Origin of the sequence: Dyadobacter sp. 22481 (assembly GCF_052044875.1) — a bacterium.
In the GTDB taxonomy this organism is placed as follows: domain Bacteria; phylum Bacteroidota; class Bacteroidia; order Cytophagales; family Spirosomataceae; genus Dyadobacter; species Dyadobacter endophyticus.
In genome coordinates this window covers 230,333-288,003 of the sequence record NZ_JBQENV010000002.1, presented here as the reverse complement: position 1 = coordinate 288,003, position 57,671 = coordinate 230,333, and the positions used below count along the sequence as shown (strand labels likewise).

Annotated in this window: 47 protein-coding genes, 2 tRNA genes and 2 pseudogenes (2 of these 51 running past the window's edge); 25 read left to right on the top strand and 26 right to left on the bottom strand. The window is 46.2% G+C overall.

All coding sequences use genetic code 11. From position 1 onward, the window contains the following. Nucleotides 1-1,483 carry the 5' portion of an AAA family ATPase gene (locus ACTJJJ_RS11295; RefSeq protein ID WP_440701847.1) on the bottom strand. Its footprint begins 236 nt before the window's first position, so only the first 1,483 of its 1,719 coding nucleotides appear in the window; the start codon lies at nucleotides 1,481-1,483; its stop codon lies off the left edge, out of view. Between the two features lie 287 nt (nucleotides 1,484-1,770). Then, nucleotides 1,771-1,968 (bottom strand): hypothetical protein, encoded by a 198-nt coding sequence (locus ACTJJJ_RS11290; protein ID WP_440701846.1) that lies wholly within the window; start codon nucleotides 1,966-1,968, stop codon nucleotides 1,771-1,773. Nucleotides 1,969-2,493: 525 nt separating this feature from the next. On the opposite strand from ACTJJJ_RS11290, the gene ACTJJJ_RS11285 reads away from it, so the two are divergent. The 12 genes from ACTJJJ_RS11285 (at nucleotide 2,494) to ACTJJJ_RS11230 (ending at nucleotide 11,504) form a co-directional block, all read left to right on the top strand. Beyond that, a complete protein-coding gene (locus ACTJJJ_RS11285; protein ID WP_440701845.1) occupies nucleotides 2,494-2,718 on the top strand; it encodes a hypothetical protein in 225 nt (74 codons plus the stop codon). A gap of 379 nt (nucleotides 2,719-3,097) precedes the next feature. Beyond that, nucleotides 3,098-3,334: an antirestriction protein ArdA gene (locus ACTJJJ_RS11280; protein WP_440701844.1), complete on the top strand. Its 237-nt coding sequence runs from the start codon at nucleotides 3,098-3,100 to the stop codon at nucleotides 3,332-3,334. Between the two features lie 1,574 nt (nucleotides 3,335-4,908). Continuing rightward, nucleotides 4,909-5,835, top strand: coding sequence for a hypothetical protein (locus ACTJJJ_RS11275; protein ID WP_440701843.1), 927 nt, complete (start codon nucleotides 4,909-4,911; stop codon nucleotides 5,833-5,835). Between the two features lie 482 nt (nucleotides 5,836-6,317). Further along, entirely contained in the window at nucleotides 6,318-6,947 is a 630-nt protein-coding gene (locus ACTJJJ_RS11270) for a hypothetical protein (RefSeq protein ID WP_440701842.1), read from the top strand. A gap of 106 nt (nucleotides 6,948-7,053) precedes the next feature. Then, a complete protein-coding gene (locus tag ACTJJJ_RS11265) occupies nucleotides 7,054-7,320 on the top strand; it encodes a helix-turn-helix domain-containing protein (RefSeq protein WP_440701841.1) in 267 nt (88 codons plus the stop codon). Further along, complete coding sequence (locus tag ACTJJJ_RS11260) at nucleotides 7,320-7,643, top strand: hypothetical protein (protein WP_440701840.1); 324 nt, start codon at nucleotides 7,320-7,322, stop codon at nucleotides 7,641-7,643. Before ACTJJJ_RS11265 ends, ACTJJJ_RS11260 begins: the two co-directional genes overlap by 1 nt. Beyond that, nucleotides 7,630-8,001, top strand: coding sequence for a hypothetical protein (locus ACTJJJ_RS11255; protein ID WP_440701839.1), 372 nt, complete (start codon nucleotides 7,630-7,632; stop codon nucleotides 7,999-8,001). Before ACTJJJ_RS11260 ends, ACTJJJ_RS11255 begins: the two co-directional genes overlap by 14 nt. Continuing rightward, complete coding sequence (locus ACTJJJ_RS11250; RefSeq protein ID WP_440701838.1) at nucleotides 7,998-8,696, top strand: hypothetical protein; 699 nt, start codon at nucleotides 7,998-8,000, stop codon at nucleotides 8,694-8,696. Before ACTJJJ_RS11255 ends, ACTJJJ_RS11250 begins: the two co-directional genes overlap by 4 nt. Further along, nucleotides 8,689-9,219, top strand: a complete 531-nt coding sequence (locus ACTJJJ_RS11245) for a hypothetical protein (protein ID WP_440701837.1) — start codon at nucleotides 8,689-8,691, stop codon at nucleotides 9,217-9,219. The genes ACTJJJ_RS11250 and ACTJJJ_RS11245 overlap by 8 nt, the downstream gene beginning before the upstream one ends. Nucleotides 9,220-9,473: 254 nt before the next feature. Next, entirely contained in the window at nucleotides 9,474-10,133 is a 660-nt protein-coding gene (locus ACTJJJ_RS11240) for a plasmid mobilization protein (RefSeq protein WP_440701836.1), read from the top strand. Then, nucleotides 10,130-10,975, top strand: a complete 846-nt coding sequence (locus ACTJJJ_RS11235) for a relaxase/mobilization nuclease domain-containing protein (RefSeq protein ID WP_440701835.1) — start codon at nucleotides 10,130-10,132, stop codon at nucleotides 10,973-10,975. Before ACTJJJ_RS11240 ends, ACTJJJ_RS11235 begins: the two co-directional genes overlap by 4 nt. Before the next feature lie 55 nt (nucleotides 10,976-11,030). Further along, complete coding sequence (locus tag ACTJJJ_RS11230) at nucleotides 11,031-11,504, top strand: hypothetical protein (protein ID WP_440701834.1); 474 nt, start codon at nucleotides 11,031-11,033, stop codon at nucleotides 11,502-11,504. Between the two features lie 163 nt (nucleotides 11,505-11,667). Here ACTJJJ_RS11230 and ACTJJJ_RS11225 read toward each other — a convergent pair whose 3' ends face one another. Next, complete coding sequence (locus tag ACTJJJ_RS11225; protein ID WP_440701833.1) at nucleotides 11,668-12,759, bottom strand: hypothetical protein; 1,092 nt, start codon at nucleotides 12,757-12,759, stop codon at nucleotides 11,668-11,670. A gap of 3 nt (nucleotides 12,760-12,762) precedes the next feature. Then, nucleotides 12,763-13,554, bottom strand: a complete 792-nt coding sequence (locus ACTJJJ_RS11220; RefSeq protein ID WP_440701832.1) for an RNA polymerase sigma factor — start codon at nucleotides 13,552-13,554, stop codon at nucleotides 12,763-12,765. 135 nt (nucleotides 13,555-13,689) lie between these two features. Here ACTJJJ_RS11220 and ACTJJJ_RS11215 point away from each other — a divergent pair, with 135 nt between their 5' ends. The 4 genes from ACTJJJ_RS11215 to ACTJJJ_RS11200 all read left to right on the top strand — a co-directional run bounded on the left by ACTJJJ_RS11215 (nucleotide 13,690) and on the right by ACTJJJ_RS11200 (nucleotide 24,065). Continuing rightward, the gene (locus ACTJJJ_RS11215) at nucleotides 13,690-13,920 is read left to right on the top strand and encodes a helix-turn-helix domain-containing protein (protein WP_409012478.1); all 231 of its coding nucleotides are present in this window, start codon (nucleotides 13,690-13,692) and stop codon (nucleotides 13,918-13,920) included. A gap of 614 nt (nucleotides 13,921-14,534) precedes the next feature. Continuing rightward, complete coding sequence (gene rmuC / locus ACTJJJ_RS11210; RefSeq protein ID WP_440701831.1) at nucleotides 14,535-16,013, top strand: DNA recombination protein RmuC; 1,479 nt, start codon at nucleotides 14,535-14,537, stop codon at nucleotides 16,011-16,013. Nucleotides 16,014-16,066: 53 nt separating this feature from the next. Further along, entirely contained in the window at nucleotides 16,067-21,904 is a 5,838-nt protein-coding gene (locus tag ACTJJJ_RS11205; protein ID WP_440701830.1) for a DUF3320 domain-containing protein, read from the top strand. Between the two features lie 388 nt (nucleotides 21,905-22,292). Beyond that, nucleotides 22,293-24,065, top strand: coding sequence for a hypothetical protein (locus ACTJJJ_RS11200; protein ID WP_440701829.1), 1,773 nt, complete (start codon nucleotides 22,293-22,295; stop codon nucleotides 24,063-24,065). Nucleotides 24,066-24,365: 300 nt separating this feature from the next. Here ACTJJJ_RS11200 and ACTJJJ_RS11195 read toward each other — a convergent pair whose 3' ends face one another. The 8 genes from ACTJJJ_RS11195 to ACTJJJ_RS11160 form a co-directional block, all read right to left on the bottom strand. Then, a complete protein-coding gene (locus ACTJJJ_RS11195; RefSeq protein WP_440701828.1) occupies nucleotides 24,366-25,586 on the bottom strand; it encodes a site-specific integrase in 1,221 nt (406 codons plus the stop codon). A 248-nt stretch (nucleotides 25,587-25,834) separates the two neighbouring features. After that, nucleotides 25,835-25,910: transfer RNA gene (locus tag ACTJJJ_RS11190), tRNA-His, on the bottom strand. A 126-nt stretch (nucleotides 25,911-26,036) separates the two neighbouring features. After that, on the bottom strand, nucleotides 26,037-26,645 hold the full coding sequence (locus tag ACTJJJ_RS11185) for a superoxide dismutase (RefSeq protein WP_188938845.1): 609 nt from the start codon (nucleotides 26,643-26,645) through the stop codon (nucleotides 26,037-26,039). Between the two features lie 64 nt (nucleotides 26,646-26,709). Continuing rightward, the gene (locus ACTJJJ_RS11180; RefSeq protein WP_440701827.1) at nucleotides 26,710-27,162 is read right to left on the bottom strand and encodes a nucleoside deaminase; all 453 of its coding nucleotides are present in this window, start codon (nucleotides 27,160-27,162) and stop codon (nucleotides 26,710-26,712) included. A 71-nt stretch (nucleotides 27,163-27,233) separates the two neighbouring features. Next, nucleotides 27,234-31,601, bottom strand: a complete 4,368-nt coding sequence (locus ACTJJJ_RS11175; protein ID WP_440701826.1) for a T9SS type A sorting domain-containing protein — start codon at nucleotides 31,599-31,601, stop codon at nucleotides 27,234-27,236. Between the two features lie 77 nt (nucleotides 31,602-31,678). After that, a complete protein-coding gene (locus ACTJJJ_RS11170; RefSeq protein WP_440701825.1) occupies nucleotides 31,679-34,735 on the bottom strand; it encodes a glycoside hydrolase family 3 N-terminal domain-containing protein in 3,057 nt (1,018 codons plus the stop codon). 182 nt (nucleotides 34,736-34,917) lie between these two features. After that, nucleotides 34,918-35,628, bottom strand: coding sequence for an ATP-binding cassette domain-containing protein (locus ACTJJJ_RS11165; RefSeq protein WP_440701824.1), 711 nt, complete (start codon nucleotides 35,626-35,628; stop codon nucleotides 34,918-34,920). A gap of 51 nt (nucleotides 35,629-35,679) precedes the next feature. Next, nucleotides 35,680-36,795 (bottom strand): acyltransferase family protein, encoded by a 1,116-nt coding sequence (locus ACTJJJ_RS11160; RefSeq protein ID WP_188938850.1) that lies wholly within the window; start codon nucleotides 36,793-36,795, stop codon nucleotides 35,680-35,682. Nucleotides 36,796-37,027: 232 nt separating this feature from the next. Between ACTJJJ_RS11160 and ACTJJJ_RS11155 the strand changes: the two genes are divergently transcribed. Further along, nucleotides 37,028-37,495 (top strand): hypothetical protein, encoded by a 468-nt coding sequence (locus ACTJJJ_RS11155; protein ID WP_440701823.1) that lies wholly within the window; start codon nucleotides 37,028-37,030, stop codon nucleotides 37,493-37,495. 88 nt (nucleotides 37,496-37,583) lie between these two features. Here ACTJJJ_RS11155 and ACTJJJ_RS11150 read toward each other — a convergent pair whose 3' ends face one another. The 5 genes from ACTJJJ_RS11150 to asnS form a co-directional block, all read right to left on the bottom strand. After that, the gene (locus tag ACTJJJ_RS11150; RefSeq protein WP_188938852.1) at nucleotides 37,584-39,251 is read right to left on the bottom strand and encodes a complex I subunit 4 family protein; all 1,668 of its coding nucleotides are present in this window, start codon (nucleotides 39,249-39,251) and stop codon (nucleotides 37,584-37,586) included. Between the two features lie 29 nt (nucleotides 39,252-39,280). Beyond that, nucleotides 39,281-41,245 (bottom strand): NADH-quinone oxidoreductase subunit L, encoded by a 1,965-nt coding sequence (nuoL, locus tag ACTJJJ_RS11145; protein ID WP_440701822.1) that lies wholly within the window; start codon nucleotides 41,243-41,245, stop codon nucleotides 39,281-39,283. 62 nt (nucleotides 41,246-41,307) lie between these two features. Further along, a complete protein-coding gene (locus tag ACTJJJ_RS11140) occupies nucleotides 41,308-42,519 on the bottom strand; it encodes a serine hydrolase domain-containing protein (protein WP_440701821.1) in 1,212 nt (403 codons plus the stop codon). Between the two features lie 96 nt (nucleotides 42,520-42,615). After that, the gene (locus ACTJJJ_RS11135; protein WP_440701820.1) at nucleotides 42,616-43,749 is read right to left on the bottom strand and encodes a T9SS type A sorting domain-containing protein; all 1,134 of its coding nucleotides are present in this window, start codon (nucleotides 43,747-43,749) and stop codon (nucleotides 42,616-42,618) included. A gap of 83 nt (nucleotides 43,750-43,832) precedes the next feature. Then, on the bottom strand, nucleotides 43,833-45,269 hold the full coding sequence (asnS, locus tag ACTJJJ_RS11130; protein ID WP_426292668.1) for an asparagine--tRNA ligase: 1,437 nt from the start codon (nucleotides 45,267-45,269) through the stop codon (nucleotides 43,833-43,835). A 192-nt stretch (nucleotides 45,270-45,461) separates the two neighbouring features. Between asnS and ACTJJJ_RS11125 the strand changes: the two genes are divergently transcribed. The 6 genes from ACTJJJ_RS11125 (at nucleotide 45,462) to ACTJJJ_RS11100 (ending at nucleotide 49,820) form a co-directional block, all read left to right on the top strand. Next, entirely contained in the window at nucleotides 45,462-46,100 is a 639-nt protein-coding gene (locus ACTJJJ_RS11125; RefSeq protein ID WP_188938857.1) for a hypothetical protein, read from the top strand. An 18-nt stretch (nucleotides 46,101-46,118) separates the two neighbouring features. Beyond that, nucleotides 46,119-46,898: an enoyl-CoA hydratase/isomerase family protein gene (locus tag ACTJJJ_RS11120; protein ID WP_440701819.1), complete on the top strand. Its 780-nt coding sequence runs from the start codon at nucleotides 46,119-46,121 to the stop codon at nucleotides 46,896-46,898. An 89-nt stretch (nucleotides 46,899-46,987) separates the two neighbouring features. Next, nucleotides 46,988-47,061, top strand: a tRNA-Arg gene (locus ACTJJJ_RS11115). An 855-nt stretch (nucleotides 47,062-47,916) separates the two neighbouring features. Continuing rightward, on the top strand, nucleotides 47,917-48,390 hold the full coding sequence (locus tag ACTJJJ_RS11110; protein ID WP_440701818.1) for a hypothetical protein: 474 nt from the start codon (nucleotides 47,917-47,919) through the stop codon (nucleotides 48,388-48,390). 31 nt (nucleotides 48,391-48,421) lie between these two features. Next, nucleotides 48,422-48,823: a hypothetical protein gene (locus ACTJJJ_RS11105; RefSeq protein ID WP_440701817.1), complete on the top strand. Its 402-nt coding sequence runs from the start codon at nucleotides 48,422-48,424 to the stop codon at nucleotides 48,821-48,823. 568 nt (nucleotides 48,824-49,391) lie between these two features. Then, complete coding sequence (locus tag ACTJJJ_RS11100; RefSeq protein ID WP_440702645.1) at nucleotides 49,392-49,820, top strand: site-specific integrase; 429 nt, start codon at nucleotides 49,392-49,394, stop codon at nucleotides 49,818-49,820. 789 nt (nucleotides 49,821-50,609) lie between these two features. Here the strand turns inward: ACTJJJ_RS11100 and ACTJJJ_RS11095 are convergent. The 4 genes and pseudogenes from ACTJJJ_RS11095 to ACTJJJ_RS11080 form a co-directional block, all read right to left on the bottom strand. After that, nucleotides 50,610-51,056, bottom strand: a complete 447-nt coding sequence (locus tag ACTJJJ_RS11095; RefSeq protein ID WP_440701816.1) for a hypothetical protein — start codon at nucleotides 51,054-51,056, stop codon at nucleotides 50,610-50,612. A 40-nt stretch (nucleotides 51,057-51,096) separates the two neighbouring features. After that, nucleotides 51,097-51,358 (bottom strand): annotated as a pseudogene (locus tag ACTJJJ_RS11090) (IS3 family transposase); the annotation flags it as partial. Between the two features lie 13 nt (nucleotides 51,359-51,371). Further along, nucleotides 51,372-51,719: pseudogene (locus tag ACTJJJ_RS11085) on the bottom strand (DUF5958 family protein); the annotation flags it as partial. An 11-nt stretch (nucleotides 51,720-51,730) separates the two neighbouring features. Next, on the bottom strand, nucleotides 51,731-52,393 hold the full coding sequence (locus ACTJJJ_RS11080; RefSeq protein ID WP_440701815.1) for a hypothetical protein: 663 nt from the start codon (nucleotides 52,391-52,393) through the stop codon (nucleotides 51,731-51,733). A gap of 1 nt (nucleotide 52,394) precedes the next feature. On the opposite strand from ACTJJJ_RS11080, the gene ACTJJJ_RS11075 reads away from it, so the two are divergent. Next, nucleotides 52,395-52,541, top strand: coding sequence for a hypothetical protein (locus ACTJJJ_RS11075; RefSeq protein WP_440701814.1), 147 nt, complete (start codon nucleotides 52,395-52,397; stop codon nucleotides 52,539-52,541). 131 nt (nucleotides 52,542-52,672) lie between these two features. Beyond that, a complete protein-coding gene (locus tag ACTJJJ_RS11070; protein WP_440701813.1) occupies nucleotides 52,673-52,900 on the top strand; it encodes a DNA-binding protein in 228 nt (75 codons plus the stop codon). A gap of 51 nt (nucleotides 52,901-52,951) precedes the next feature. Here ACTJJJ_RS11070 and ACTJJJ_RS11065 read toward each other — a convergent pair whose 3' ends face one another. From ACTJJJ_RS11065 to ACTJJJ_RS11045, 5 genes are all read right to left on the bottom strand, one after another. After that, nucleotides 52,952-53,416, bottom strand: coding sequence for a hypothetical protein (locus ACTJJJ_RS11065; RefSeq protein ID WP_426292663.1), 465 nt, complete (start codon nucleotides 53,414-53,416; stop codon nucleotides 52,952-52,954). Next, complete coding sequence (locus tag ACTJJJ_RS11060) at nucleotides 53,403-53,786, bottom strand: hypothetical protein (protein ID WP_426292662.1); 384 nt, start codon at nucleotides 53,784-53,786, stop codon at nucleotides 53,403-53,405. Before ACTJJJ_RS11060 ends, ACTJJJ_RS11065 begins: the two co-directional genes overlap by 14 nt. A gap of 61 nt (nucleotides 53,787-53,847) precedes the next feature. Further along, a complete protein-coding gene (locus tag ACTJJJ_RS11055) occupies nucleotides 53,848-54,123 on the bottom strand; it encodes a hypothetical protein (RefSeq protein WP_426292661.1) in 276 nt (91 codons plus the stop codon). Further along, on the bottom strand, nucleotides 54,120-57,452 hold the full coding sequence (locus ACTJJJ_RS11050; RefSeq protein ID WP_440701812.1) for an RHS repeat domain-containing protein: 3,333 nt from the start codon (nucleotides 57,450-57,452) through the stop codon (nucleotides 54,120-54,122). Before ACTJJJ_RS11050 ends, ACTJJJ_RS11055 begins: the two co-directional genes overlap by 4 nt. 69 nt (nucleotides 57,453-57,521) lie before the next feature. Beyond that, a protein-coding gene (locus tag ACTJJJ_RS11045) for a hypothetical protein (RefSeq protein WP_440701811.1) crosses the window boundary here: on the bottom strand, nucleotides 57,522-57,671 show its end. Its footprint extends 6,489 nt past the window's final position; 150 of the gene's 6,639 nt are visible here — the last part of the coding sequence; the start codon falls outside the window, past its right edge; the stop codon is at nucleotides 57,522-57,524.

The window sequence follows — 57,671 nt, the reverse complement described above, 5'->3', positions numbered from 1 at the left end:
CGTCTATGCTTGTTTGCGACACGTGCATTAACAGCGTAACAATATCCTTTGGAATACCTAGAAGTGGAATCGGACTGTGAGTTGAGATAATGAACTGAATTTTTGGAAACTGAGTGGAGAGAACTTCCGGAAGCAACTTTTGATAAATTGGGTGGAGATGTAGCTCAATTTCATCTATTATTACGATTCCTTCTAGGTCAGTGAGACTAGTAACTCTTTGCCGGATAGAAAGTCGATATACTAAATCTCCGATCATGGCTAGGATATTTTTAAAACCAGTTGCAATATCCTTTAAACGAAGACCAGTTTCTGAAGCCACGTTTTTGCTATCCTTTTCAAAATAAAACACTTGCAGTAGATTGCCTACTGGAATTATCTCTATGGCCGATAACGATGGGATCAGTTTTTTAAAAAGAGAAACTATTTGATCAAAGAAATTCCGATTGCGCTTGTAATTATCTTTTAATAGTTGCTCGATATTTAGCAACACCGCGTCATCATTAAATATACTGTAGGTAGCAGGTAGTTGTTGAGTGACGTCATCATTACTTGTAGAGGCTGAAACTTGCAGACGAGAAGAGCCGTATGTCGCTACATAGGAATTTAATGTGTGGCCGGAAAATTCAATAGAAGGTAGACGTGAATTAATTTCAAAAACTTGTCCATTATCGAGATAGGCAACTCCGACGTAGGCTGATTCTGGAATCAATTGGCGACCGTTTTCATCTACACTTCCACATAATCCTGCGGCAATGGCCTGCAGCACCGATGTTTTTCCATAGCCGTTAACTCCTGTCAATACAATCCAGCGTGCATTTCCCGGTAGGTTGTTAATAGAGAGTTGTTTAATTCCTCGAAAATTTTGAACTATTAGGTCTTTTAATCGGATGTTTGATTTTGTCTTGGTAACCGAAGCACTAAAATGGCAGGGCTCACTTCTTAAATATTCGTTGAATCGCGCTTCATTAAAGAAGTAGAATGGAGATGTTGATCTCAGCTCGTGGACTATTGTGTCAATTTGAGGTTTGATTTTCTCTAGGAAATACTCGATGTGCTGCTGAAATAAATTTTTCCCATGGAACTGGTAGGTATATAGTACCTCTCCATATTTGATAAGGCCATCTTTGAGTTCAAGCGTCTTGTCCTTTTGTAGGACATTTTCATAGAAGCTGGTCAATGCTTGGCCTGTCTTCTCAATGTTTGGGTCGCTTCCACGATCTCCGTCAAAAATGCCTGTAAGAAAAGTATTCCCATCTTCATCGATCGTTAAATAAGTAATCTCAGACCCTTTCCACTCTCCATAGAAAAGAACTGTTAAAATCTCTTTGTTTTCTACTGAAGCGTAAATGCCGCCGGCTTGTAAAAAATTTATACTACGGTCAAGCACAAAGAGGAGAGGCATTCTGCTCATTTTAGTAGCCTCATATCGTTCGTACAGATAGGAGAAAACCTTGTTTCTTATTGCTTCAATTTTTTTCATCATTGTTCTTTTAGAGTACCGAATATATCGATTTTGTCAGCAATAGAGAAACATCGAGGCGTTAGGCCAGGGACGCTACAAATTGTCTCTAACAGATTTGTTAGACTTCTGCAGTATTCCGTACCGTTCGAGTAGCTGTTTATCTTAACTGATCTGGATGGGCTTTTTAGGTCAGAGTGTGGTAGGCTGATTCCTGAAATGACTTTGTTAGTTGTAAGACTCCCAATGTCTATCATGCAGGTTTGACGTCCTACCAGGTATTCAGACGTTTTGAAGTAGAGTTTCCGGTGTCACTGCTCAGCTTGATCGGCGAAAGTCCTTAATATGCCAATTTCCCGGCTTTCGCTGCCAGGCAAAGCAGTCATCATTGCCGCGCCGTGCACACCACCATGCAAAAATGAATAGCCAAGAAAACGCCGAAGCGCATCTTTGAGCTCTTCTTCTTTTCCGGGGAGGACTCTGCGAGTAATGACGACGTGGATGGCCATGGGTGTCTAATACGGTTAAAATGCATTCAATGTAAGTTTATAAAAGGCCTGTTTCTTTCAGGTGCCTGACACATTCCAAAATTTGGATCGACGTCAGAAACTCAATTCTTTGAGCTTTAAGATTGACTTAACTCGATACACATCAGTTTTAGTGCTGACTTAGTATGAAGCGGCTGGCGAACGTTTAGTTCTAACCGATGAGTTTCTGCGTTCATTGGTTAATTGATTGATATTCATAGTGTTGCCTGTTCTTTACTATGTATTATCCTAATGACTGCTCATATTTTTCAAAGAAAAAATGCGCAAATTGTCGCGATTATGAGCATTTTGTCCTGCGAAAAATCAAGAAAAATTTCTCAAAATTCGCTATTTTGTTGTATTTTTTTGAGAATTGGCTTAAAAAAGTGGCGCTTTTTTTGTCCTTTCATGCTTCTCCTTGCTGCTCTACCTTCGTTCAATGATTGGTATCGCAACCATCTCATTTCGAAACTCTAGACTAACTACATAAAATTAAAACTAGCAAGAATGAAAACGACCATGATCAAAAATCTAAAGTATAGTGTAACGCTCAAAAATGGAGTAGCGCTGCAGGCAGATGAAATCAGTGATGATGTAGTGACCAAGCTTACAAACGCAGGAAGGTGGACTTATATCGCTGCGATTGTTGCTTTTTCGATACTGTCTTCGGTAGCACTCTATTTAAGTCCCGACTTTGCTAGGTCTCTGTTAAAAGTTGTGACTGGGCTATGACATTTTTTTCTGTTTGGAGATAAGCAATTATTATCAAGTAGGGACAGTCTTATGGCATATCGTTCTGTTATTGATGTCTGCATTTACTACAAGTGTTTTGCGAGAGTACTTGTAGTTTATTATCAAAACTGATGCGATATCTTGCTTGGCTCAAAATGCTGCGATCAGTGCAAGCGAAAGTTACAAAGCAAAAAATGACGATTCCAAGCCTGCACTTCGTCATCCGGCTTTTTAGCTGATCCCGCGTCAGCCAACCGCACCTTAAACCGCCGGATGGGCTTGCAACCAAGGGGACGAGCCCCGTCATTTTTCTTCGAGTGAGAGGCAGCGATTGCCCTGAGCACAAAGCCGGGGCCAAGCTACTTAAATGCCTTTCATCATGAGAAATCTCGAAAATGCTCCAAGAATCTATGTCGGAACTTATGGACAGTACAACAATGGATCGCTTTTTGGTAAATGGTTTGACCTGACGGATTATTCCGACCTGAAAGACTTCCTGGAAGACTGCTTTGAGTTTCACTGGAATGAATTTGACAGCGACGGCTGCCGTCCAGAGCTGATGTTCCAGGACTGGGTTAGGGATACTTACACTTCGACGCGCCCGACACCTTCGTGAAAAATCTTCTCACAGCCTGCCTTTCGAAGAGCATCAAATTGTAGACCCTGATTCTGTTCATTCTTCGAAACCCGCACGTAGCCAAAAATCATCTTAAATTACGTTTAAACCACTATGGTCACAATACACAGTAAATTGATTTCATGTACCACTAATCTGTACCGTTATTGAGCTCATTTCGGTACAAATGTGATCGGTTTGGGAAGTGACTGGGGAGTTCAGAAAAACGACCGATTTAATTCAAAGGAAAATTGTATAGAGAAAATCTATAACAGGAAACATTGTCAACATGCAAGCGACGTATGTATGTGGACAACGAGAATAAACACAGTCCTTACTCGAGCGTGTCGAGCAGGGCCTACCAGGCGAAAGCACCATACTCCTCCGGAACCAGATCTGCCCACTGTGGAATGGGAAGATTGAAACCGGAATTAAAACACTAGCTCACCTTATTACCGCAAATAGCACTTCAACATAACAGCCTGTGCAAATCATAACCATCTATTTATGTGACTGTTACAAATATCTATTTGGGATTTACCATAGCGCATCTTGCTAAATCACAATTCATTACCCAATTCGTAACGCCTGTTTTAAAAAACCATACGATCCCAGCAATATCGAATTTAATCTACACTTCGATAGAATAAGTACCAATTTGCCTAAATTTTGTATTTATTCAATTAATTATACGCCAAAATTAAGTTTATGTAACTTATAGCTACTGCGGCGTTTTCGGCTCACAAAAAAATTTCAAAAAAATTTCAAATTACCCAATCTTGGAAATGTACAATTGTTGAAATTAAGTGACAATTTTTTGACGTATAGACACATTTATAGATCTAATAAGCTTCATGGAGCTGCAATTATGTAATAAATGACTGTTTTTAACATTTCCAAACTTTTTGGTTATTTTTTTGACACTTGAGACCAATAGTTACCTCCAAAACTTCGCGTTTAAACGGCCATGGCGGCGCGCACGGAATAGTCATAATGGTTCGGGCGGCAAGATGCTACGATCGCAGCTCTGAGCGCGAATTAGCCCCCTATAAATGGAATCTTTTGATTATATTTGACGTAGAGATTTTGGAAGTAGTTCAAAATCTTTTATGAAATCTAAGGCGCTAAAGAAATCATAAAAAAAGCGGCACCGTCGGGCACCGCTTCTTGGGTTACAATAAACAAGTCTGTGGCGGACGTGTGAGGGATCATCTCCCCTCGAATCTGTAAATCCCGAGTAATGTGAGCAAAACTACAACATTTTCCGAAATGTCAATCCCTGCTGCATTCCGACACTATGTATTCAAGTTTTGTTTCACATTAACAATTACGACCATGGCAAAACAGCCAACCAGTGGTTTAAAACCCGGCCAGTCCACTCCGACAAGTGGGCAGTATCAACAAATCGGCCCTCGCGGCGGTAAGGGTCCTGAAATTACAGCCGTAGCAGGCAAAATCCTGCCTCCGACTGATAAGCCAGGATCAACTTACACATTGGTTGATGCCACGAAGCATTAGTGTGTGCGGCCGCTCCAAAAGAGCGGCCGTTTTACTTACTTAAACGACCCACAGAAATGAAGCAGGGAAAAACAAGAATTTTGAAATCTGAAACGATCCTTTCAGAACTAGTAACATTCGGAGAGTCTTTCCGAATAGGAGTTTCTTTCGAGCAGGCAACCAAATCACCACACCTGAACAAATTCGGGATCAGTGGTGATTTCATCAACGGTAGAGTTCAAATACCTATTGCGGCTGGCCCAAAAACGAGAACCAATACAAAAGGTATGTACGTGCGGAAGCAGCCCGAGGAGAAAGAAGATGTTTTAAGGCACATCAAGTATAGGATCAAAAAAACCGGACGTAATGTGGAGTTCGATAGAACTTACCATATATACAAGAAAGAACTGGTGCATAGCTTACGCCTGGGATTTCACTTTATGACTGATGATGCCGGGGCAGAGTTCATTGTCTCAGATTTACTGACCTTTGATGATGATTTCAAAAACAGTAAAAAGAACACGCACGTGATCAATCTGTTTTTGGAGGTCTTCGGAGCTTACGAGGTCTTGCGGCCAAATCTGGAATATTTCATCAGAGCAGAAGAAGCATTCGACCACGACATATTACCGAGCGGTACTCTATCAGATCCACGAAACTTTGATCGCTTCGTGGAATATGCAGAAAAGCACCTGAGTGAACCAGATCGCAAACCGCTTATTGACCGAGCAAAAGTTTTGCGGGAATTCAACCCGGTAGTTCGCAGATCCACAGGCGGACTCAATGGGTATTTCGCATTTCATTTTCCGGATAAAAAAATCGTAGCTGCCGAATCCATGAAAAGAAATCAGGCAACATATTTTTTCGAGGAAGATAATTACGAGGATAACCTAATGAAAGACAAACAGGAGGTACTTCGTGACAGATTAATGATAAAACGGTTGTACCACACTCAGGACGATACTTGGGAAAAGAAGGTGCGACGCTTTTTGAATGAACACTGACCAACACAAAGAGGCACCCAATCGGGTGCCTCTTTGTTAACCTCCTTTTTGTGCTTATGAGATTTCCGCGATGGGGAATTGCCTGCTTAAATCAGTAGGCTTGGCGGCAAGGACAAAGTACAGAATAAGGTGTTCCATTCCTCTATTACTGAACTGAAGTATACCTCAGAGCAACAGATAGGCATATTTTGGCAGATTATAAAATTTCACTTTAACGACCGTATAGTCAAACTGGTACCTTCACAATCTGTTCAATAGGACAGATGATAAACGGCCATGCATCCTGACCGATAGCCTTACGGCTAATCCCACTTGCATTTTTTCATAGCGATATGTAACTTATGGTTAAAAGACCATGCTGCACTCCTATTTTAAAATCCGTGATCCGTGGAATTTCAAACCGCATCAATTCGAGATCGGCACGCCAGTCATCCCCAGCGCTTTTCACGACAATCATTTCTTTTTAAAACTTTACAAGTTGGGTGAATGCGAGTTTCCCGACTTTTACAATTTCCATCTTGCCTATTCTAGACAAATTTTCAGGTAATGAGCAGGACTTTCACCGCTATGTCTCCGATATCGTCTCAACACGGATCGCGCAGCTAAAACTCACAGACCCGTTCTCCCGCAAGGCGCTTCGCGCGAAAGGGCAAATCCAGCAACTCACGGCATTCCAAACGTTGCTCCACTCAGTCGACCAATGGAACTCCTCGCAAGCCCTGGAAGCGGTCATTGCACAAAACAATAAGGAAATTGTTGATCTTAGAAACCAAATCACAGAGCTTGAAGGCCAACTCGAAGCCCTTCGGCATCACGAACCAAGCACTAAAATCGATATCCGTGACAAACACCTTCCAACTTTCGTTCATCTAATTCATCAATTACAAGATCTTGTACTCCCTGATGAGCGAAGGCTTTTCAACTTTCAGGGACAGAGCGCTTGGTATAAGCTTGTAAGTAAATACTTCACGCATGATCGCAAGCCAATCCCCATTGAAACAGCCCGCAACTACTTTCCCGTCCAGAAAGAGAATACGAGCAAAGCCATCGACGTACCTAAAAATTTGAAGGTCTTTAAAATCATCCTGACCAGTCCAGAGCCGGGTTCGTGATGACCAGCTGCTAAGTTTGGTCATTGAAATCAGCTCTTCTCCATTCACATTTGCAAGCAGCCGGCGGTCTTGATGCCGGGATGTTTCACAATAAACTTGCAGAACAATGAATGTAGAGATGATCACCAGGGAGGATCTGCAAAACCTGAAAAATGAAATCATTGCAGAGCTAAAATCAATCCTCTCCCATGAGAAGCCCTCCGAGGGCACCTGGCTCCGAAGCGCCCAGGTCAGAAAGATGCTGAGCATTTCACCGGGCACCTTACAGAACCTTCGCATTCTGGGACACCTTCGGTTTACCAAGATCGGTGGATGCTTCTTTTACAGTCAGCGAGACATCGCTGCTATGCTCAACCCAAACGGCCCCAAGTGATGAAAGGGTCCAACGATGCAAGCGCTGCCATGGATATGGCGATACTTGAAGCCGTCAAATCCGATGATCGGCTGAGCTCTTATCACATCAGCCTTTATACTGCGCTTCTCTACTACTGCAAAGGGATCAGGCAACTCCCGTTTCACGCAAGCCGCAGGAAGTTGATGGGCTTTTCCAGGATTAAATCCGGAGCAACTTACCACAAGTGTTTGCGGGAGCTGGTTAGCTATGGCTACCTGAGCTACGTTCCTTCCTTTCACCCGCAACTCGGAAGTCGTATAGTCTTGATCGGAATAGCTGTCGAGCCCGATGCCGATCGATGAGAAGCTGTTGATCGAGCTCTTTGAGCAGAAGGACCGAAAACGAAGAGAAAACCTGTATAAGCTTTTCCACGAGGATATCCTCGCTGGGCTAACGCGTGCCAGGATCGCCGACCTGATCAATGCCAAATTGGGCAGGCCGGGGCTGATCACGGCGGAGGATGTTCGCTATTGCCGGTTTTACTTCAAGGACAAGAAACCCGTGAGGACGCTCAGGCCCGTGGAAAAGCCCAAACCAAAACCGGATCAACCGTCAGACGCTGAAAGCAATCAACCCAGCGCTTTCAAGGTCACCGATCCGGATGAAATCAAACTAGAAGACCAATTTAAGTTCAAATCAAAACATTCAAACAAACAATGAAAAAAGAATTTCACTTCATCGTGCAAGCCAAAGGTGGTGTAGGCAAAAGCCTGCACACCTACCTGAGGGCTCTTTCCGAAACAGACAGCTTTTCCCTTTTTGTTGACCTTGACAGCTCAACAAAAACCTCATCCCGACAGCTGGGTTTTCTGGGACATGACCGGTTTGAAGCTTTCTCTCTGCTTGACAACCGCGAAAGGTTAATGCGTGATCTATTCATTGGCTATGTGGAAAGCCTGGTAGATAGTCCCTTCGACAAAGTGTTTATGGATTTCGGAGCGCCGGAAAGCGAACAGTTACCCGCTTTGATCACACGCGATATCGATTTAAAGGAATGGTGTGACGAGCTTGGCATCAAGGCTACATTCCATATCATCACCGGTGGAGGCGGGGCGTACCTTGCCAGTATACAGTTTTTGGAAAAAATGAGAGCAGCATTAGGTTCAAAGTTTGACATCGTGATCTGGCAAAACCTTTTTGGCTTTAACCAATTCCCAGGCTTGTCCAGAGAACTGGAAGATAATTGTTCCGCGCTTGGACTTGACCTCAGACGCTTTGGCGACTTTGAGCCAGCATCGCTTTTAGGTGGGCAGATACTGGATGGTATTCGCAATGGTTATGCGCTGAAAGATTACCCACCGGGCGCCAGACTCAGACTGAAAAAGGAACTTAAAGAAAATTTCAGCCATGAATAACGCCGAGCCAAATCGTCTCACCCAGACCAGGGGCAAGTACGCGGCCAAGTATGGTCATGAGATTGATGACTGGTCAGCCATGTTCTTGACCGAAACCCAGGAGCATTTTCAAAATCTGGAAAACAGGGTTCAAAAATCCATTGCAGCAATCGACCGCGCCGCATTAGAACTGAAAGGCCGCAAACGGTTCTTGCAATTTCAGGACCGGAGCCAAGCGCTGTTCTATGGCTTAGGTGTTAGCGGCCCCTATTCAATTGTCGGCATTGTCATATCAGTCTTGTTCTATATTTTGATACGCCACGGGCAACAGTATGTCGAGCGTCAAAGAATTTTGGATGAGTACCAAAATGCACCGGCTTACAGGCAAATCATGGAGCAGGGAAAAATCATCGAATACGAGAAGATGCTGTACCTGCAATTAGCGCCGAAGCCCCGAAAAGGCGAAGTCCAGATCGGCAAGCACTACATTTATGACACCCAGGGTAAACGTGTGCTGGTACCACTATCACTAGGTGGCCGCTAAAGTCAGCGTGTTTTTCGAACGAATTCGAACAAAAGCGAACAATTTCAGACGCTTTCGAACGAATTCAAACACTTTCAAACAAATCCGAATTTTTTAGAACGGAAGCAAACGCTTTCTAACATGAGCGGTGGTTTCCTCCACAGCCAGCTATCGCCGGTACGTCACGAAAAGCGACTCCCGGCGGAGCTGGCCAGGAGAAACCCCTGGACCCCTGCTATTCGCCTTCCGGCTCATAGCTAATCCCAAAAAGACATATGCAAAATCAGAAAACGAAAGGCAGACCGCCCAAACAGAAAGGCACTGCCAAAAGGGAACACTTTTCTGTCTGGGTGAGTGCTGAACAGAAAAGACAGATCAATCAGGTCATAGAGAAAAGCGAGCTTTCCGCCAGTCAATATTTCTTGACATTGGCCCTAGACATCCCTTTTAAAAAGCCTCAAAAAAGATCCCTTCCCAAGGCAACTGCCGACACGATCCGGATACTGGAACAGCTTTCAGGTATCCTGTCGCTTGCAGTTTTAAAGACCAAAGATCAGCAGATGCTTTCCGCCCAGTGGCAACAGAGCAGTCAGCGTGTCCGCTTACTTGCTGACCTTATCACCTTGTGGGTATTTGAATCCTTTGAGATCCGTAGCACAAAGCAGATACTTGGTAGCCTGCGTTCATGGTTAAATGAGCTGACTAATTTTCTGTCCTTGTTTCCTGACGAGCTTGAAAGCAAGCCGCAACTAATTGAAGAGTGCCGGTCGAACGCCCGACTTGCAGGTGACCTGCTCGATAAATACGAAACCTACTATCAGGCCCCACTATCAGAATTGGAACCGGCCTGGAAAGCAGTGAGCGCTGACGCGAGCTCAGTGCATCACGAGATTGAGACCGCCCTTACTGCTTTACATAAAACTATAAAGACATGATTGGGAAAGCAAGTTTGGGCAGCAGTGCTAAAAGGCTTATCGAGTACTGCTACCACGACAAACAGCTTTCAGTAAAAATGCAAAGAAAGCTGGATACGGAAGAAGTCCGTGGAGAACTGGTCTATATACAGAACCTGGGAATTAAAATACAGCCGGATGGAAAACTGGACCTGGATTACCTGATCAAACAATTCGAGGATAACCACTCGCGGAATACTCAGTTGACCAAATACATCTGGCATCAGTCGTTTAGCTTCGCGCCAGGTGAAAGGCCCAACAACGAGACCATCACCAGCATCACTACTGAATTTGCCAGGGAGTTTGGGTTTGAAGAGAACCAAATGCTTGTCTTCAAGCATGAGGACACAAACAATCACCATTTTCATATCGTTGGAAACCGGCTCAACCATAACGGAAAAAATACCGCCGATCACTTTAAGAACTACGCCCGAATCGGGACATTCTCTCGCAAAATGGAGCATAAACTGGGATTAGTCCAAGCACCTGATATGCGCATCAACCAGCGAAGGACACAGGAAATATCGGTAGCCGACAACGTACATTTAAAGCTCAAACAGACGATTGACAAGCTATTAGACAGCATAAAATCAATTGATGCGCTTAAAAAAGAATTAATGACTGTGGGGTATAAATCTTACATCGGTCGCGGCATCGCATTCTTTAATATGCAGAAGAAAATTAAGATCAAGGGCTCTGATTTGGGTCGAGAATATTCCCTTTCATCCCTTGAAAAGCGGTTGGCTCAAAATTTGAAAATTGACTTCAAAAAAGGGCTAAAACCAGATCTCAAAAAGCAAAAAAAGCGCGGTCTGGGCTTATAGGTGCATGTTTTCGTGAAGAATAACTTATTTTAGCCAAAAATAACCCCGTTCACCCATGAAACTGAAAGCAATTAAATTCTTTTCTCCGGAGGAAAACGTTTCCAAAACCAAAGTGGTCGAAAAGGCCGCACCACTTCCGACAGGTTACATTTCTAATTCCGGCAAGCTTGTTTTCCCGGCATCCGCGCTGCGCGACCTGGGATTTGATCCTGAATCTACCCATTTCAAGATTGGAACTCAGGAAGGCAAGCGAAAAATTAAATCCGTATATCTTATGCCGGCAGCAAGTTCGGATCAAACATTCTCCTTTGAGAAAAGTGGCAGAGGACATGTAATTCCATTGGCGGTTATTCTGAAAAAAGGTAACGTCAACTTCGAAAGCGAAAAACTGATCTTCAAGATTTCCACCTTTGATTTTGATCAAACTACCAAAGGCTATGAGCTCGCGATCGAAACCGAAGCGCCAAAGCCTGAGTATACCGGAAAGCCTCGTGGCAGAAAGCCTAAGGCTGCGGTTGAAGCAGAATAAACATAATTTTAAAATGCAGGTAACCGCTTCCGGTTACCTGCTTGATTTCGGGCCACATTTGCTTACTGATAATTAAGCTAACCCAGTTGTATGTGCCCCTGAGCACTTGATGAAACCACCAGTGGTTTCATCCTGCGGCTGTACAAGCAGCCTCTGTGAAAATTCATTCTACTAGCACAGCAATCCCAACCTTTTCGGCTTTTCGCTCTATCTTTTGTTTAAGACTGTAATATCCCCAGTTCCGGAAAAGGAACGGGTCTTCTTTTGCTTGCTGCTCCTTCTCTGTCTGATCTACGAGCAGCAGAGTCGCTGCTTTATTTTTAAGACATAGATCAATTAACCTCTTACTGTATACGTGCTGCTTTTGCGAGACATACCGCTTCTCTGATTGTATCAGCTGATCGATGCTCGTTTTTCTGAGCTGCCTTCGGGAGTTTTGATTCATAAATACCATTGCCTTTCTCTTCCGCCGGATGGCAGCCTGGATCGCAAGTCTCTTATAGAGATACTCGTCCTTGCTTCCGATTGTATAACGCTTGGTGCCAATAGAGACGATGATCGGATAATCCAGCGACAGACTTGCCTCGGCAATGATGTCCTGATCAAGTTGTTGCTGCTGCCGTTCTGTCTGAAAAACGGCAAGCATGAAAACCTTTCCTTTGTCAAGCACCAGCGAGCTGGTGCAAAGCTTGACCTGACCAGCGAGTAGCCTTTGAAGCATTTCCCGCTTGTCATGGCCTGTTTTTCCTAGGTATGTTCTGAACGGAAAATCGAATAACAAAAAGTGAAACACCGCCCCTTCCTTGCTGCTTCTAAGCTTCCTGAGATCGGTTCCTTTAAATGGTATCGGGATCTCTTTTCTAAAACTTGGCATTGCGCTTTCGCCAGTAGCAAGCGCCTTGCTCATGTTGTTAAAGCTGGCAACCAGATTTCCATTCAAGGTGCTCATAACGTGCATCGGGATACTGCCCTTATAGTTTTGGGCAAGTACCTGGTAGCTAGTGTTCATTCTCGATGTCGATAGCATCCCGTACTCGTCCTTTTTAATATCTGAAAGCCTGGCCCTTACACCTTCGGTCAGGTAGAGCATTTCTCTGAGTTGCTGCTGTACGTAATGATGGGTAAAGATCTGGTTAGCGGCTCTAAAACAGATGTATCGCCATTGGTAGAGTGTATCCAAAATCTTATTCTTCTGATCGATGTCGTCGGAATCGATCAAGAGCCGGATCTTACGCGTGGTGAAAAGCTTTTCCATAACCTATCGGCCATTTTGCTTCCAATGATTTTTGATAAGCTGATATGCTTTGATGTAATGCTGCTGTACCTGGGTCTGCGGATAGCCTAGCATGGAGGCGATGTCAGCAAAAGACTTCTTCTGATCTTGCCTGAGCTCGAAAACCGTGGACTGCTCGCTACTCAGAATATGATCGTAAGGGAACGGCTGCTCTGCTTGCCTTATCGGCACAGTCGTGCGGGGCGCTACCATTCTTTTAAGCTCCTCTACGGCCTTTTGGATTTCGCTGGTCACATGCAGCGTACTGGCTCCTATTCTTTTCGCCACCTCGCGCGCGCTATGCCCGTCCCTGAAATGAAGGCTGGCTATCAACTGGCGCTGTTTGGGCAGAAATGAGATCGCTTTCGAGATTTCTTCCAATCTCTTTCCTTCGGTGCCGTCCGCGAAGTAGCTATCCAGATCTGGCTTTTCGCCCAGGAAAGGTTCGAGATGGTCTATTTCCGTCATTTTCCGGTATATCTGGTATGAGGGCTTTTGGACCTGTTTCAAGAGTTGCCAACGGAGATTGAGGCGAATAAACCGGTATGCATGAGGCAGGCTTTCAATCTTATCTCGATGTGCCCAGACTTTCAGGTAACATTCGTGCAGGATGCAGCTCACCAGGAATTCGTCATTAACTAAGCTCTTGCCAACATATAAAAGGCTAGAAAATGACTTGTCGTAAAAACCTGTAAATGCGCGTTCATCACCATCCTTAAACCTGTCTAACAGATCGACGTTTCCGTCAGAGTTGGCATGTAGCTTTCGAATTCCCATATCATACATTATTGACTTAGTATTACGTCACTTCATCTATTTAGGCGCCTGAAACTGCGGAAAGCAGATGCGTGGAAACATTTGCTTAGTTATAACTAAGCACAAAAATAAGGATGTTTTTGGTTCTTGCAACCCATGCCCGAAAAAACAGATTTCGAAATTGCGGTGATAAATCAAGTGAGGAAAGTCCGAAAAGCTAAGGGCTATACTCAGGACGATCTCGCTATGTTTCTAAATTTGACAAGGGGATTTATTGGACAAATCGAAAGTCCCAAATTTCCAAGCAAGTACAATATTGAACATATTGGAATACTCGCCCGTGAAATGAACTGTTCTCCGAGAGACTTAATGCCTGAACAGGTATAGCAACGAGTACATATAACCTCCAATAGCATAGTAGGCCTCATTCTAAGCTATAGCCTTTTCTCCCCCCGAAGACGTCACTTTATGTCTGACTAGTCTTGGCAATACATCGTTGGACAGATCACATCTTCCTTCTAAAGAGTAATACTAACATCGGATCCGCAACGGGCAGCTTGTGTCTGGTTAACACGGAACCCGGTTGAAGCAGCGATTTCTTATTGTGCATTGTTAATCTATTGTCTGGCTATTTGTCTTAGACTCTCATTGCGATTCATTCAAAAGGTCAATCAGATGCTGTTAGCTCATATCTTAAACACAAAATCCTTTCCGTGAAAACCGAATAATAAGTTGTCTTGCATTTAGATCTGAATAATTGTAGAATTACATTTACCTAACGTACCACCCTCGATAAATCCCCTCATAGAAATGGCTAGCTTACCGCCTTATCTCTACCCAAAATTGGCTGTTCAGTTACCTGCTCCACCCAATGCCAGTTTGCTTATTTTGTATTCATGGGTCGCTATCGAATAACCTAGTTCGATACAAGAATCATAGCCGAAGGATAAGCCGATGTCCTTTCGAAACATCTCCCTCACAATAAACTATTGTTGCTTAAAATGTCTATTGAAATTTCCTCCGTACTCATCGGTTTAGCCGTAGGTTCGCTTTTATCGTACCTTATTCTCTTTGCTATCCAGAAGACGAAACTCATTTCTATTAATCTCTACAACGAGCTTCGCTCAAAACTTAGTGATAGCCAAGTAGCGCTCACGATAGCTCAGGAACATGTCAAGCATTTGACCGACCAGGTATCCAACGCGGGCACAGAGATGAGGGAAAGGTCGGCGCACTATGAAGCGAAAATAGCTGACATGGATAACGATGCGAAGGATCACATGGAGATCATTGCAGACCTTAATAGAGAGAAAGCAGAATACTCCTTTGTGAACAAGTCGCTCAACGAAAAGCTTGAAACTCAAAAGCAGGAAATCGAAGAGTTTAGGAAGAAGTCACTGTTTGAATTCAAGGAACTTGCGACTGCAATCCTGGAAGAGAAAAGCAAGAGGTTTACAGAAACTAACAAAACCAATATTGAAAGTATCCTCAAACCACTGAGTGAGAATTTGGCGACCTTTAAAAAGCAGGTGGAAGAGACCTACGAGAAAGAATCGAAGGATAGGCATTCACTAGCTGACCGGGTGAAGGAGCTGGTTGAAACAAGTCAGAAGCTGGGGAAGGAGGCGAACGATTTGACTTCTGCTTTGAAGGGGCAGTCGAAGAAGCAGGGTAATTGGGGAGAGATGATCCTCGAAAGTATATTGGATAAATCCGGCCTTGTAAAAGGAAGGGAATATTTCGTTCAAGAAACTTTTAAGGACGACGAAGGCAAAAGCTACCGCCCGGATGTGCTTGTCAAGCTCCCGGAAAACCGCAATATCATTGTCGACTCGAAAGTGTCGTTGAATGCATATGAGAGATTCTGTGCAGCTGATGAAAAAGCAGATCAAGATATATTCATTAAGGAACACCTAAGGTCGTTACGCCAGCACATTGACCAGCTCGGGAATAAGAAGTATGATGAATTGACAGAGTCGCTGGACTTTGTTATGATGTTTATTCCGATCGAGCCGGCATACATTCTTGCACTTCAAACAGACAACGAGCTTTGGCATTATGCCTATTCCCGCAAAGTTTTGCTAATCAGCCCTACTAATCTGGTCGCGGCCTTGAAGCTAATCGTTGACCTATGGAACAGAGAAAATCAAAGCCGGCATGCCCAGAAAATAGCCGAAGTCGGAGCAGGCCTATACGACAAGTTCGTTGGCTTCGTCAAACACATCGAAGACATTGGTCGCCACATTGGTAAAACTCAGGATTCGTACAATGCCGCCGTCAATAACCTTTCGAGTGGAAGAGGAAACCTAATCAGCAGGGCGCAGAAGCTACGGAGCTTAGGGGTTTCTTCAAAAAAAACGCTTCCTGACATCTTTGTATCTACCGATGATTTGGATGACGACGAGGACGATTCTGTATTGCCGCTATCGGAAAAACATCCTGCGGCAGGCGAGACGGTCAATGTAACGCAACAGGATTAATAGTGAAATGGGTGCCGAAGGCAATGTGTTTATAAGTCAATAACTTCCCTCTAATGGAAAATATCTCTACCGAATTCATTTACATGCCGTTTATCAATTTTGCCATGCAGCAAAATCACATACCGGTTGTAAGAACATTACAAATTCAGAATAATGGCACCGAAGATCTGGCTGACGTATTGGTTGAGATAGCCTCGGAGCCAGATTTTATGGCTGTTTGGACATCGAGGGTTGATTATTTGACGGCTGGACAGACTTTCGCTTTCGATGCTGTCAATCCAGCCATTTCTTTCAACTTCTTATCGAGTCTCACAGAACGTGTTTCGGGGCAGTTCAGCGTCACTGTGTTTGTTGGCGGTGCTATTGTTGCCAAAAAACTATATCCAGTCACTGTTCTGGCATATGATCAATGGAATGGTGTAGCAACATTACCTGAATTGGTAGTCGCATTTGTCACGCCCAATCACTCGGAGATTTCAAAGATTATTGGTGCCGCTTCTGAAATATTGGAGAAATGGACAGGAAGTCCATCTTTCGATGAATACCAGAGTCGTAATCCAGATCGCGTGCTACGGCAGGCCGCAGCGATTTATGAAGCCATAGCAGCGCGCCAAATTGTCTACGTCACTGCACCAGCAAGTTTTGAAGATGCAGGTCAAAGGGTGAGACTCTGCGAAACAGTACTTTCTCACAAGCTTGGAAATTGCCTAGACTTGTCACTTCTGTATGCTGCATGTTTAGAAGCTGCTGGTATCCACCCGTTAATTGTTTTTACCCAAGGACATGCATTTGTTGGCGCATGGTTAATCGATGAATGCTTTTCGGACCCTGTAAATGATGACCCAGCATTATTAACAAAGAGAACAGCCGGAGGCATAAGCGAAATTGTCCTGGTGGAGGCCACTTGTATGAGCGCCGGCAACAATGCCTCCTTTGAAGATGCGGTACGTGCAGCTAACTTCAAAATGGTGCGCCTGGGTGAATTTAACTCGTTCGTTGATGTCAAACGGGCGCGTCACGGCGGGGTTCGTCCGCTTCCCCTAAGAATTCTCACGAGCGAAGGTTTCACGATCGTTGAAGAAATTGTTCCAGAGCGTAAAAGTGTCATGCCTGAAACACTCGGCCAGGTCGTAGATGTGACTGGAAATGGAAGTGCCAAAATTTCCAAGCAAATGCTCTGGGAGCGCAAACTCTTGGATTTGACGCTCCGAAATAGTCTTTTGAATCTCAGAATAACCAAGGGAACGGTTCAATTCATTTCGGTTGACTTGGGCAAACTCGAAGATGTGCTTGCCGATGGCGACGAAGTGCAGATATTATCCAAGCCGACGGATTGGGATAATCCATTGAAAAACTCTGGTGTATATCAGGCGATTAATCAGTCGGATCCAATTAATGATTTGGTTAAGAAGGAACTTGGTTATAAAAGATTAAGATCTTACCTGACTGAGGGTGAACTAACCCAGACACTAACAAGTATTTATCGCTCATCGAGGCAGTCTTTGGAAGAGAATGGTGCCAACACCCTCTATATCGCCTTGGGTCTATTGAGATGGTACGAAACCGCTACCAGCGAACGGCCTCGCTATGCCCCAATTCTGTTGCTGCCCATTGAAATCGTCAAAAAGTCTGCGCAAAAGGGATTTGTTATCAGAAGTCGGGAAGAGGAAACTTTGCTGAACATTACGCTGCTGGAAATGCTCCGGCAGGATTTCGACATCAATATCACCGGTCTCGACAACTTGCCCAAAGATGAGAGTGGAGTTGATGTTAAGCTGGTTTTCACTCTGATCAGAAAAGCGATCATGGCCAAGCAACGTTGGGATGTTGAAGAACAGGCATTTCTCGGTACGTTTTCATTCAACAAATTTGTTCTTTGGAACGACATCCATAACAACGTTGATAAGCTCACTGCAAATCCGATCGTAAAGAGCCTAATTTCAGGTAAGTTGGAATGGTACGATAAGGAAACGGAACTAGAATCTGAATCCATTGAGTTGGAACCGGCCTCGCTTTCTCTTCCAATTAGTACAGATTCGTCTCAATTGCAGGCGATACTAAGCTCTTCTAACGGCAAAAGCTTCGTATTGCACGGCCCTCCGGGTACGGGTAAGTCTCAGACGATCACGAATATCATTGCCAATGCAGTCTATGCTGGCAAGAAAGTACTTTTCGTTGCTGCTAAAAAGGCCGCTCTCGACGTAGTAGAAAGTCGTTTAGAGTCGATAGGTATTGGTCCGTTTTGTCTCGAACTTCATTCGAACAAGTCCAAAAAGTCTGCGATTCTGGAACAATTGAAGAAAGCAACGGAGGTTACTAAAACACAGTCACCACCATTTTTTCAAGATGAATCTCAAAGACTTTTAAAGTCCAGAACGGAACTTGGTGAATACGTGAAGGCACTTCATCATCAGCATGAATTTGGATTTTCCCTGTTTGATGCTTTCAACAACTACGTCCAAATTGCACATCATTCGGACAAGCTTCCCTTCCCTGCGAACTTCTTTAATGGGCTTACAGCTCAAAAGGTCAGGGAAATTGAAGAGGCTGTTGAACAGATCCAGCTTTCGGGATCCATTTGCGGTATACCTAGGAAACATCCGCTTGAAGGTATTCGAATTAGGGAGTTTTCCCATTCGGTGAAGGATGAGGCGGACAAGGAGTTAGACAGCTACCGTCAATTGCTTGAAAATTATCAAAAGTATCTCGGAGCAGCGCAAACCGCTTTGAAGATCAATACAAATTCGGCGAGTAAGTCTCAGGATAAGGTCTTTGATGATCTAATTGGATTACTGAAAAAGCTACCTGATGTTCCTTCGCAACTGTTCGCAGTTGATCAGATTGAGCAGACATTACCTGGTGTAATCGAGATTTCAAAATGCGGGCAGACCAGAGATCGAATTAAAGAAGATTTACTAAGAACATTTACTAGTAGTGTGCTGGGGCTAGATGCAGAAATGCTTTTGGGTAGCTGGCAAACCGCGGGTAATCAGTGGTTCTTACCTCGCTTTTTGGGACAGCGCAAAGTTCTGAAAGCGTTGCAAAGCTATTGTACGACTGGAAAGGTATCTAATGACCAAATTCAGGATACTTTACAAAAAATCATCAATTATAAGGCTCAGCAGGGACGGATAGACAAAGCAGTTTATTTGCCCGAGATGTTGGGCTTCTTGTGGAAAGGGGGGGAAGGAGACTGGAGCCAAATCAGCGGGATTTGTGAGGACCTGATTGCTATCCATCGAAAATTTATTGAGCTGAATTCTGACCAATCTTCAAATGCCTGGCGCAAAGATTTATCCATCTCGTTTGGAGATGGTAGCAAAGTTTTCTTTACGCGGCAGGAACAAGTGCTTTCACAGGCTCAGACGGTGATCCGATCTATGAACGACGCAGAGCTGAGCCTAAGCCAACTATTGTCAATCGATTTTTTAAGCTTGTCTGTTTTGGAGCCTAGTTGGTCTGAGAACAATTTGGTCCATGTTAAGAGGTGGCAGTCAGCTTTGAGTGAATTGAGGGATTGGGTCGCGTGGAATAACTGTGTTGAGAAAGCGGACGCTCTCGGGATATCAAACATAGTGAGGGCATATCGCGATGGACAGGTAGAGGGCAATGATATGGTTGGCCATTTCAAAAAGGGTTTTTATCGCGCCGCCGCAATTTATATCATTGACAAGAATCCCGTTTTGGCGGCATTCAATGGAAGGATGTTCGAAGAGAAGGTCAAGAAGTTCAGACAGCTTAGCCAGCATTTCGATACTTTAACGAAGCAAGAACTTTATGCACGACTTGCTTCGAGAATCCCATCGGCTCCCCAGGAGGCTTCACAGACGTCGGAAATGGGGATCTTGCAACGCAATATCCGGAATAATGGTCGCGCGACTTCGATCCGGAAGTTATTTGATTCAATCCCAAATCTGTTGCCACGTTTGACTCCATGTATGTTGATGAGCCCGATCTCCGTCGCGCAATATTTTGATGCTGATCGGGTAAAATTCGACCTGGTTATTTTTGACGAAGCCTCTCAGCTCCAAACCTGCGAGGCAGTCGGTGCCATTGCGAGAGGAGCCAGTGTTGTTGTTGTGGGAGACCCTAAGCAAATGCCTCCAACCAGCTTCTTTTCTTCCAATAATGTGGATGAGGAGAATATTGACATCGAGGATATGGAAAGCATCCTGGACGACTGCCTAGCTATATCGATGCCGTCCCACCACCTGCTTTGGCACTATCGAAGCAAGCATGAGAGCTTGATCGCTTTCAGCAATTCTAAGTACTATGACAACAAGCTACTCACTTTCCCATCTACGGATGACATCCACAGCATGGTAAAACACGTGCCTGTTCGAGGATTTTACGATAAAGGAAAAACAAGGCAAAACCAGGCGGAAGCCAAGGCAATCGTGGCAGAAGTTGTATCCAGGTTAGCCAGTCCTACACTTTCAAAAAGAAGCGTCGGCGTTGTTACGTTCAGTTCTGTACAACAAAATTTGATTGAGGACTTGCTATCAGAAGAATTTAAGAAACGTCCGGAGTTAGAGAAAGTCGCGTATGAATCGGAAGAGCCACTTTTCGTTAAAAACCTCGAAAATGTTCAGGGCGACGAGCGTGATGTAATCCTTTTCTCAATTTGCTACGGGCCTAATGAGGAAGGTAAACCGAGTGTAAACTTTGGCCCTATTAACCGGGAGGGTGGATGGCGCCGTTTAAACGTAGCCGTTTCCAGGGCACGTTATGAGATGAAGGTCTTTGCTACAATGGCTTCCGACCAAATTGACCTGACCCGAACAAAATCGGAAGGAGTTGCAGGATTGAAATCGTTTTTGGCATACGCTGAACGTGGTAAGACAGCACTGCCTGTAAGGACGGTTAGTCACGGGAAATCAGAATCTGGCTTTGAGCGCGAACTTGCCCGGCAACTGGAAGAACTTGGGTATGCCGTGCATACGAACATCGGATGTTCTGACTTTAAGATCGATATTGGAATTGTCAATCCACTAAATGAGGGCGAATATTTGATCGGGGTATTATGTGACGGTTACAACTATAACAAGGCCAAGAATTCGCGAGACAGAGAAATCGTCCAGAAGGATGTTCTTCATAGCCTTGGATGGACCACGCACCGGGTGTGGTCAATGGATTGGTGGGAAAATTCTCAGAGAACTCTCGACGGAATTGTAGACGCGATCGAGGCGGCCAGGACTAACTATAATGTTAAAAAGGAGAAAGTTGAGATTGAGCAGGTCATGGGAGGAGCAGAAACCTTTCAGCCTAAGATAGAAACGGTAGCCAGTCCAATTTTCAATGCTGCGCCACAGCCGCAATTAACTGCGTCAAGTGCCAAGAAATACGAGGTTGCTGTGGTCGAGACCATACTGGCAAAGTCATCTGACGACTTTTTGCAACCTTTCAATAGGCAAAAGATCTCAAATCAGATTTTGACGATCCTAGAAAGCGAGTCTCCAATTAGCAAGAACTTGCTTTCAAAGCGCCTTTTAGCAGCTTGGGGGATCGCCCGGAACGGCTCCCGAACGGCTGCACATATTGACAACATTCTTCCGACACTCTCTTTGCAAACTACGCAGAAAGGTAAGAGTGTAATCTTTTGGAAAACGCAGCACAATCCTAGCGAGTACGCGATCTATCGCCTCAGCGAGCTCGAAATTCACAAGAGGGACGCGGATGACCTTCCACCCGAAGAGGTTGCTAATGCTGTGAAGGAAATACTAGTGAATCAAATAAGCCTGCCCAAGGCAGAATTGGTACGAGAAACTTCAAAACTTATGGGTTATGCACGAGCAGGCTCAAATGTGGAAATGGCAATGAGTTTTGGAATTGAAGCGGCAGTATCAAAGGGGTACTGTGTGGATGAGGATGGTCGGATTGTCCTGAAATAGTAATTTTTGTTAAACCGTATAATCAGTGTTCACATGGAAATCACTGCTATAAAGCCTGGTCCTAAACCCAAGAAGGAAGATGGTTTACGAGATCAGAGAAGGAGAGTTACGACCGAAAAGCGTGAGAAGTACCCTGATCTTAAGCCTCATAAGCATAAGCCGGGAGATTGATTCATCTGCTAACTCCTGGCGTTATGTTGGCCGAAAATATAATTACCCAGAGTGCTATCAACCGTCGATATTCGAGCACTAGGATTTCGCATTGGGATATACTTGCACGGCCTTGGGTTGCTGGCCGAAAGCAAAAAGCCCAACTTTCAAGTAGCATAGACATTTTCAGTTTTTTTGCGTAGGTGAGGTTGTACCGATAAGTCAGATTTTATTTTAAATGAAACGTAAACAAAAATTACGACCTAAGTCAAATATCAAATTTCAGAATCATGTATTATTAACTAGATCTGACTTCTTCCCATCGGAGACGCTTTCGCCAGCGGAATATCTCATTGGAATACCTAAGATCATACTTATTCAGTATGCCGCTAAATTTCTTCTTCACTACGATCATCAATCTAATGACGAGACTCCAGAACAATTTTTGGAGAAATATTTTGCAAATTATAGTGATAGGACATATATCGAATGGATAAAAATCATTCAGTCTAAACGAACATCATATGGGACTAGTGTTGCAATTGTCTATCCAATTTCTTGTTATAAATTCTTTGAGTATGCTTTACGGCAAGATGGAAACATAGAGCCAGACTTTGATAAATCATTTATTGAAAGATCAAATATCAATATATTAAAGTGCTTTCTCGCTATAAATGAAGAGTTCAGGAACAAAGAGTTGTCTGCTTTTGAAGGCCTTCAAAGAGATCACCCCGAAAATGCATCAATTTTAATATCATTCTTGGGCTCTATGATGGAGTCTGATATGACAAAATTTGTTCCAAGTATTAGCTTCATAACGCAACTAGCGAAGTCTAGATACCTATTTGCCTTTCTACTCGGGGATAAAGAAGCTCGGAAACTACTCAGCTTGTACCTTTCAGAAATTGGCCTCACTTCTGCGAATGACTATTTTGCAAAGCTGGCGTTCCTTCTCCAGGAGAGTCAGAAAAGAGACCCGATTACCGGTATGGCGGCATTCACGCTTGATGAGCATCAATTTCCGAAATTATCTCGGTTTGTTAAGCATATCCTCGCTACAGACGTATCCGATGAACCGGATTTTTTATCTATTCGAAATAACCCGATAGTTGAATTACGGCCTAGTACGTATCATATTGTACATGACAAGTTTTTATTTGACAAGCTTTACATGGGGTTGTTTTTTGGCTTAAATTCTACCTATAAGAATAAAAAGCTGAATTTTCTGAATGATTTTATGGGTTATTTTGGGGAATCATTTTTTGAGCAGCACCTATGCTATAAAATCCTAGAGAACACTTTGAGTGGAAATGCGATACGATTGTCTGGCCTCGACATCAAATATAAAAGACAACAGACTGGTAATAAACGGGATGGTGAGCCAGACTATTACATTAGAAATTGGGATAATATTTTTTTGTTCGAAATAAAAAATAATCTTATACGAAGCTCAATTAAGTATTCATTTGATTTTGAAAATATTGAGTCACATTTAAAAACTAGATTTATTTATGACCCAAAGGGAAAAAAAGATGGAATTGTAAAGCAAATATCGAATAACATTGATTTGATTTTGTCTGGCGATCTAGATTACGATGATATAAGCCAACCTGCACGGAATTGGATTTACCCGGTGGCTATTTTACCAGAAGAAACATATAGTTCGTATGGTCTAAACTTTTTGGCAAACACCTGGTTTAGAGACGAGTTGGATGGTCGAGCAGGAGACAACAATGATAAGTATCGAAAGGTCAAGCCGCTAGTTATAATAACGATTGATACCTTACTAATAGCTAACCATCTTATCAAGCAAAAGAAAGGGACAATGAAGCAGCTTCTTGATGGTTATATCAACAATCATATGAAAATTAATAACAAGAACAATCAGCGAATTTCGTTTTCGATGTACGTATATAATTTCAGTAGGTCATCAAACATCGACTATTCGCTGGCTCAGGTTGAGGCAGACGTGAATTTCGATGTCAGGCTCGACGATATGGCGAGCGAGTAACAATTCTAAAGCCCCGATTAGTATGCGTATAGAAAGTCGTTTCAACTAATTCTTCATCAGGTTAAGCGAAAGTAGTTTCTCTGCAAGGCGGCCATGACCTGACCCGTGCAACCGTGTGCAAAAGGATTGACTAAAAGTTTTGGTGATTTCGTTTGACCAACTTAGGCAGTCTTCGCAGATGCGAAGACTGCCTAACTGTCTGATCCCATGCACTTTTCAGCTTCGTCAATTCAGCGATATCCAAAAGCTCAAAGGTATCTGTGGTTCAATGAAATCTTTTGATAGCCAACGAATTGTTTATCAATTGCCCTTCAGCCGCTCCCGCAACCCCTTCATATCCTCACTAATCTTCACATCCAAAATCTTAGCATAAATCATAGTCTGCTTCAAAGACCGATGTCCAAGCATCTTGGAAACCGTCTCAATCGGCACCTTGTTACTCAGCGTCACGGTAGTAGCGAAAGTATGCCGCGCAATATGAAAGGTGAGCGTCTTTGAAATCCCGCACAGATTCGCAATCTCCTTCAAGTAAGCATTCATCTTTTGGTTACTCAATACCGGGAGCACAACGCCCTTATTGCAGCACTGCGGATGCTCTTTATACTTCTCGATGATGTCAAGCGCAGTAGGCAACAACGGAATACGTGTAGGCGCATCCGTTTTTTGGCGGGCGGTATCGATCCACGGCTCGCCGTCCATGCCGACAACGATATCCGTGGTCTTCAATTGCTTCACATCCACATAAGCAAGTCCCGTGTAGCAGCAGAATAGAAAGATGTCCCGCACCTGGCTGATCCTTTCGACCTCAAACACTTTTTCAGTTAGCCGTTTCAACTCGTCCCTGGACAAAGGATTCTTCACTACCTCCTTCTTGGTTAGCTTGAAGCCCTGAAACGGATCTTTCTTCAACCATTTGTTATTGACACATATCAGCACGACCTTCTTCAAATTGCTCATGTATTTAATCGCCGAGTTGTGGTTGCAACCTCGCGCGCTACGGAGCCAGAAATTAAATTCGGTGATGAATTCAAAGTTCAGATCTTTGATCTCCATATCATCCTTCTTGTACTTCCACTTGATGAAGGAAGCGGTATGTTCCTTGGCGGTCTTATAGCGCTTCAAAGTGAGCGGCGCGAACTCCTGGCCGACTAGTGCCTCCATTTGCTCGTTGTGACGCTGAAAAACTTCGAGAATCGTACGAGTCTCATTGCTTTTACCAAGCAACACATTCTTTAATGCCTCGGCTGACAATTCCTTATCATCCTCAATCAACATCTTCTTAGCCTGAAAAACTTTTGAGCTCAGCATGTCAAGATAGGCATTGAGCGTGCGGGTGTCTTCTTTTTGGCCGATGGCTCGGCCTGCGTCGACATTCCATCTGGCGGGGCTCCATAGCTGTTTTGTGGACATTTCGACGGGCTTGCCATCGACGGTAATTCTCAGGTAAACGTAACGTAAACCATCCTTCTGATTCTTGGCTTGTTTTAGATAGAAAAACAGGCCGAAAGTTTTTTCCAACATGACGCTAGCATTTAAGTGGTTAAATATCGCGTTACCAGCCTTTTCAAACAAGATGTTTATCCCGTGAACATGTTGTCAATCAGAAACTTACGGGCATTTTCCAGCGTCTTTTTTCGCAAAGCGTCGAACTACACGAATGACGCCGGAAAACATGGGAATTTTTGCATTTTTTGATACAATCTGAAAAACAAAAATGCCCGCAAATCATTGATTTACAGGCATTTTGTTTGACTTTGAACTTATTTCAAGGGAGGGAGACGGGTCTCGAACCCGCGACCTCTAGAACCACAATCTAGCGCTCTAACCGACTGAGCTACAACCTCCGTTTTAGTTGTATCGAATGGGCTAAGCCCTGTTTCGAGGACACAAAATTAGGAAAAGGTTTGCAGCTTGCAAGATATTTCACAAATTTTTTACAAACTACAAACCGTTCCCCAAGCCGTAGCTTGATTATTTAGCCGCAGTGTACAGTGCGTCAGCCGCTTTCCAATCTACAACGTTCCAATAGGCGTCGATGTAGTCGGGGCGCTTGTTTTGATATTTCAGGTAATATGCGTGCTCCCATACGTCTAGGCCGATCACCGGAGTTCCTTTTACTTCCGCGATGTCCATCAATGGGTTGTCCTGGTTGGGAGAAGAAGTGATCGCGATTTCTCCGCCTTCTTTGACGATCAACCAAGCCCAGCCTGAGCCGAAACGACCGATTGAAGCTTTTTTAAACTCATCCTTAAATGCCTGGAATGAACCGAATTTCGCGGTGATGGCTTTGCCCAGTTCGCCGGTTGGTTCGCCGCCGCCGGTCGACGAGAGTGATTTCCAGAAAAAAGTATGGTTCCAGTGACCGCCGCCATTGTTGCGTACGGGTGCCGGTGCTTTGCTGATGCCAGCCAAAAGTTCCTCTATGGTTTTGCCTTCCAACTCGGTGCCTGCTACTGCTGCATTCAGATTGGTAACATATGCCTGGTGGTGACGGTCGTGATGTATCTCCATGGTCAATGCATCGAAGTGTGGCTCCAAAGCATTGTTTGCGTAAGGTAAGGGATCCAGTGTAAATGCCATTTTCAGTGTAGTTTAATGATTATAAAAATTGTTATACCAGATAGGCTAACAGCAGAATGCACCTTTATGTTCTTAATTCCCTGAAAAATTTGAGTAGTAACTGCTGGGATTCCATGGCCATAATGCCGGTTACAAGTTTAGTTTTCGGGTGTAAAAGTGGTTGCTTGATCTTCGAAAATCCACGCTTCTCGTCCTGTGCGCCTACGACGACCCGCCTGACCTGCGTCCAGTAGAGCGCCCCCGCACACATCACGCAAGGTTCCAGCGTCACATACAGGGTGCAATCGGTGAGGTATTTGGAGCCGAGGTGGTCGGCGGCGGCGGTGATGGCGATCATCTCGGCGTGAGCGGTGACGTCGTTCAGGCGCTCTGTCTGGTTATAACCCCTTCCAATGATCCTGTCTTTGGCAACGACGAGCGCGCCAACTGGTATTTCGCCTTCTTCATATGCTTTACGGGCAAGCGCAAGGGCTTCCTCCATAAAGTAATGGTCCATAATGTCTGCCTGTATATCCATATGCCTGTAAAGAAAACGGGACATCCATTGCGTTGCAACAAATGTCCCGTGGTATTTTTTAGAATTAACTATCAGGGTTTCATCACACGCTGAACGGTGCTCAGATTGCCATTCTGAATGCGCAGCAAGTAAAGTCCCGAAGGATAATTGGCAAAATCAACTTCTGTTTTTTGCTGTTTAATCGCCTGGGTCGAACGCGGGCGACCATTGAGGTCTACCACTTCGATGCTCGCTTGTTTTGGCGAAATAGTGCCGGTCACTTCAACAGTGCATTTGCCGTTGATCACAGTCGGGTAAACCTTCGCCCAATCTGCCGGAACTGGTGGCTCGACACCCAGGATTGGGTCAACCTGCACTCTGACAGTACCAACGCCCCTGCCGGTCCCGCAGCTATTGGTTATTTTGGTAATAGCGTACGTGGTGGTCGTCTTCGGGGCCAGCTTGAAGTTGTAAGGAGTTGCATTGGCCGTAATCAGCGTGTCCTTTACGCCGTTGTTCAGCGTGAATGTCCAGGGTGACTTTCCGGTAATTTCGGCTTTCAAGTCGGCGGTTTCGCCTACGAGAATGGTTTGTGTTCCTGTCAATGTCGCAACCGGCAGCGGGCTTGCATTAACTGTGATCGGGCTTACGCTTCCTTTCACTGTAAAGTCCGGATTGGCTCCCGAGCTGATCACGCGATAAAAATAGGTTCCTCCCTTGGTAGTATCAGGGAATGTGGCCGATACTGAATTCGCTGTGGCGGTCGACGAAATCGTATAGAATTTGGCGTCTACATTTTCCTTCGATACCTGCAATTTGAAGGTATTACCCTGAGGGAAATCACCGGACTGCTGGAAAGGCACGATAAACGGTTTGCTAGCACAAATCTCCGAAACCGAAGCGTTTCCTGTGTTAATGGTAGGTACTTTCACGGTAACCACCGCTTTACCGCCAATAGTGCCCGGACCGCAGATATTGCTAACTTCGGTGAGGAGGTAGCTGGTGGTTGTGATCGGCTTAACCTGCACCTGATGGTCGGCCTGATTAGTGGTTGCGGTGTCGCCGCTGGATAAAACATAATGCCACGGACCGTCGCCTGTAAACTTGATGTTAATAGTCGCTGTCTGTCCCAGATCGATCGTTGGATTGCCTGAGATGGTCGCGGAAGGCAATGGTTTGATATGGATTTTGATTTCTTCTTTCGGGCTTTCGCAGCCGTTGGACCCAGTTTGCGTTACATAGAACGAGTAATCCTGGACTTTCGCCGTGAAAGGAGTGAACGGAACACCCTGGAACTCCGTGTCGTCTGCTGCACGGTACCATTTCAGAATCGTTCCGGTTGCATCGAGTACCGGTGCGGTTGCATTCTGGCAGTATTCGAGGTAGGTTTTGGTGGTTGGCTTCGGCGTCGTATTTACTTTCACATCGATCTTGGCGCGGTCGCCTGGGCAGCCAGCCAAGGTTTGTCCGACATAATAGGAAGTCGTGCCACCTTCGGCTGTCGATGGTGTGGGGGCATTTGGACTTGCGCTGCCACCCGTTGCGTTGGTTCCATACCAATCCAGAGTTGCATTCGTTACCGCTGTTGCTTTAAGTGGCTCCGCTGTGATAAACTGGCAGTATTCAATCAGTGACTGCGGAATACCCGGAACGCCTGGAAGCGGCTTTACGAGGACTTTCTGTGCCACGCGCGTAGTGCTTTCGCAGCCTTTGTTCGTTACTTGTGTTGCGTAATATGTCGTTTCTCCTGCATTTTTTAGATTGATAGAAGGCACACTTGGGCTTGCAGTACCACCGGTAGCTGCTGTGTACCAGTTCAAAGTATTGCCGTCCGATGCCTGCGTCGGGAATGCGTAGTTTTTATCCGTACGCTCCTGGCAGAAAGCTTCTGATAATGCGCTTACAGCTCCCGGAGTTGCGTTGATCACTACGTCGAGTTTGGCCCGGGGACTTTCGCATGAAAGGCTGCCGTAGGTGTTAGACTGGGTCACATAATAAGATGTTGTTCCCACTGTCGTTGCGGTTGGCGTGGGCGCAGTAGCAGAGCCACTACCGCCGGTAGGTCCGGAGTACCATTTGTAAACACCCCCTGATGGAGTCAATGCAACAGGTTTCGCTCCAACGCAATAGTTGACGGGCGTCACTACCGTTGGAGCCGCAGGAGTATCTTTAATGATTACATCGATTTTCGCTCTTGGGCCTTCACACAAGCCGGATGACGTCTGGCTTACATAATAACTGGTAGTGCCTACGGTAGAAGTTACCGGTACGGGAGCGCCATCCAGCGCATTACCACCGCTGGGAGCCGTGTACCATTTAAGCCCACTACCCGTTGCCGTTAATGGCGTTGCTGTCGAGTTCTGACAGAGGTTTACCGTTGCAGTTACGGTAGGAGCAGTAGAGAGATTCTTTACGGTTACCTGGATCTCCGCTCTTTCACTTTCACAGCCATTCAAAGTCTGTGTTACATAATAGCTTTTGGTGCCGACCGCATTAGTGGTCGGTGTCGGTGCAGTGCTTGATCCCGTACCACCGGAAGCAGCAGCATACCATTTTAGTCCGGTTCCGGTAGCAGTAAGCTGAGCTGCTGTTGCATTGAGACAGTAGTCTAGATTTGCGACTCCCGGCTTGTCAGTCTTGTTAATGGTAACTTTTATTTCGGCTCTTGCACTCTCACAAGCACCTACGGTTTGTGACACGTAATAGCTCGTAACGCCTTCCACTGCGCTCGAAGGCTTAGGCGCGGTGGTCGTGCTTGCGCCGCCTGATGCCTGAGTATACCATTTCAGATTAGAGCCTGTGGCGGTGAGGGTGGCCGTTGTGGCGCCGAGACAATATGAGACATTACTCACGCCAGGCGCTGCTGGCGGTGTACACGCATTAACGGTAACCACAATTTGCGCCCTCGCACTTTCACATCCACCGACTGTTTGAGATACGTAATAAGATGTGCTTCCCGGCGCTGCTGTTGAAGGGGTTGGAGCTGTTGGCGAAGACGTTCCCCCGGTTGCATTGGTTCCGTACCATTTTAAATTGGTTCCCGTTGCGGTCAATGGAACGGCAGCATCGCCTACTGTATAAGATTTGTTGGCAACGGCGGGTGCTGCCGGCGGAGTACAGGCAGTGACGGTAACCACAATTTGCGCTCTTGTGCTTTCACACCCACCCACAGTTTGAGAAACGTAATAGGATGTACTTCCCGGAGTTGTTGTCGAAGGGGTTGGTGCAGTCGCGGAAGCAGTTCCACCTGTTGCATCGGTTCCGTACCATTTCAAATTGGTTCCTGTTGCGGTCAATGGAACGGCAGCATCGCCTACTGTATAAGATTTGTTGGCAACGGCGGGTGCTGCCGGCGGAGTACAGGCAGTGACGGTAACGACGATTTGCGCCCTCGCGCTTTCACATCCACCCACAGTTTGAGATACATAATAGGATGCATTGCCGGGAGTTGTTGTCGAAGGGGTTGGGGCAGTCGCGGAAGCAGTTCCCCCGGTTGCATCGGTTCCGTACCATTTCAAATTGGTTCCTGTTGCGGTCAAAGGAACGGCTGCATCGCCTACTGTATAAGATTTGTTGGCAACGGTGGGTGCCGCGGGTGGAGTACAGGCAGTGACGGTAACCACAATTTGCGCTCTTGCACTCTCACATCCACCCACAGTTTGAGATACATAATAGGATGTACTTCCGGGAGTTGTTGTCGAAGGGGTTGGAGCAGTTGCGGAAGCAGTTCCACCGGTTGCATCGGTTCCGTACCATTTCAAATTGGTTCCTGTTGCGGTCAAAGGAACGGCTGCATCGCCTACTGTATAAGATTTGTTGGCAACGGTGGGTGCTGCCGGCGGCGTACAAGCAGTCACAATCACGTCTATTTTAGCACGGGCGCTTTCGCATCCCGCAGGCTTTTGAGAGACATAATAGCTCTTAGTACCAGGTGTATCGGTAGAAGGAGTTATAGATGCAACACCGGTTCCGCCGGTAGGGTCGGTATACCACAGCAAACCGGTAGCAGGTGTGGCTGTTAATGCTACTGCGCTTGTTCCCTGAACATAATTAACAGGCGTAGTCACCGTAGGCGTTGCGGGGACTGCATTCACCGTTAAGGCGCTTTCAGATCCCGTTGCAATCGTAGCCGCTACCAACTTGGATATGATGCGGATCTTGTAAGCAGATCCCGCCGCAGTTCCGCCTGGAATAGTGGCAGTAATAGGAGAAGCAGTAGCATTTCCAATCTCCACCGGAGCTCCGAAGGCTCCCGCTGCATCAGACAATTGTGCGATGAAACTGGTTAACGGTGCTACGGTTCCCGTGGTGGTAAATGGCACCGAAACCTCCCCTCCCGCGCAAGCTGGTGATGGGGTGATCGCCCCCGTGGTAATTGTCGTTTGTCCGAATGAAGCTGCCAGGCAGAACAGCGTGGCGAAAATGGTAAGGAAACTCTCTTTAATAAATGTTCTTTTCATGTATCTGTCTAAATATCTTTCCGCTAACCTTTTGACTGGTAAAGTTAGAGATATTTTTCAAATACGCTGAAGGTGATTTAAGGAAGCTGGCTTTTCCGTTGAATCAAAGAACTGTACACTACGTCCTGAATTTTGCGGCGTGTACGCTGGGTAGTAATCGCCGTGTTTTCCGCATCGGGACTGACTCGGTTGGAGAGGAATACAAACACCAGGTCTTCCTCGGGGTCGACCCAAACCATCGTGCCCGTGAAACCCGTGTGCCCGAAGGAGTTGACGGAGGTCAGCGGCGATACATAGGAACTGTTGCCATCTGCCGGCGCCTTGTCCCAGCCCAGCCCGCGATGATGCGACTCGTCGTACATGCGGGAGAAGAACGGCACCGTGGCTTGTTCGTAATAACGTTTTCCGGCGTAATTGCCCTTCCAAAGATTCATTTGAAGTAAAACGGCCAGGTCGCGTGCCGTGCCAAACAGGCCCGCATGCCCGGAAACGCCTCCGACGATGGCGGCCATCTGATCGTGCACCGTCCCTTGCAGCAGCTGTCCGCGGAAACGGTAATCCTGTTCGGTAGGTGCGATCTGTTTTTCAGGAAAACGACGCAACGGATTAAAGCCGAGATAGGCCAGGCCCAGCGGCTCATAAATGTTGGCAGCCACAAAAACATCCAGCGGCTGGCCGGTTATTCTTTCTACAATTTTTTGCAGGGTCAAAAAGCCGAGATCGCTGTACAAATAACCGTAAGTACCAGCCCGGTCGCGGCGGTTGTTCATCGGCGATTCTACCACCCATTTCCATACGGAATCGCGCAATGCACCTTTGGCAAAAAGCTTGGGCGCTACCTGCAAATAGTAGGCGGTATCCTGTTTTGAGCTGTAATATTCGGGCAGCAGCCCTCCGGCGCTGGTTTTGGTTCGATCCCAAAGCGAGGGGTAGAACGAAATCAGGCCCGAGCGGTGCAGGAGCAGGTCGCGGACGGTGAAGTTCTGTTTGGTAGTACCTGCCAGTTCCGGGAGATACTTCGATGCTTTTTCGTCCAGTCCGATCTGCTTCCGGTCGTAAAGCAGCATTACGGCCTGCAATGTGGCCGAAACCTTCGTGACCGAAGCAAGGTCGTAAATCGTTTCGGGCGTTACGCGGTCGTTGGTCCGGTAGCTTAGCCCGCCGAACTGTTTTTCGTAAATGATCTTACCCTGTCTGGCCACGAGTACTTCGCAGCCAGGGAAAACGTGATCATTCACCGCCGCCGTAGCGATTTCATCGATTTTTCTAAGCGAAATACCATCCATACCCACGCTCTCCGGTGTGCCGAATGCAATGCGATTGATGGAAGTTGTACTCACACCAGTCCCCGTTTTATAAGCCAATACCGAGACCGGCAGACGCCCTTTCGAACTCAGCGCGCCAAAAATGATCTGCGGAACGATTTCCTGCTGGTCTTTCCCGTCCTGATTGGCGCAGATCAGCGCGTCGGTTACTGGGAAGTATTGAATGCTGTATGGCGTGCCGAAGAGGCAAAGGATCACTTTTTTGTTCTGCTGTTTGAGCTGGTTTACAAAATCGGCCATGCCTGTGGTAACCCCGTAATTCCTGCCCGGCTTGGAGCTGATGCCGTGAATATCGACGATCACAGTATTGTAAGGTTCCAGGTAACCCAGCATTTCGGTAATCTGCTCCTGCGACGACGGCCCGTCGTAGAACGAATAGCTCCGCATCGGTTTGTAGGTCGAAAGCATTTTCTGGAATGCCGTACTACTACCCTCGCCAATGCTTACGGACGCGATATTGTTGTCCATCACCGAGCCGATGGGAAGGAGGTTATTGTCGTTTTTCACGACGGTCACCGAAGCTTCGCACAGCTCGCGGTAGAGCTCATTGCTCTTCTCGCTGTTCAGGTCGGCGCACAGATTATTAATGTCAATAGGCTGGTATTTGCTCAATCCGGCCCAGTATTTAGCCTGCAAAATGCGTTTGACCTTATCGTCGATGATCTTTTCGCTGATCAGTTTCTGGTTAATAGCGTCTTTAACGCGGGTTACCGTTTCGGCAATGCTCTCGGGGTAAAGCAGCACATCGTTCCCAGCTACCAGTGCTTTCAGGTTCACGTCGGCGGCTTTGCCGTTTTTAAGCACGCCGCGCATGTTCATGGCATCGGTAAATACCAGTCCGCGGAAGCCCAGGTCTTTACGAAGCAAGCCATTTACAACCTTGTCGGAGAGCGAACTGGCCTGGTTGGCTGTGTTATCCAATGCAGGAATGTACAAATGCGCATTGAGAACGCCCATCAGGCTGTCCGCAATCATCTCACGGTAGGGGTACAGGTCCGTATTGCTGAGTTGTTCCAAAGAATGCGTCAGCACCGGCAATGTGAAATGCGAATCCGCATCGGTATCACCATGGCCGGGGAAATGCTTGGCGGTAGCGATAATGCGGCTGTGCTGCAAGCCTTTCATATAGGCGATCGACTTCCGGGCTACATTCTCTTTGTCCTCACCGAACGAACGTATACCAATCACCGGGTTGTCCGCATTGCTGTTGATATCCGAGACCGGCGCGAAGTTAATTTGGATGCCAAGGCGTTTGCACTGGCGGGCGATGTCCTCGCCCATGCGGTAAATCAACCGATCGTCCTGGATCGAGCCGAGTACCATTTGTTTGGGAAAGGAAATCGTACTGTCGAGGCGCATACCGAGGCCCCATTCGCCATCGATACCGATAAAAAGCGGGATGTTGGAATGCGACTGGTAGCGGTTTGTAAGTTGTGCCTGGCCTACCGGTCCGCCTTGAAAGAATATAAGGCCGCCGATCTGGTAGTCGTTGACCAGCTTGTCGATGTATTTGTAATGGGATTCGTCACGGTTCGAGTAAGTAGCTACCATGAAAAGCTGGCCGATCTTCTGCTCGATACTCAGGGATTTGAGGGTACTGTCCACCCATTCGTTTTCGGGCAGGACGAGCACCGGATCGCGGCGCTTTTTGGGGGTTTTGTGTTTGGGTTCAACAACAGCAGGCTCCTTTTTGACCGCTATTGCCGTCACCGTCATCATTTTCCAGGCAACAGAAGCCATAGAGGTAAGCACCACCAGCGCTACTACAATCACAACAACACGAAACCGGCTGAACCACCAATTTTTCATACCTGAAAACACTGACTTAACGAGGGAATGTTAGGTTTACCACTTCAATAACTGACATTGGATTTCATCAAAAGTTACAACAATAACAAATTTTCAGCGCTTTAAATCCAGGAAAATATGGTTTTAATGCAATTCTAATATTTGCTTAACCGAATATCGTCTTGATAACTACTGTCGGAACATCAAGCTTGCTGCGTGAGCTTCCTGAAAATATCTTCCAGCGAATCGCCCGTGTCTCGGAGCTCCTGCAACGAACTGTCACTCACTACTTTTCCTTTGTTGATGATGATCACGCGGTCGCATAATGCTTCCACTTCCTGCATAATGTGCGTGGAAAAGAGCACTGTTTTGTCCTTCCCGGCCGTACGGATCACCTCGCGGATCTCCTGGATCTGGTTAGGGTCGAGGCCGGTCGTCGGTTCGTCGAGGATCAGCACGTCCGGATTGTGCAAAAAAGACTGCGCTAACCCGACGCGCTGCCGGTAACCTTTGGAAAGCTGTCCGATCTTCTTCCGGCGCTCAGGTTCCAACCCGCACATCGCGATCACCTCGTCGACCCTTGCCTTCAATGCGGCTCCATTCATTCCGTACAGTTTTCCTGAAAAGAGCAGGAGTTCCGTTACGTACATGTCCAGGTACAGCGGGTTATGCTCGGGCAAGTAGCCGATAGCCCTGCGCGCGGGCATAGGTTCCTGTATCACATCGAAATCCGAAACTTTGGCGAGGCCTTCGGTTGGTTTGAGATAGCCGGTCAGGATTTTCATCGTCGTCGATTTTCCGGCCCCATTCGGACCTAGAAAACCCACAATTTCACCTTTTTTAAGATTAAATGAAATCCCGTCGACCGCACGCTGCGTTCCGTAAACCTTGGTCAAGTTGGCGACTTGGATCATATTTTAATGTTGAATGTGTGAATGACGGAATGCTTGACCATTCCTGACATTTTATACTTTTAAAAACAATTTGTTTCTGTAAAGTAAATACATAAATGCCCATTGTACGGCGATAAATGCAATTACTTCGCCCACCGCCTCTGCTCCATGCGGTAAATAGCTTAGTAATCCGCCGAACAATGCCCGGGACGTATAACCAAAGTCGATGAACCGTCCGACCATATAAATGACGATCGAATTCATCCCTATTACTACAAAGAACAACACCCATTTTCGGTAGTTGAGCACATCCACGACCCAGTAGAACAATGCGAGCAGCAATGTACTAAACCCACCTGCGCACAGTACGAACGAGCTGGTCCAGAGGTTTTTATTGATAGGAAAAAAATGATCCCAGACGAGGCAGACCAGCAGACTAACAATTCCTGCAAAAACCAGGTAAATGACTTTGCTCTTCTGAGAAATGATTTCGTGGCTGGTTCTGAGCAGCTCGCCCGCGAAAATGCCCATCAGACCGGTAGCTATGGCTGGAATCGTCGAAACGAGTCCTTCGGGATCGTGAATGGTGAGGTGCAGGCGGCCAGGGATAAGCATTTTGTCGATATAGCTGGCCGGGTTGCAATCGATCGTTAGGAAGCCCGCTCCGCAGCCAGGGACGGGATAGAACATCATAAACAGGTAATAGCCGATGAGCAGCCCACCGAACCAGATCCATCGTGCCCGGAAACCGAAATAGAGGTAAATAATCTGAGCAAACATCCCTGCGAGCCCGATCCGCGCGAGCACGCTCGGGTAGCGCATCTGCGACCATTCCGTTTCGAAAAGGCCATTGTTGTAAATGATGCCCAGAATAACCAGGATAATGCCTCGTTGAATCACCTTGCGGATCAGCTGTGAGGGCGGGACCCCCTTTTCGAGGCGGCTGCCCAATGAAAAGGGCGTTGAAACACCGGCCATGAAAAGGAAAGTGGGGAAAATGAGATCATAGGCACGGAAACCGTTCCAATCGGGGTGGGTAAACTGGTGTGCCAGGAATATCGCCCACGACCAGCCGGTCACTTTGGCGAGCACATGGAAAATCTCTTCGCCACCGGAAATCCAGAACATATCAAAACCACGCAACGTATCCAGGGACAATAACCTTTGTGAAGGAGCACTATCTTTCATCTGACAAAACAGGGTGTAGGGAAATAAAATTTGGAAAATTGAATGGAGTTTGAAATAAAACCAATAGCAACTACTGTAAAGATTGCAAAAAATACCATTCGAACTTCCTTGTAAAACTATATTTATTTGAATAAGTCTATAAGTCTCACGGATAATGAAAAAGAGGGGTGGTATATAATGGCCGGCAGAAAGACCGTTATAAGCATCGAATTTTTAACCCATCATCACCCCCATGAAAAGAATCCTGACACTGATCTTCGCCCTCGGCCTGCTACTGGGCAGCCTTGCCAATTCCACATCATTCGCACAGAGCCGCCGGAGCGACGTCCGCGGCGACGACCGCCGCGGTAGCGACCGCCGCGGTAGCGACCGGCGCAGCGACGACGGTTTCGAAAGTGGTGATCCCGCCGTGAATAGCAAGCTCAACAACCGGCGGCTCGAAAAGAACATGGACAAGTATGCCGATCAGCTTCAACTCAGCAAGCGGCAGCAAAAACAGCTCAAAAAGATTGATCGCCGTTACGCGAGAATGGAAAGGAAAATGGAGCGCCGTGGCGACAATAAACGAAGCGACCGCAAACGCCTTGCCGAAGAAAAGCGGATTGAGATTATTGAAATACTAACGCCCGATCAGCAGCAGACACTGGAAGCACTGTCGAAAAAAGGGCGGTTTAGCTTCGAGCAGTTGTTTGGAAGGTAAACCTTTCAATGGCCGAAATCATAATATTTTTGGATTTTAATCCTTGAATAGAAGGAATGCGGCTTATTTAAGGCGAGCCCTGACCCCATCACTTCATCCCTTCCAACCAGGCTTGAATCGTCGGTCCCGATAAATCAAACAGCAACCCTGGCAGAATACCGATCAGGATTGTAAGAATCACCAGCGGTACGAGCATGAGCGTTTCGCGGCGTGTGAGGTCGGTGAGGACTTGTGTGGTTGCATTTTTGTACCAGAACGAGCTGAAAAACATGCGCTGGTAGGTCCACAGGAAGTAACCTGCGGCAAGCACAATGCCAAGCGTCGATATGGCCGGGATCCAGACGGGCAGGGCGTCGGACTGGAATGCGCCCATAAGGGTGAATAGCTCTCCAACAAAGCCCGAAAAGCCAGGAAGGCCCAGGGAAGCAAAGAATGCGATGCCGGTGATGACGGTGTATTTTGGCATGACGGTGATCAGGCCACGGTAATGATCGATGCGACGGTCGTGGGTGCGGTCGTAAAGCACACCGGTGAGCAAGAAAAGCATTGCCGATAATATGCCGTGGCTAACCATTTGGTAAATGGCTCCATTGAAACCCTCAGGCGTAAATGCGGCGATCCCCAGCAACACAAAACCCATATGCGATACCGAGGAGTAGGCGATCATTTTCTTTAAATCGCTTTGCCCCAATGCATTGAAACCACCGTAAACGATCGAGATCATCCCCAGAATGGCGAGCGGAATGGCGCTGTACAACGCTTCGGCCGGAAAAAAGCCGTCGACGATCCGGATGAAGCCATAACCCCCGATTTTCAGCAGAATACCTGCGAGCACGACGGATATAGGCGTGGGCGCCTCTACGTGTGCGTCGGGCAGCCATGTGTGCAAGGGTGCAACGGGCAGTTTCACCGCAAAACCGATAAACAGGAACCAGAATGCGAGCAGGCGAACCGGTATGTTGCCGATAAAAAATTCGGATGCTGCACTCAGGATCGAGCCGGGAATGTAGTTGCCCTGGTCGGCCAGGTAGGTGAACCGGAATGTGTGGATCAGTTGCTCGGGCGCTATTTTGCCGTCGAAAAGCCATTGTTGGATCTGCGGAATCATGTCGGGATGAACCGCGTCGTCGGGACCGATGAGGCCTACCATCCGGGCCGTTTCCACGGGGTCGATCACAGAAAGGTACAGGCCAATCATCACGATCAGGATCAGTAATGAGCCCAGAAATGTGTAAATAAAGAATTTCAATGCAGCATATTCACGCCGCGGACCGCCCCATAGACCGATGAGAAAGTACATTGGCAGGAGCATGAATTCGAAGAACAGGTAAAAAAGGAAAAAGTCCTGCGCGAGGAAACAACCCATCACGCTGCCGCTTAGCAGGAGGTACAATGCAAAATAGGCCCTTGGCTTGTGATTGACATTCCAGGAACTGACAACCCCTACCAGCAATACGACTACGGCAAGGAGTACGAGCGGGAAGCTGATCCCGTCCACTGCCAATGCATAATCGATGGACACAACACCCAGCGAGCCGATCGGTAATGTGATCCAGTCCCTGGCCTCGGAAAGCTGCAGCGCAGCATCCTGACTATTAAATGACAAATAGGATACCACCGTAACCACTACTTCCAGCAGCAATGCTACCGCCGCGATGAGACGGAAATTATGCTGACTGTCGACCGGCCAGAAAGCGATGGCCGCCGCGCCGAGTAATGGTATGGCAATTAAGAAGGTGAGTATATGATCAATCATCAAGCATTAATTTAACCGGCCCGCCTGCATTACAGCGCAACGAGCCACAATATCAATAAAAAGACGCCCATTACCGTCACGATGTAATACGACTGTATCCGGCCGCTCTGCATGTTGCGGGCAGCGCGGCCGGCGGAGCGGATTGAGAAGACGGTCAGGTGTACCGCACCGTCGACAAACATCCTGTCGACCCAGGCAATGAAATGTCCGAACACCAGGCTGCCTTTCGCAACCAGATCGACGAGGGCGTCGACAATATTTTTCTCGAAGGCTTTGAGGTACTTCGTGATTACTTCGAATGGAATGAGGAAGTATTGTTCGTTGGAATAACCGCGCAGCCAGCTCCAAGGGCTCTGAACGGGCTCGCCAACCGGTATTGGGTCATTTACCTTAAATGGATTGTCGGCACCGGTTTCGCGGTAAGCCAGGAAAATCGAAAGAAATGTAACGGCGGTCGCGATAAACGGCACCCATACCAGGTGCTCGCCATGCTCTTTCCCGATCCAATGCAGGAACCAGCCCTCGGCATTGAAAGGGTTAATGGAAAACCAAAAGAATAGTGATAATGCGGAAAGCAATGCCATAGGCAACCACATCGCAACGGGCGACTCATGCGGATGCACAATTGCAGGGAACCGTTTTTCTCCAAAAAACACCAGCCACACCTGCCGCGTCATATAAAAGGCCGTTAACCCGGCCGAAACAATGACCAGCACAGGGAACAAGTAGCCCAACGTACCAAATTCCGCAGCCCAAAGGAAACCTTCGGTAATGATCGCGTCTTTGGAAAGGAAGCCAGAAAAGAATGGCAACCCGGCCAATGCGGCTGCGCAAATCAGGTAGCAAATGAATGTAATGGGCAGCGCCTTGCGCAGGCCGCCCATCGTGCGCATATCCTGCGGGTCATAATCGGGTTCGAAACCGGGCAATTCATTGCCCGGAGTTACCGCGTGGATTACCGAACCGGCCGAAAGGAATAAGCCCGCTTTAAAGAATGCATGGGTCGCCAAATGGAACAAGGCGGTCTGCCAGCTTCCGAAGCCGACGGCCATCACCATCAGCCCGAGTTGCGACATCGTCGAATAGGCGAGAACCTTTTTAATATCCCAGCCTTTTAATGCCTTCACAGCGCCAGTAACCATGGTAATAGCCCCGATTACCAGAATCACCAAACGAGCGTCAACAGTGAGCAAAAAGGATATTCTTGCTAACAAAAAAATACCTGCTGCCACCATCGTAGCCGCGTGGATCAATGCTGAAACCGGCGTAGGGCCTTCCATCGCATCCGGTAACCAGCCGGACAGCGGGAATTGCGCAGATTTACCTACACAACCACCAAACAGGCAAATGCCGATGGCCGTGAGAATCCCGGGGGAAATCGTACCCGCTTCGAGCGAAAGCACTTCAAAGTCCGTAGAGCCGATATAGTAGAAGAGCATTAAAATGCCGGTCAGAAAAGCGGCGTCACCGATGCGGTTGAGCACAAATGCCTTCTGCGCTGCCCAAACGGGTCTTTTTTTAGTATACCAAAAACCGATAAGGAGGTAAGACGACAGTCCGACCAGCTCCCAAAAGATGTACATGACCAGCAAACTACCCGAAAGTACAATGCCGAGCATCGAGAAGAGAAATAGCTGTATAAATGCAAAATAACGGTTTACATTCCGGTCGTCATGCATGTAGGCAATCGAATACAGCTGAACAAGCAATGCAACGAAATGCACGATGGCGAGCATCATGGCCGAAAGGGTATCGAAACGGAAGGAAAGCTCGATAACGTGGCTGCCGATCGTAAGCCATTCGAAGCGCAGGGTATGCACTGCACCCGCATCGGCGTAAAGCAGACTGACCACGAGTCCCGCCGCAGTTGTGAGCACACCGATCCTACCTGCGAATTTATTTAGACTTTTTCCACCAAGCCAAAGCAACAAAAAGCACGAAAACGGCAAGCCCAACAGCAAATAAGCAGGTAAGAGGAATGCGATGTCGGGCATAAGTGCGGGAATGCTTTTAATTTCGGCAAATATCCTGAATTCGCGGCCGAATTCAAACAATGCTAGATGTCTTTCTCAATATCGTCGATCTTCACCGAACCGTGCACTACTTCCAGCAATTCGCGGAGGTCATACGTGGAGCGGTTATACGTATTGCCGAGGACAATGATCACCGCGTCGTCTTCGGGGCAGACCCACAGCATGGTATTGTAACCTTTCCACCAGCCGCCGTGGTAAATAAATCGTGGTGTGTGGTCTTCCTTGATGTGCATCCGGAAACCATAGCCGTAATTGCGGATGCCGTCGCGTTCGAAGCTCCGCGGCTTGAATGCCTCGTTGAGCAGGTTTTTTTCGATGATCAGTCCTTTGGTGAGGCCATTATAGAACCTGTAAATATCCAGCGTGGTCGAGAAGAGTCCTTTATCACCAACAACTTCATCGTAGTAATCCTTTTCCAGCTTGCGTCCATACTGATGCCCGTCGGTCCTGTTTTTTGTAGCGGCGATGGTCGTGTCGGTTACCAGATAGGTATTCTGCATGCCCAGCGGGGTGAAAATCTGGCTGTTCAGGTATTTGCCAAACGAATCGCCGGTCACCTTTTCGACAATCGCGGCGAGTACGCAGTAGTTGGTATTGCAATAGTTGAACGACCTTCCGGGACGGTTGTAGGGCGTTGGGGTAGGGACAGCCTTGGCATACCAATCCAGAATATCGAGGTTATCGGGATATTTCCTTCCGTGCCGGACGCTGTCGTTGAATGAGTAAATGTAATTCGGAAGGCCGCTGCGGTGGCTCAGGAGCATATCGACTTTCACGCCGTGATAAGGAAAATCAGGGAAAAAGCGCTGCACGGAATCATCGAGTGCAACCCTGCCTTCCTGGATCAGTTTCAAAACCGCGACAGCCGTAAATGGCTTCGAGAGCGACGCCAGCTGAAAACGGGAGTCGGACGTAAGCGTGTCCTTCGCCTTCATGTGCGCGAAACCGAAGGAGTTCTGGTAAAGTATTTTGCCTTTCTGGACAATGAGCACATTGCCGTTGAAACCAGCGATTCGTTTGCGCCTGAAAATATCCTCAATCTTCGCGATTTTCTCTGCCATAGCGGCATCAGGATTTGTCACCGCGACCGGATCAAGGTTTTTAACCGATTTGCCCGACACGGCCACGTCCGGGGAATCGGCGTTGTTTTTTCTAACTAATCCCCAGGAAATCAACATAATAACCAGGACAGCAGTTGCCGTCCACCACACTTTCGGCTGCACTTTTTTCAACATAGGCTTTTGGCCTTTAATATTCAGAACGTTGCTATGCTAACGACGCATCGATCGCATTTTCTATACTTTACCACTACAAATTAAGCGCAGAATGCCTTATGGAACTAGAACTTTCAGATGTTCTTTTCGACCATTCCTTTGATATGTAACAAAATAAATGCCAGAAACGAGCGCTCGAAATGGAATAAGATGAATGTACCCGTCGGCGTCGTCTTCGCGCCGGAATGGGACAAGTGTGCCCCATGATGTGTGTATTGCCAGAACAGCGTCACGGCTGTCGGCTGCCTTTATAATGATGGTTTGTGAAGAAGCCGGATTAGGTGCGACTTGAACTGCAAAAGCTTTTTCGGGATGTTCAATTGCGACCGGCCTGCAATGGGTAAAGCCCGAATCTTTGTCGACGAGTTTCAGCCTGTAATAATTGATACCTGCCGGCGGATCATTATCAACGAATGAATAAGAAGTCCGCCCGGTGGTTTCCCCGGAAGCTGCAACCGTTCCGATTGCCGTGAATACCCTCATGTCGCTGCTCCGCTCGATTATAAATTGCTTCGAATTCTTTTCCCACCCCGTTTCCCATTCCAATGCAATGCGCCCATTTTCCGAATGACCCTTTAAATAAATAATATCCACCGGAAGGGTAATTGCCAGAACATCGCCGTTCACCGATATTTCATCAAACCACAATGTTCCGTAGATGTCGACGGAATTGCAGGCATATATCCTGACCGTGAAGGTGTTGCTGGAAAGATTGTTATAGCTCACAGGGATATTATAGCTGTTGAACACGCTGTTGTTACCGATCACAAATGCATTCAGATCCGTTGCAAAACCATCCATACTCGTCCGGACCTTGATACTGTTCGGGCCATTTGGCGAGCGGCGGAGGCGGAAAGCAATGGAGGTAATGTTGTATTTAAATGAATTGGCCGTAAATGAGAACTCCATGTAGCGGGAAGCTGAAAACGCCACCGGCCACGGCCTGATAATGTAGCCGACCACAATGGCACCGCCTGCGCTGTAAACGGTGGGTAATGTAAAAGTGTTGGGCCCGCCGGATAGGGCAGCGCTTGCGGGCGTGAAGTTGGCGTGATCGGAAACGCCCGCCTGGGTGTAATCCATGGTCCATTTGACGTGGAATGGATCCTGCCCATTAGCATCAAAAACAAAAAGCAGTATCGCGGCTATGGCCACAATACTGCTTCGAAGAAATTGTCTGTTCCTTTTCATGTGCGTGCTGTTTAAATAAAACTTACACTAACTGCTTTACTTGTTACGTAAAGCCATGAAAAAGGTAACAGCTTGTAGAATAATTAAAATTCTGCACTCTTAGGGTAGCGCGGGAACGGGATCACGTCGCGGATGTTGCCCATGCCTGTTACGAACTGAACCAGGCGCTCGAAACCTAGCCCGAAGCCCGAATGCGGCGCCGTTCCGAACTTACGGGTATCGAGGTACCACCAAAGGTTTTCGGGATCGATACCGATTTCTTTCACTCGGCCGAGCAGTTTCTCGTAACTTTCTTCACGCTGGCTACCGCCGATGATTTCGCCGATGCCGGGGAACAACACGTCCATTGCGCGAACCGTTTTGCCGTCTTCATCCAATTTCATGTAAAACGACTTGATCTCGCGCGGATAGTTGGTCAGAATCACCGGTTTCTTGAAATGCTTTTCTACCAGGTAACGCTCGTGCTCGCTCGACAAATCGATGCCCCAGCCCACAGGGAACTGGAATTTGCCTTCTTTTTGGGGCTTCGATTTCAAAAGGATCTCAATCGCCTCGGTATAAGTCAGGCGCTCGAACGGATTGTCGACTACAAAGCTCAGTTTTTCGAGCAATGGCAGTGAGCGCTCGTTCTGCGGTTTGTTCTTTTCTTCTTCTGTCAGGCGGTTTTGAAGGAAATTCAAGTCGTCCTTACAGTTGATCAATGCATAGGAAATTACGCTTTTGACAAAATCTTCGGCAAGGTCCATATTGTCTTCCAGCTCGAAAAACGCCATTTCCGGCTCGATCATCCAGAACTCCGCGAGGTGCCGCGTGGTATTGGAGTTTTCAGCGCGGAACGTCGGGCCGAAAGTATAGATCTTCGAAAGCGCCATTGCGCCCAGTTCGCCTTCCAGCTGGCCGGAAACGGTCAGGTTGGCCTCACGACCGAAAAAGTCTTCTTTGAAATTGATCGCGCCTTCTTCCGTGCGCGGCAGGTTGTTCAGGTCGAGTGTGGTCACACGGAACATTTCGCCTGCACCTTCGGCATCGGAAGCCGTAATGACCGGTGTATGCAGGTAGAAAAAGCTTTTTTCATTGAAATACTGATGCACCGCGAACGCCAATGCGTGGCGGATGCGGAGGATCGCGCTGAACGTGTTCGTACGCGGGCGCAGGTGGGCGATCTCGCGCAGGAATTCCAGCGAATGCTTTTTCGGCTGCAAAGGATATTCCTCAGGATCTGCCGTTCCGTAAACCTCTATTTCAGAAATTTTTACTTCAACTGTTTGGCCCGAGCCTTGCGATGCGATCAGCTGGCCGGTTATTTTAAGGCATGATCCGGTGGTTACTGTTAACAGCAATTCGGCAGAAAACTGACCGGGTTCAGCCACTGCCTGGATATTATGTATGGTCGAGCCGTCATTCAGCGCGATGAAAATCGCGTTTTTGCTTTCTCTTTTTGTTCTCACCCAGCCCTTTACGACAACCGATTGGTTTTCAGGCGCAGTTTGTAAAATTTCTTTGATTTGCAACGGTCCCATTTTTTTCAATTCAATCTTTAAAATGTCAGCCGGGAAATGCCCGGTTTTTTACGAATGAGGCGCAAAATTACAAATTAGACCACGAAAACCTATTGTGCGCATGCAACTTACTTTTCTGTGGAACTCAATCATTGTACAGTCTGGTTTTCAGCTTAATTTTGCTTGCATCATCCTGATTAAAGACCTGTTGTTTTGAATAACCGAATTGCTACCATTTTATCGGTGATTTTCCACCCGCTGATACTCACGACATACCTGTTTGCATTGCTCTTCCTTCTCGCTCCCGATCTGGTGGGCGTGAGCGCATTCGAACTGCCTGCGCTGGGAAGCCTCCTGCTGTTGCTTTGGCTGAACACTTTTATTGCACCGGCTCTGATGATGTTCTATTTTAAGAAAATGGGCATGATTACGTCGTTGCACGTGGAAGATGCCGCCGAGCGCCGCATTCCTTACTTGGCCTGTGTGATCATTTACGGGCTCGCTACCTACTTGTTCGGTTGGCAGCTGGAACCGATCGGCGAGCTTGCGCCGCAGATTTCCGTCATTCTGGCCAGCGTCACATTGTCACTGGCGCTGATTGCGATGGTCAGCTATTTCTGGAAAATCAGCGCCCACGCCACCGGTATTGGCGGCGCGATCGGCATGCTGTCGGGCCTGATGATCCGGTTCGACGAGAGTGCTTTACTAATGCCGTTACTATTGACGATCCTCATTGGCGGCTGGCTCATGAGCGCTCGCCTGCAACTGAACGCGCACACGCCCCCGCAAATCGCCGCCGGTGTATTTTGTGGACTTTTCGTCAGTAGTGCTACTGTTTATTTCTTCTTTTGATACAAAACACTTCACAGCATGTATCAAAACCTGATTTTCGAAAATAATGATGGTGTTGCCCGCATTACGCTCGACCGCCCGGACGTATATCACGCATTAAGTCCGGCGCTCATTGCCGAGATCACCGGCGCCGTGCAGACCGCCGCAGACGACGACTCCGTTCGCGTGGTACTCCTTACGGCCACCGGCGACAAGGCATTCTGCTCCGGTGCCGACCTCAAAGAAACCGCGACATCCGGCAAAAGCGCCGGCGAAATCCTCAGGGATTACTACGAGCCGATGATCACCGCCATTCGCGATATCCCGAAACCCGTGGTATGCCGCATGAATGGCTTGGCCGTAGGGGCGGGCTGCTCACTGGCACTTGCCTGTGACGTGGTAATAGCCACCGAAGACACATACCTGAGCCTCCTTTTTGTACAAATAGGCCTCATGCCTGACGCTGGCGCAACATTCATCCTCCCACGGCTCATAGGTATAGCCCGTAGCTTCGAGCTGGCCTCTACCGGTCGGCGTATACCCGCGACAGAAGCACAACAAATAGGGCTCATCACAAAAGCGGTATCCTCGGAGACCCTCGACAGCGAAATAGACAGGCTGATAACCTACTACCGCCATGCCCCAACCCTGGCCATCGGTGCCATGAAGCGCGCATTCAACCAATCCATGCATTCCAATCTGCCGCAAATGTTGGAAAGGGAGCGTGAAAGTCAGGAAACACTGTTTGGGACGCGGGATGTTGAGGAAGGAATTTCTGCTTTTTTAGAAAAAAGGAAGCCTGATTTTCAAGGCATTTAGCAGATTTTGAGAAAATTTTTCTTAAATTTATCTGCCGAGATTTGCGACTGCGAAATTCATCTCATACATTTGCAGTCCAATTCGGAAACGGTTGCGTAGCTCAATTGGATAGAGCACCTGACTACGGATCAGGAGGTTTGGGGTTCGAATCCCTACGTGACCACAAGTTAAAGCATCTGAGCGATCCTCAGATGCTTTTTTGTTTGCATCGCATCTGCTACGGATCAGGAGGTTTGGGCCGGGCCGCCGGGCGGTTCGAATCCCTACGTGACCACTTGAAAATAAAAGTTGCAATACTTGGCTAGCCTTAGAATCAGCATGAAACGCCTTTCCACGTTGATAGTTATTACGGCCAATTTAATTTTCGGTATCCACCTTGTACTGAAGGGGACGTTTGGAGCAGGAAACATAATGTTTTTTGTGTCTTCGGCGGTTGGTTTGTATTGGATTGGAAATGGCTTCTTTATCCGCGATCTCAAATTCGACGAGGATTTTTTTCTTATAACAAGGACATCAAAATTCCTCTTTCCTCTATTACGGCGATAAAGCTAGGTCTGAGCTCCGACCTCCAGAATGACCGTCACTGGTGAATTCAATATAAGGTAGGTGACAGCATTGAAAAGTCTATCACGGTCTTACCGTCGGTGACCAACGATAATTTTGTAAAATTTCTTAGAGCGGTTGAAGCTAGAAATCCGTCAATCAAGACAGATATATTTGAGTTTGAGCTGTTGTGGAGTTTTATGCCTAAAACAACATGGAGGGTAAGGAGCGAATGGGATTCAAAGGTGTAACGTTCTCGAATTAGTGAGTCTTTCAAACCGCTAAAGACTTACAAAAACGAGAAACGCAAGGAGATTTATCAAACGACATCTTTACTAGTTATCAGCATGCAAGAGAATTGGCAACCAAAAACAAAACCAAGTCTCTACGGTACGGAGATTTTTTTTGTTGCTTTTATTATAAGCAAGATTCGATGCGAATATGGTATTACACAATTAGATTAAAGTTGCTCATAGTGCTGATAATCGCCGTTGGGTGCAAGTCCAACAAGAAAGAGCTTGTCCCCGCTTATGTCCTCGAATTAACTGGGACTTATCGGTCACAAAGCCATCACGAGTTTATTGGTGGTACTAGTCAGACCGAAATCACACAAATTGATATCACAAAATCTGACCAAGGAGCGAATTCGGTTAATGTTACCTACCTCCAAGTCATAAGGCGATATAAAGGAATCATCGAGACGCCGAATCTGAATCAAACCTGGGGGCCATGGACATTCAAGAATGTGATCGTAAGTGATTCAGGGACTGTGAACCATAAGGAAACCCAAACAACAAATTTTGGCGGACGACCTGGCGACCCGGTTGAAACTCTGTTATCTATAAAAGGTGGTGTCGTGGGGAAAACCTTGACCGTCACTTATGGTACCGATTATCCCTCTAAGAATCTGTTTAACTACACGCTGCTATGGTTGGATAAAGTAAATTAGCCAGGCATAGCATAATATGGTCGGATAAAAAATGATTTCGATAACTTTTGATCACCATGCGGAGCTAATCGCGCTGGCCAAGGCGCTTGAATTTGTGAAGTTTAGATGTCACGATCCGGAGTGCTCTCATTTGGCGGGAAGTCCCTACATCGGGAATTTGTACAGAAACGTGCTAACGAGCCTTGAACCCTATTACAAAAGATCACATACCCAATGGTCTGCGTCGAACATCGCTATTGATGATTCCAGTTATGCACTCGACGCAGTCAGGTATCACATCACAACAGTCAGCAATTGGCATCGACTTGATGTCAAAACAAAGCTCAAAGCACTGACAGAGTATCTGAACCCTCTCTGCTTCAAAGAAGAAACACTTTTTGCGTTGATGGAGTTTGGCGATAATTATCATGAAGTCGATAGGCAGGACTCTTAGGTCGACAGCAATTCTAACGGCCAGCCGGTAGAAGAAATAAGCTTGCTTGATCAATCGAGTTGATTGTTTGCTGGGAAACTCTACTTGAAGGTGCTTAAGCCGGCAAAATCTGGGAGAAAAGTTTCCTGGAAAAGAAAAAGCGATATTTCAATGAGATAGTCACTACTCTATTGGAAATTACGGTGAAACTGACCACCTGATTTTATTTTGGATTGACCAGGTCATTTCGGCCTAGGTTGACCATCATATCTCTCTTTTTATCAGTGAGTTATACGAAAATCCAAAAACTTGGACTTGTGGTCAATCTGCCACGGAATGGGGTAGTCTGTGGCACCGTATTTTCCATACATAGCCTATTGTAAGAAGATTGTATTAAGCTTAATAAAACTCGGACTCTTACAAAAGGACCCTTTCTTCGGCTTCAAAAGCCGAAAGAAGGAAGTGAATCGCGCTGCACTCACAGAGAAAGAACTGAAACTCATTGGTTCGAAAAAATTCCCCTCGGCGCGCCTCACCCAGGTGCGAGACATTTTTTTTTAGTTGCTACACCGGCTTGGCTTACGTAGATGTGCAGAAGCTGTCACGATCCGACATCAAGACAGGCCAGGATGGCGAACAATGGGTAATAATCAATAGACAAAAGACCGATTCACAGTCTCGCGTTCTGTTGCTTCCAGCAGCGTTAAAAATCATAGCAAAATATGAGAATGAAGTGCAATGCCATGCGACTGGGAAGATGCCGCCCATCCTTAGTAATCAGAAAATGAACGCGTACTTAAAAGAAATTGCGGATGTCTATGGTATTGACCGCAACATCTCGTTTCATATAGCTCGCCACACGTTCGCAACAACGGTCACGCTTTCTAATGGGGTTCCCATTGAGAGCGTTTCTAAAATGCTTGGCCATTCGAACATCAGAACGACCCAGATTTACGCTAAGATCGTAGATAGTAAAATCTCCGGGGATATGCGAAAGTTAAAAAAGAGGTATTCCTGATCTATCGCAACGCCTAGCAAAGAAAGCGTACGGGTACGAACTGCTACCCCACCCCATTTATAAAAAAGCACTTCATAGACGAGCGTCTATGAGCTCAACGACACGCTTTCCAGTGCCCTGCAACTGACGCATTGAAAAACAATGTCGTTCCGATTCGAGAACAGAAACCCCTGACAAGCATTCGATATAGCTTGTCAAGGCATTTTATTTAATGGCAACTAATCTGCTTGATTTCCTGAAAAAACACACCTTAATGCAACAGCCGCGTCCGATAGTTGGATCATAAAACCGGGCTTGCAGGTCTATCCAGTTAGTTTCGGGCTGCTTTTCCTTGCCCAAGAATGTACACTTGTTCGTTCCTGCAATCTTAAGAATTGCAAGCCCAAAGGATAGTAATCTCAGCACTTAATAGAACGTTCGGATAAGGTTCGTGGCTGTGCCATTTTCAGTCAAAAAAGCCCTCAAAGCATATCCACCTAGACTCGCTTTGAGGGCTTAAGATCCGCTCGCTTTATCCTTTTCTGCGGATAAAGTGCCGTTTCTGAGACATATCACTCCGTTTCAGCTCGTTTTGAACATTTTAGGGGCGAGAGTCGGTCGACACTTAAGCGGTTCTGATCAGAAAATCCAGAGCGTTAGTAACGTTTTGCTATTATTGTTCCGATTGCAAATCTGGAAAAGCTCAATTAAAAGAAAACTCCACCTCGCGAATGATGCTCTCTGATTTATTGATCATCATAAGCAGGTTGCCGATATGATGAATAAAATAGTGCTCTATAGAGTAACTAATCACTTTGCCTTGTATATTGGTGAAGGTGATCCAGGGCCTTTGTTATATTTTATTTCGGTACAATCTTTGCAAGACCTAACTCTCTTGTAAAAATCCCTGCCACTTAGTTCCTGTTTTTGGTAAGGAGCTTTTCCTTTCTCAAATATTCTAATTCTACTATAATGTTGTATTGTATCTGCATCATTCCAAGTGTATTTTACAAAAATTTCGGTTGAATCAAAATAAATCTGCTCACAATGCTTTTCAATGTGCTGATAAGAACCATTGCCAGAAGTAAAACCTAATATATATCCTGCCGAAACATCATTTTGATTGTAAATTACATTAAAATTGCCTACCAATTTGCTTACTTCAATAATATCATTTTCAGTCGTCCAACAGCCTTGCAGCGTAGTTAATATAAAAAAACAGCTTATTTTTTTTACTAATTTAATGGGTGGTTCCATATAAATCTAAAATATTGGTTTGTTAGTGGTTGATTTCCTGATTTTGAAGCGCTTCTTGCACGAAATCCATGCTCCAAACCTTGTTTATTCCTTGAGTGTCCAATCGTTCCAATCGGTGCTCAGCGCTCCGGCTCCTTATTGGTCTCTTTGTTCGCAAATTCAGCCCACAGGCCTTATAGACACGATAAACTCGCTTGTGCCGCGGTGGCGGGCCCCTTGTCACTGAATCCTTCTCTTTTCAACAGCACAAAAATTCGCTGGAACCCATATCGAACCCTGGTATTGGCGATTTCCTTCATCCGCATGATGCCCTTTTTCAACATCATATCTTCTGCCATAAGCAATTCGAAATAGACTTAGGAGCAAAGTATACGCCTTCGTCAGTTCATTTTCGGGCAACTCAATAATACAATTTAAGTTATGAGTGGCTACTCCCTTCCTTAATAACACACAAGGCGTAAAAGTGGGTTTTAGTTTACTCGCCGAAATTGCGGGTTGAATATCGTCATTTGTTGGCTTGGATTGCATAATGAAATACAAGAGCGAAGTTAGTAGCGCTTTCTTTTCTAGAAACTCTAGCGTGCCGAATCGATCTATCAATAGTTTAATTTCAACTGCATTCTGTCCGAATTTACTTATCAGAATTTCGTCTTCTAGTGTCATCTAACAACTCTTTATCGTGGATTAATGGTTATACGGGGCAAGTTTGTATCTACTGGCTTTTTAAAGATATCAATATTTCTGGGCGTATTATCCAGGACAGAACGTGCCCCCGGCAAAGAGTTTTTAATTGTGCCCCAGTTCTTACTTGTAAGTCCCGGGATTACGTAGTCCCAATCAGCTACTGCCCCTTTTATTGTGTTGATATCATTTTTGACCACACCAGCAGCACGACTCCCAATTACTGTAATGAGCTTAATAATTCTAGTCGCTGCATTTTGTATTCTAAGCGTTTCCGATGCTGACAAAACACTGCTACTAACGTCAGCGACAGAGGTAACTTCACTCACTTTCGATGTTACATTTGCAACTTCACCCGCCTTACCCAGGTTCCCAACACCTTTAGAACCAGCCACTGCAATAGCAACTTCACCTACAACATTCCCAGCAATGTTAGCTCGCGTGCCAACATCTCCGCTGTTCCAATCACTTTTGGTTTTCTCATAGAGCATCGCCACACCAACTGCCGCTTCGACGTTACCAGCCAGTGTTGCAGTGCTAGCAAATTCTCTTAATGTCTGAGGTAAATCTACGGTAACTGCTCTTAGATTTCTGACTACCGCCTCTCCTACACCTTTTGCGAACTGTGCCGCAGCCGTTCTGGAACAGCTGCGCATTTTGTCGGATAAATGGCTCGACAATTATAATAGCAAGCATCCGCACAGATCAATGAAGGGACTAACACCAAATCACAAGCGCGTACAGCTGAAAGAAAGTGCGATGAAAAAAGAAGAATTAACCATTGCAATCAACAACGAAGTCTAAATCACAGCTCCTCTAAAAATGGGAAGCCTACAACTTTCGGGAAAGAGTTTTGCAGATCAGGAAGCAACAAAAGTACTCCCAGGATGAGCTGGCTAAGCTCATTGGGGCGTCAGCCCCAATTGTGGGCCGGTATGGAAGAGATAAAGCCCTCTATCGAAGTGGCCTTAAAATTGGCCGATGCCTTGGGCGTAACACTGGATTATCTGCTGGGAAAGTCGGATAACATGGTGCTCGATAAAAAGAACCTCCAACGCCTGCATGACATTGAAAACCTCTCCGATGAAGATAAAAGCAATATCTTCGATACAATAGACAACCTGATCAACGCCGCTAAGCTTAAAAATATCGCGGCGCTGTAAAGCGACAAACACCCCAGACTGGCCGGGGTGTTTGTGTTGTTACTTTTCAGTTTAATTGCTCTGAGCAAAATATAAATCATCCTCAAAGGTGTACGCAAAGAGATGCTTTCCGTCTTTTGAGATTAAATAGGTATGTTGTGGAATAGAAAAGAAGCTCCAAAAAAATTCTAGAAAATCCTTCAAAAGGAAATGATAACTGTTTGCAATTTCATTATCCCCAATTAAAACAAACTCTAAATCCATTATTTGGTGTTTTAAAGCAAATTGGACTAAATTATCTTTAATAGAACTAATCCAATCCTTCTCAGCAAGACCCACAAAATCAGATTTTGAAAGTATCAAATTTGTAGGATTAAATTGAACTCTGCCCAATTTATGAGGGTGGTTTTCCAAGATCAAATCGCTATATTCCTCAATTCTAGATTTGTCAATAATATGTAATTTCTTGTTTTCCAGAAAAGGGAAAACTTCATCTGCAAAATCTTCATCGTATTCTATAAAATCAATCCTTCTCATATTTTTTCTGAATTTTGTTTACTGTTTTTTCAGTTGCAGGAAAAGTAAAATGAGGTCCTTTTTCTTTTCCACTGAAAACATTTATATGAGCTCCATTTTTCTCATCATACTCTACCCTAAAACCGCTATTTTTTCCATCGGTATTTTTCCCTTTCCATACCAACTGCCTTTCCTTCTGTTGCTTTAACTCCGCCGATATTATCTGGTGGAGAATTCTGATCTGGAGCTCGACAAGCATACACTCAGCCGCATGCAGGAAGTTTCGAAAATGCCCGAAGCTGACCGCAAACAGATTTTTATGGTTATTGACGCGCTCATCAGAGATTTTAATGCCAAAAGGCAATATGCCGTATAACAGAACAGGCTCCACTCCGGAGCCTGTTCTGTTATACGTTTTTGATGATCTGATACAATCTATTTTTTTCTTTTATTCAACGAACATCGGAACTATAAAAGGCCCGACTGAGCGGATCAATTAAAGATTCAATAAAATATCCAAGGTCATTTGGTTCAGAATCTATTTGGATTCCTTGCTCTAAGAGCAGACTTGAAAGTCCATCCAGCAAATGCTCAATCTGACTATTTTCCAGAGATACAATATAGCTTTGAAAACTCACTGTACTTTTCTCAAATATGGCACTTAAACTTGGAAAATTATCCATTAAGAATTGAAACTGGCTACTTGAGAATTCTATTTCTTTCATCATCGTATTTTTTTCGGATCATAATCCAAACCGAGTTGTTTGGCCCTATTCAAAGCATTGTTGCCTTTTCCATTAGAATATATCACTTCTCCTCTCGGTTTCCCAAAAGTACTTATGACTTTTCCATCTGAGTTTACTACAACTTTGGCACCAGTGCCATCGTGCCTTATACCACCGTTGTTTTGAGTAGTCACTTTTTTAGGATTTTTGACGGCTTCCAACATTTCCGACGCCTTAACACCTCTACCACCATCTCGCCCAATGGATTGGTTCAACCCATGTCTAGTATAGCCGGTTACAACTCCTGCAACGCCTTCTTTTCCCGCCTTTGCCTCTGTCTTCGCAACACCAACGGCATCAGAAATTACTTCCACCCCTTTGGTAATTTTTCCGGCCTTAGCAATATCGCCAACATATGGCAATGCTGCGCCCAGCACACTTGCACCAGCTCCCCAATAATCCCTGCTATTAGCAGACAGTCCGGCGCCAACAATGTCTAATGTAGGTGTAGGGTCAAAGACACCACCAATATCTACGGCAGCTTGTAATACGTCATTTCCGGATAAAGTATAGTTGCCACCAAAGTCAACACCCAGGCCACTGGCATTGACTGTTAAATCCACTGCGTCTGTTTTTACCGTAACACTGGAATTATTGGCCCCGAGCAAGGTAATGTCAAACGGTGCCAACCCGTCAACATCCTTGAACCTTATCGGGTTGTTTTTGCCGTAATTGTATGGGGACCAACTCGAGAACTGCTCCGCCAACGGATCAACCACCATCCACTTCCCAATAGTCGCATCGTACTGTCGAGCTCCGTAATCCAACCAACCCGTTTCCGGCTGTTTCTCCTTACCATTGTAAAGATACTTATTCGTCCCAGCCGTCCTAGGAATTGCTAGCCCAAAAGGAAAATATTCCATCTCCTGGGTCATTGTGCCCGCTTCACTCATGACCATCCGGTTATTTCCGAGATGATCTTTCAGATAATATTCAAAGGCAAAGTTGTTGCCGTTGTTGGTAACGTTGATCTGGCCTTCTTCGGTAGCTATCCGAGTAAGGTAGTTACTCTGGTTGTATTCAAATGCCCCGGCGTACTTGGTGTTTACGGCGCCATTGGAATTTGCCATGCGAAGCTTGGCTCCTGCACCGTCATACATATAAGTTAAAGTAGCTCCTCCCGCGATAGTCACTTGTTGCACCAGGTTGTGTACGGAATATACGATGCCGTTGGTGCCGATATTCCGGTTGGCATCTTTGGTGGCATTACCATTGCCATCGTAGAGGTAGTCGTCGCCAGTCCCCGAGGAGCCATTGTTGAAGCCTTCCGAGTTGTTCTCTGCATCGGTTACCTTTGTGAGCTGGTTGCCATTATAGACATAGGTCAGGTTGTCTTTTTGCACGCCGTCAAAAGCACGTTGCAGCTTTTTGATATTGCCGTTCTTGTCGTATTCGGAAATCGTTTCACGGTTGGTGTTTCCGCTCACCCCTTCGCCGTTGGTGAGGCGGTTCACTCCATCATAAGCAAATTTGTAGCCCACCCAGGCACTTCCCCGTTTCCAGAGCATTTCCGCGATATTGCCATTGTACTGGGCTGTCGCTCCGTTCGTCGGGATATTATACTTTAATTCTACTCCGAAATTTTCAACACCACCGGTTTTTCCGGTCACCTTGCTTAGCCAGCCTCTGGGTGTAAAGCAGTAATCAAGCTGCTCCCGGTAATTGCCATCATTCTCAGCGGAGTAGAGGGATTTGGTTTTCAACTGTCCCAGCGCATCATATTTATTAGCTGATAGGGTAATGTCTCTTTTGGTGGTTCCGTCCTTTTTAACAAGATAACGGGTCGAAACGAGCCGATCTGCATGGTCATAGGCAAAGAACTTTTCCACCCCATTCAAACCAGTGCTTGCAGCTTGTTCAATAAACTCTTGTTCCAGGCGGCCATCAAAACGCAGTCGTCGTGAAGCACGCTCTCTCGAAATACCGCCCAGATCATATAAATTTCGCACCGTTTGAATCACATTGTAGCGTTCATCGTAGTACATCACATTGGCCAACCAGACATCTGAGGTATTATATGTTCCATTAGAAGCGAGTACCCGCGTGGAGATTGCAGTGACTTGTCCTTTGACATTGGCCTTTACCGAAGAAGGGTAATCACTGCTATATTGGGCATATGCTTCTGAGCCTGAAGGGTAGACGTCATAAGAGGTTTTAACCAAAGCGTTTTCGGTACTAGTGCCTGTGATGTGACCTGTTTCAATCACTCGGTTGAGGTTATCATATTTCGTATAGGAAGCAATGCCCCTGCCATCGGTACTCTTGATCAGCCTATCCCGTGCATCGTATTCCAATGTCGTCGTACCCCCACCCGGAACATACTTGGAGGCCATCAGGCCTGCGGAGTTATATGTATATTTAAAGACATATCTGTCCAGACTGGGATCATCCTGGTACATGGGTTGCAATACAAACCGGAGTTGTGAGAGATCGTCATATACATAGTAAGTACTGAATTCCTCACTGCCGTTATATGCTCGTTTTAATACTACCGTTCCACTTTTGTCCTGATACTCCCTGACCCTGTTTTGGTTTTCGTCTTTGGTTTCTACATAAGTGAGCTGGTTTGCAGCATAATTCCCGTTCTGCGTCGGAACCTCCTGCTGAGTCGTTGGATTTAGCGTCACGTCATATCGTTTTACTTCGCTACCATTCAAACCGTAGGAAAACTCAACGCCTTTGTCGGTGCCAACGCTGTACTGCTTGCGAACGCGGTTGAGTGGCGAGGCTTCATACTCCGTCAATGCATAGGCACGGTCGTTGTTGTTACAGAAATTAGCCGGGTTGTTGTAAAACCCAATAGACTTGGTAATTGCATCGTCCTTAAAACTTCCACTACCTGACAGTATACTCGGCACGGCAGGATAAGGTGCAATTGCTTTTGAGACCCTTCCTTGACTATCATATTCCGTATGTACAATAAGATCAGAAGGGGTATTGTAGGTAGTTTCAGGACTGGAACTAACCGAAACGGTCTGCAGCGGCCTGCCCAATCCATCCAGATAATTTAATTGTCGAGATGCAGTGCTAATATCATCACTTACAGCGCTTGTCGCTAGCTTGTAGGTTCGCTCTGTAATAAAGTTTTTGCTGGTTGTCTGACCATAAATTCCACTGGAACTGAGCAAGACTAATACATAAAATATCAATCTCGTTTTAGCTAATATTTTTCCCATATCAACATTCAATTTAAATACTCGTTTGCTATTTTTTTGCGCTTGGAAGGGGAGCAAAGCTCCACGCGCTATGGTCCCTGATGTATCTTCGGTCAATCCCTTTGTTTGTAAAAGGTGTTGTTGACACCTTTACAAACACTTTCCGGGATCTAGTCAGATACTTTTCTATGGGGCTGTCAGCGTAATGGTATTATAGCCAGTGGTCAGCGAAGTGGTGCCGGTATTCACAACCGCATAGAACCGGTAGGTGCCCGGATCAAGATAAGCTACGGGCCACTTCCCATTGGCGCTGCCTTCCGCGGATGAGAGCGTGTA

Excerpts from the sequence above, each read along its gene's own strand:
- ACTJJJ_RS11290 (WP_440701846.1), bottom strand. The coding sequence starts at position 1,968 with ATGGCCATCCACGTCGTCATTACTCGCAGAGTCCTCCCCGGAAAAGAA.
- ACTJJJ_RS11285 (WP_440701845.1), top strand. The coding sequence starts at position 2,494 with ATGAAAACGACCATGATCAAAAATCTAAAGTATAGTGTAACGCTCAAA.
- ACTJJJ_RS11280 (WP_440701844.1), top strand. The coding sequence starts at position 3,098 with ATGAGAAATCTCGAAAATGCTCCAAGAATCTATGTCGGAACTTATGGA.
- ACTJJJ_RS11275 (WP_440701843.1), top strand. The coding sequence starts at position 4,909 with ATGAAGCAGGGAAAAACAAGAATTTTGAAATCTGAAACGATCCTTTCA.
- ACTJJJ_RS11265 (WP_440701841.1), top strand. The coding sequence starts at position 7,054 with ATGAATGTAGAGATGATCACCAGGGAGGATCTGCAAAACCTGAAAAAT.
- ACTJJJ_RS11260 (WP_440701840.1), top strand. The coding sequence starts at position 7,320 with ATGAAAGGGTCCAACGATGCAAGCGCTGCCATGGATATGGCGATACTT.
- ACTJJJ_RS11255 (WP_440701839.1), top strand. The coding sequence starts at position 7,630 with ATGCCGATCGATGAGAAGCTGTTGATCGAGCTCTTTGAGCAGAAGGAC.
- ACTJJJ_RS11250 (WP_440701838.1), top strand. The coding sequence starts at position 7,998 with ATGAAAAAAGAATTTCACTTCATCGTGCAAGCCAAAGGTGGTGTAGGC.
- ACTJJJ_RS11245 (WP_440701837.1), top strand. The coding sequence starts at position 8,689 with ATGAATAACGCCGAGCCAAATCGTCTCACCCAGACCAGGGGCAAGTAC.
- ACTJJJ_RS11240 (WP_440701836.1), top strand. The coding sequence starts at position 9,474 with ATGCAAAATCAGAAAACGAAAGGCAGACCGCCCAAACAGAAAGGCACT.
- ACTJJJ_RS11235 (WP_440701835.1), top strand. The coding sequence starts at position 10,130 with ATGATTGGGAAAGCAAGTTTGGGCAGCAGTGCTAAAAGGCTTATCGAG.
- ACTJJJ_RS11230 (WP_440701834.1), top strand. The coding sequence starts at position 11,031 with ATGAAACTGAAAGCAATTAAATTCTTTTCTCCGGAGGAAAACGTTTCC.
- ACTJJJ_RS11225 (WP_440701833.1), bottom strand. The coding sequence starts at position 12,759 with ATGGAAAAGCTTTTCACCACGCGTAAGATCCGGCTCTTGATCGATTCC.
- ACTJJJ_RS11220 (WP_440701832.1), bottom strand. The coding sequence starts at position 13,554 with ATGGGAATTCGAAAGCTACATGCCAACTCTGACGGAAACGTCGATCTG.
- ACTJJJ_RS11215 (WP_409012478.1), top strand. The coding sequence starts at position 13,690 with ATGCCCGAAAAAACAGATTTCGAAATTGCGGTGATAAATCAAGTGAGG.
- rmuC (WP_440701831.1), top strand. The coding sequence starts at position 14,535 with ATGTCTATTGAAATTTCCTCCGTACTCATCGGTTTAGCCGTAGGTTCG.
- ACTJJJ_RS11205 (WP_440701830.1), top strand. The coding sequence starts at position 16,067 with ATGGAAAATATCTCTACCGAATTCATTTACATGCCGTTTATCAATTTT.
- ACTJJJ_RS11200 (WP_440701829.1), top strand. The coding sequence starts at position 22,293 with ATGAAACGTAAACAAAAATTACGACCTAAGTCAAATATCAAATTTCAG.
- ACTJJJ_RS11195 (WP_440701828.1), bottom strand. The coding sequence starts at position 25,586 with ATGTTGGAAAAAACTTTCGGCCTGTTTTTCTATCTAAAACAAGCCAAG.
- ACTJJJ_RS11185 (WP_188938845.1), bottom strand. The coding sequence starts at position 26,645 with ATGGCATTTACACTGGATCCCTTACCTTACGCAAACAATGCTTTGGAG.
- ACTJJJ_RS11180 (WP_440701827.1), bottom strand. The coding sequence starts at position 27,162 with ATGGATATACAGGCAGACATTATGGACCATTACTTTATGGAGGAAGCC.
- ACTJJJ_RS11175 (WP_440701826.1), bottom strand. The coding sequence starts at position 31,601 with ATGAAAAGAACATTTATTAAAGAGAGTTTCCTTACCATTTTCGCCACG.
- ACTJJJ_RS11170 (WP_440701825.1), bottom strand. The coding sequence starts at position 34,735 with ATGAAAAATTGGTGGTTCAGCCGGTTTCGTGTTGTTGTGATTGTAGTA.
- ACTJJJ_RS11165 (WP_440701824.1), bottom strand. The coding sequence starts at position 35,628 with ATGATCCAAGTCGCCAACTTGACCAAGGTTTACGGAACGCAGCGTGCG.
- ACTJJJ_RS11160 (WP_188938850.1), bottom strand. The coding sequence starts at position 36,795 with ATGAAAGATAGTGCTCCTTCACAAAGGTTATTGTCCCTGGATACGTTG.
- ACTJJJ_RS11155 (WP_440701823.1), top strand. The coding sequence starts at position 37,028 with ATGAAAAGAATCCTGACACTGATCTTCGCCCTCGGCCTGCTACTGGGC.
- ACTJJJ_RS11150 (WP_188938852.1), bottom strand. The coding sequence starts at position 39,251 with ATGATTGATCATATACTCACCTTCTTAATTGCCATACCATTACTCGGC.
- nuoL (WP_440701822.1), bottom strand. The coding sequence starts at position 41,245 with ATGCCCGACATCGCATTCCTCTTACCTGCTTATTTGCTGTTGGGCTTG.
- ACTJJJ_RS11140 (WP_440701821.1), bottom strand. The coding sequence starts at position 42,519 with ATGTTGAAAAAAGTGCAGCCGAAAGTGTGGTGGACGGCAACTGCTGTC.
- ACTJJJ_RS11135 (WP_440701820.1), bottom strand. The coding sequence starts at position 43,749 with ATGAAAAGGAACAGACAATTTCTTCGAAGCAGTATTGTGGCCATAGCC.
- asnS (WP_426292668.1), bottom strand. The coding sequence starts at position 45,269 with ATGGGACCGTTGCAAATCAAAGAAATTTTACAAACTGCGCCTGAAAAC.
- ACTJJJ_RS11120 (WP_440701819.1), top strand. The coding sequence starts at position 46,119 with ATGTATCAAAACCTGATTTTCGAAAATAATGATGGTGTTGCCCGCATT.
- ACTJJJ_RS11105 (WP_440701817.1), top strand. The coding sequence starts at position 48,422 with ATGATTTCGATAACTTTTGATCACCATGCGGAGCTAATCGCGCTGGCC.
- ACTJJJ_RS11095 (WP_440701816.1), bottom strand. The coding sequence starts at position 51,056 with ATGGAACCACCCATTAAATTAGTAAAAAAAATAAGCTGTTTTTTTATA.
- ACTJJJ_RS11080 (WP_440701815.1), bottom strand. The coding sequence starts at position 52,393 with ATGCGCAGCTGTTCCAGAACGGCTGCGGCACAGTTCGCAAAAGGTGTA.
- ACTJJJ_RS11070 (WP_440701813.1), top strand. The coding sequence starts at position 52,673 with ATGGAAGAGATAAAGCCCTCTATCGAAGTGGCCTTAAAATTGGCCGAT.
- ACTJJJ_RS11065 (WP_426292663.1), bottom strand. The coding sequence starts at position 53,416 with ATGAGAAGGATTGATTTTATAGAATACGATGAAGATTTTGCAGATGAA.
- ACTJJJ_RS11055 (WP_426292661.1), bottom strand. The coding sequence starts at position 54,123 with ATGATGAAAGAAATAGAATTCTCAAGTAGCCAGTTTCAATTCTTAATG.